Here is a 55,026-nt window from a genome sequence, read left to right as displayed (position 1 = left end):
TGCGGACAGCTTCGACGCGGCGCTGGCGATCAACTCGATGCAAGTCTGGCCGGACGCCGTCGCCGGGCTACGGGAGGTCCGGCGCGTCATGAAGCCGAGCGGCAGGATCGCGCTCGGCTTTACGCGCTACTCCGGACAGCCCAAGGAAGGGGTCGCGGAAAGGCTGGCAGCAGCCGGCTTCACGAGGGTTCAGCTGGTCGAGACAAATGAGTGGTTCTGTGCCCTGGCGACAAAGCCCAATGCAGGATGAGTTCGTAAGCGGGGCTACGCTCCGCCAACCCACCACCATTCATTCCGCCATCATCTGCCGTTCCTGCGCATAGCGCACCAGCGCGGCAAAGCGATAGATGCCGTGCACGAACTTGCCGTAGGGCATGGTGATGAACAGCGCGAACACGGCGCCGAGATGCAGCGCGAGCAGCGGCCCCATCGCGCCGGTCTCGCGCCACAGCAGCAAGGCGAGGCCGGTGATGCTGGTCAGGAACAGCATCAGGATGAACGCGGTGTCCATGCCCATACGCTGCTCGTCGACCAGCACGCGGTCGCGCTTCCATTTCTCGCCGAGCAGGCCGAGCGGGCCGACCACGAGACCGATGCCGCCGAGCGAGCCCAGCACCACGGGCAGGTCCCACCACGGATATGGTGCCTCGCGCCCGAGCAGATAGTGATAGAGCGTGCCGACGCAGGTCGCGGCGAAGCACAGCAGGAAGCCGTAGAAGGTCAGGTGGTGATAGAATTTGCGCCGGTCGGTCGGCTTGTCGTCCTCGTTGTAGCAGCCGACGCCGCCGCCATGGAGATAGCGCAGCTCGCCGGCATCGCGGATGGCCTGCAACAGCGCCTTCGCATCCGTCGTCATGCCGACCGGCTTGCCGATGTCGCGCCAGAACGCCCGCACGCCCATCACCAGCGCCAGGATCGCGTAGAGCAGGGCCAAGCCGAACAGCAGCGCCATCGCATTGTGCGGCATCAGTTTGTAGAACGCGCCGGGACCGGTGTGGATGCCGGTGAGCACGCCGCGATCATTGACCGCGGCGAAGCCGAAGATGAAGGCGGCGATGCTGAGCGCGGCGATGACGCTGATGACGAGCCCGTTGCGCGCGAACGCACCGGACAGCGCCCGCGGCCAGGCGTAGGCCGCATAGGACTCCGCGCGGGCGACCGCGAGCGTCTTGGGGACGTTGACGTTGAACTCGTGCGGCGGCGAGAACTGGCAGTCGACGTAGCAGGCGCCGCAGCCATGGCAGAGATTGGCGAGATAGTTGAGGTCGCCGTCGGAGAAGGCGCGGCGCATCTCCATGGCCGGAAACACCGCGCACAAGCCCTCGCAATAGCGACAGGAATTGCAGACCGTCATCAGACGGTCGGCTTCGTCCAAAATCCTAGTTCCGTGCATCGCGTCAGTCCCGCCTTCAGTTCCGGGCATTCTTGGCTGCTTCTCGGCCGGCGACGCGCCCGAACACGCTGCCGATGGTCATGCCCATGCCGGCGGCATAGCCCTTGCCGAGCACGTTGCCGGCCATGATCTCGCCGGCCGCGAACATGTTGCCTGACGGCTTGCCGCCCTTCATCAGCATCCGCGCCTCCTTGTTCACGCGCGTGCCGAGATAGGTGAAGGTGATGCCGGGCCGGACCGGATAGGCGAGATAAGGCGGTGTCTCGATCCGGCGCGCCCAGTGAGTCTTCGGCGGCGTGATGCCTTCGGTACGGCAGTCGTCCAGGATGGTATGGTCGAAGGTGCCTGATAGCACCGCGGCGTTGAACTCGGTGATGGTCTTCTCCAGCGCGGCCGGATCGAGCTCGAGCTTGCCGGCGAGCTCCGCCACCGTCTGTCCGGCGATCGGCGGAAACAGCGTCGGCATGAAAGAGGTGACCACGGTTGAATCGAAGATGATGTAGGCGATCTGGTCGGGCTGCGCCGCAACCAGCCTGCCCCAGATGGCATAACGCTTCGGCCAGATGTCCTCGCCCTCGTCGTAGAAGCGCTGCGCGTGCTTGTTGACGACGATGCCGAACACGACCGAGTCGTGTCGCGTGATGATGCCGCCGTCGAATTTCGGCGCGCGGGCGTCGATTGCGACCGCATGGCACTGGGTGGGATCGCCGACCTCCTGCACCCCCTTGTCGAGCAGCATCTTCAGGACCGAGCCACGATTATAGGGCGTGCCGCGGATCAGGAAATTGTCGGCGGCCTCGCCCCAATATTGCTTCAGCCATTCGATGTTGGCCTCGAACCCGCCGGCGGCGGCGACCAGGGTCGAGGCGCGGACCTCGGTCTTGCCGCCGACCGGCTGCTTCAGCTGCGCCGAAAGGAACATGCCGTCCTCGACCGTGAGATCGATGACCTCGGCATCGTAGAGGATGTCGACGCCGAGTTCTTCGGCGGTGAGATAGAGCGCGTTGAGCATCGCGCGGCCGCCGCCGAGAAAGAAGGAGTTGGTGCGGCCGAGGCTCAGCGTGCCGCCGAGCGAAGGCTGCCAGCGTACACCCTGCTCCACGATCCAGTTCAGGATGTCCTTGGATTCGCGGATCATGTGGCGCGCCAGCACCTCGTCGGTCTGCCCGCCGGTGACGCGCAGCAGATCCTCCCAGAACTCATCTTCCGTATAGGGACCGGTCAGGATTTCGGTCGCCGCGTCATGGGCGCAGCGCATGTTGCGGGTGTGACGGGTATTGCCACCGCGATAGAACTTTGGCGCGCCTTCCAGCACGAGCACGGATGCGCCGCCGCGCCGGGCGCTGATCGCCGCGCACAGCGCCGCATTGCCGCCGCCGATCACCAGCACGTCGAACCTGCGCGTCAGATCAACCATGCGCTCTTGTTATCGTTGTTGGCATGGAAAGCAACACGGCCGGGCGCATGAGCATGATCCGGAAAAGCGTGTCGCGATTTTCCGGAGAAGTCATGCCCAGCGAGCCCGCCCGGCCGCGAAGTGGAATATCAGGCCGCAACGGTCTCGCGCTGCTCGATGGTCTGGCCGCCACGATAGACGATCAGCGCGGCGACGATGCCGAGAGCTGCGGCGAACATCAGCCAGAAGCCGGGCGAGGCCTTGTCGCCGGTCCGCTCGATCAGCCAGGTCGAGGCGAACGGCGTGAAGGTGCCGAACAGGGCCGCGGCGAGCGCAAACGCCAGCGAGAAGCAGGTGGTGCGGACATGCGCCGGCACGATCTCGACGAGGGCACCCAACATGGTGCCGCTGTAGACGCCGAAATAGAACGAGAACATCATCTCGACCGCGAGCAGCCTGCCGAAGGTCGGCGCCGCCACCAGCCAGTGCAGCGCCGGATAGGCGGTCACCAGCGACAGGCAGGCGATCGTGATCAGCACCGGCTTGCGGCCGATGCGATCGGACAGCGCGCCGCCGACCGGATTCCAGACGAAGTTGGCCACCGCGACGAGCAGCGTGACCAGCAGCGCGTCATGCGTCGACAGCTTCAGCACAGTCTTGCCGAAGGTCGGCGTGTACACGGTGACGAAGTAGAACGTCGTCGTGGTCAGGATGGCGATCATCATGCCGAGGACGACGATGCGCCAGTTGGCGAGCGCGGAGGCGAACACCTCGCTCGCGGTCGGATGCTTCTTCATGGCGAGGAAGGCCGGCGTCTCCTCCAGCGTCCGCCGCAGGAGGAAGATCAGCGGAATGATCAGGCATCCCACGAAGAAGGGAATGCGCCAGCCCCAGGCGGCCACGGTGTCGGCGGGCATCACCTCGGAGAGGATGTAGCCGAGGATCGAGGCCACGAAGATCGCGACCTGCTGGCTCGACGACTGGAACGAGGTGTAGAAGCCGCGATTGCCGGGCGTCGCGATCTCCGCGAGATACACCGACACGCCGCCGAGCTCGACGCCGGCCGAGAAGCCTTGCAGCAACCGGCCGATCAGCACGATGATCGGCGCCGCGATGCCGATGGTCGCGTAGCTCGGGCAGAACGCGATGACGATCGTGCCGAAGGCCATGATGCCGAGCGTGACGATCAGTCCCTGGCGGCGGCCGATGCGGTCGATATAGGCCCCCAGCACGATGGCGCCGACGGGGCGCATCAAGGCGCCGAGCCAGAACACGCCGAAGGTGTTGAGCAGCGAGGCGGTCTCGTTGGTGGAGGGGAAGAACGCCTTGCCGATCGCGGCGGCGTAGAAGCCGAACAGGAAGAAGTCGAACTGTTCGAGGAAGTTGCCGGAGGTGGCGCGCAGGATCGCGCCGACGCGATTTGATCTGCGGGACTTGCGATGAACTCGACTGCGACATAACGCCCTTTCCTCCCCGTGACAAAAACGGCCGGCGCAAATTGTCTCGCCGGCCAAAGCAGTTAACTGCCATGTGCGGCAATTTGGCACGGCTGTCCGGCTCGACCAACCCGGAATCGCGCGGGGGGCTATGGGAAAAAAGCCGTAGATGGAAATCGCAGCGAGCCTTTCGAGCGAAGGGGATACCGGTTCGCGCGAAGAAACCTCGTCAAAACAACGATCTAGCGCTTCGACTCTGGTAGGACCGAAGCCCCGGCCGTCGCGTGCGCCGCATCAGGGCGCGGCGTGCGCCGTTGTGCCGAGCCAGCTTCGGAACGCGGAGAGCTTTGGCGTATCGGCGCGGCCCTCCGGCGCGACCAGGTAGAACCCGGCATCGGCCGGCAGCGCGATCTTGAAGGGCACAACCAGGCGGCCCTTGGCGATGTCGTCCTGGACGTAGGAGGTCCGTCCCATCGCCACGCCGATGCCGTCGATCGCGGCCTGGATGGTCATGAAGATCATGTCGAAGGTGATGCCGGGCTGCCTCGCGATATCGACGGGCAGGCCCGCCGCGGTCAGCCACAGCCGCCAGTCGTCGCTGTTGGCGTTCGAGGTGTGCAGCAGCGTGTGATCCCTGAGGTCTTCAGGGCATTTCAGCGGCCTGGTTCCCTGCAGCAGTGACGGACTGCATACCGGAAACAGCTCGTCCGCCATCAGCCAGTCGGCGCGCACGCCCGGCCACTGGCCGCGGCCATAGCGGATCGCGGCATCGACATTGTCGCGCTGGAAGTCGACGAGGCTGGTCGAGGTGGTGATGCGCACGTCGATGCCGGGATGTTGCTCCTGGAAATCGGTCAGCCGCGGCAGCAGCCATTTTGCCGCGAGCGAGGCCAGCGTCGACACCGTCAGCACGTGATCGTCGTCCCTGCGCAGCAGGCGATCGGTGGCGAGCCGGAGATCGTTGAAGGCGGCTCTGACGCCCGGGAGGTAGTCGCGCGCCTCCGGCGTCAGCGCCAGCGCGCGGTTCTGCCGGATGAACAGGCGGATGCCGAGCTCCTCCTCCAGCCTGCGGATCTGATGGCTGATCGCGGTCTGGGTCACGTTCAGCTCGCTGGCTGCCAGCGTGAAGCTGAGATGGCGCGCGGCGGCCTCGAACGCCCTCAGGCCATTCAGCGAAGGCAGGCGGCTGGTCATTCCTGGAGTGTCTCCAAATACATGACTTTAATTCATGCGAAACGGTACAAAGTGTCGTTTGTGAGCGGGCTGAATAGCTCCGATATTAGCGCCAACAGGTTACCGATAGGAGCCGCAGATGTCCATTTTCACGCATGAATCGATGACAAATAATCATACCCAAAATCATCACGCATCGGGCCTGCTGAACCAGGTCGGCGAGACCCTTCACGTCTGGTGGGAGCGCTACGAACGCCGCCGCGAGTTGTCGCAGTGGACCGAGCGCGACCTGCACGACATCGGCATGTCCCGCAGCGACATCGTGTTCGAAACCGAGAAGCCGTTCTGGCGGGCCTGAGAAGGACGCCACCGCTGGCGTCGCCTCGATCGAGGGACGCCAGCCAATTTCTTCACCCGAGGAGCGTGTCATGGTTGCGCTGCATCTCGACGATCTCAAGCAATACTCTGACGTGCTGCGCGCCAAGAACGGCAGCGAGGTCAAGGTGCGCTTCGTCGAGCCGCGCGACCGCGAGGAGCTGCAGAGCTACATCCGCTCGCTCTCCGCGGGATCCCGTTACAACCGCTTCCTGGGCGCGTTGAGCGAGCTGCCGAAGACGGAGCTCGAGCGTTTCATCCATGTCGGCGAGGCTGACCGGTTCACGATCGTTGCGACCATGATGGTCGACGGCTTCGAGACCATCGTGGCCGAAGCGCGCTACGCCTTCCATGCCGATAATTCGAGCGTCGAGTTCGGCCTGTCGATCGATGACCGGTGGCAGGGCAACGGCATCGGCAAGGCGCTGCTCAGGAATCTCGAATGCCGCGCGGCGTCCTTCGGAGCCGCGCGCATCTTCGGCGACACACTGCGTTCCAATGCGACGATGATCGGCCTCGCCCGGAAGTTGGGCTACGCCTTCAGCCAGAGCCCCGGCGACTGGAAGCTGGTGCGCTTCGTGAAAGAGATCCACGTCGAACCGCAAGACATTCCCTGTGCCAGCTGGCGGCTTGCCGCCACTTCCCGCTCGGCCGCGATGTCCTCGCTTGCGGTTTGACTGACTGGCCCGGTTCTGGCCCCTCCAGAACCGGGCCCTTTTCTCTAGCCCGTGCCTTTGCCGCGATTTCCGCTCGTCATGCGCGGGCTCGACCCGCGCATCCATCGAGCGAAAGCGTTTCTTTCGATGGATTGCCGGGTCAAGCCCGGCAACGACGGATCAGGCTTCCTCCGTAAAATCCGTCGACGTCGCCACCGTCCGCCATTCCGCGAGCTCCCTCGCGACGAACGCATTCTTGGTCTCGATCCGCTCCACGGTGTCGCTGCCGAGCGGCAGCCGCAGCGGCGGGTTGTCGGCGTTGACGAGCTTGAGCATCGCGCCGGCGAGCTTGCGCGGGTCGCCGCGCTGGCCGTGGTTGAAATCGGCGGCGACGGCGCGGGTCTTGCCGACGCTCGCATGATAATCCTCGATCTGATGCGCGGTGCGCGACAGCGAACTCTCGTCGAGGAAGTCGGTTCGGAAGAAGCCGGGCTCGACCACCGTCACCTTGATGCCGAGCGGCGCGACTTCGGCGGCCAGCGCCTCGCTGATGCCTTCCACCGCGAACTTGGTCGCGCCGTAGACGCCCCAGCCCGGATAGCCGGTGTAGCCGCCGACCGAGGAGATGTTGATGACGTGGCCCGAACGTTGCCGGCGCATATGCGGCAGCACCGCGCGGGTGGCGCCGAGCAGGCCGAACACGTTGGTGCCGAACAGCCGCTGCGTCTCCGCGGCGCTGGCCTCCTCGATCGCGCCGAGAAGGCCGTAGCCCGCATTGTTGATCAGGATATCGATGCGGCCGAACTTTTTGACCGCCTCGCCGGCCGCGGCGTGGGCCTCGGCCTCGCTGGTGACGTCGAGCCTTGTGGCCAGCAGCCGCTCATGCTGGCCGAGGCGGGCGGTGACGGTCGCGGGATCGCGAGCGGCGGCCACTACCGCATCGCCGGCCTTGAGCGCGGCTTCCGCGATCAGGGCGCCAAACCCCCGGGAAGCTCCTGTGATGAACCAGACACGCATGATCTTGCCCTTTCCTGGAAGGCCCGGCGCACTGCCGGGCTGATGGGCAAAGGGATAGCGGCTCGCCATAATTGAGATAATCAGCTATATATTCTTCAAGCTACTGAGTAAAATTCATCAATGCGGATCGATCCTTCGGACCTCGCCACCTTCCTCGCGATCGCCCGCCACAAGAGTTTTCGCGCGGCGGCGACCGAGCTTGGCGTGTCCGCCTCGGCGCTGTCGCATGCGCTGCGCAACATCGAGGAGCGGCTCGATCTGCGCCTGGTCAACCGCACCACCCGCAGCGTGGCGCTGACCGAGGCCGGGGAGCTTTTGTTCGCGCGGATCAGTCCGGCGTTTCGCGACATCGACGATGCGCTGGAGGACCTCAACAATTTTCGCGGCAAGCCGGCGGGCACGCTGCGCTTCACCGCGGCGCGCCAGTCGGCGCAACTGGTGCTGCTGCCGATCGTCACGCGCTTCCTGAAGGCGTTTCCTGATATCAGCGTCGAGATCATGATCAACGACGCGTTGATCGACATGGTCGCCGCGGGTTTCGATGCCGGCGTGCGGTTCGGCGAGACCATTGCTGCCGACATGATCGCCGTGCCGATCGGGCCGCGGCATCGCTTTGCCGTGGTCGGCTCGCCGGCCTATTTCAAGACGCACAAGCCGCCGGTGACGCCGCACGACCTGAAAGACCTGCCCTGCATTCGCTACCGCTTCACCTCCGGCGCGATCTATCGCTGGGAGTTCGAGCGCGGCGGCATCGAGGTCGATATCGACGTCGCGGGGCCGCTCACGCTGAACGACCAGGATCTGATGGTCGATGCGGCGCTCGACGGGGCAGGGCTCGCCTATGTGTTCGAGGCGCAGGTCGAGGCGCTGATCGCCAAGAGAAAACTGGTGCGCGTGCTGGCCGACTGGTGCCCGGCCTATCCCGGGTTCTTCCTCTATTACCCAAGCCGCCGCCAGTTGCCGGCCGCGCTGCGGGCGTTCGTGGATTTTTCGCGCGGCAGCCCGTAGCCCGGATGGAGTTGCGTAGCCCGGATGAAGCGAAGCGCAATCCGGGAGACTACGTCCGCGGTAAGACCGATCCCGGATTTCGCCGCGCTTCATCCGGGCTACGAGATCGTTATGCGCGGGCTTGACCCGCGCATCCATCAAACAAAAAGGCATTCCTTTGGGATGGATTGCCGGGTCAAGCCCGGCAATGACGGGACACTGAACGGGGATCAACTTCCCCGGAACACCGCCTTGCGCTTCTCGATGAAGGCCTGCACCGCCTCCTTGTGATCCGCGGTCGTGGTCAGGCGGATCAGTCGTTCAGCCTCGTGGTCGCGCGCCGTTTCGAAGTCGAACAGCAGGGCCTCGTCGAGATTGTCCTTCATGTAGCGCAACGCCAGGCGCGGGCCTTCGGCGAGCGATCTGGCCAGCGCGAAGGCCTCGGTTTGCAGCTTGTCATCAGGCACCACGCGGTTGACGAGGCCGATGTGCTCGCATCTTAAGGCATCGACCTTCTCCGAGGTGAACATCAGCTCGCGGGCGCGCGAGGTGCCGACCAGCCGCGTCAATAGCCAGGCCATGCCGTAATCGCCGCTCAGCGCCACGCGTAAGTAACCGGTCGAGATGAAGGCGGATTGTGCGGCGATGCGGATATCGCAGGCCATGGCGATGGCAAGCCCGGCGCCGACCGCGGGACCGGGCAGCGCGGCGATGGTCGGCTTGCGCACCGACACCAGCGCGCCGGTCAGCAGCCGTTGCCGCTCCTGAAGGTCGGCAACCTTGTCGTCAAAGGACATGTCCAGCTTCGCCTTGTCGCGATGTGCGCCCATGCCCTTGACGTTGCCGCCGGCACAGAACGCTTCGCCCGCGCCGGTGAGCAGCAACGCGCCGACACCGGGATCCTCGCCGCAGGTCCGGATCATCGTGCGCAGCGCCGGCGTCAGGTTATCGGATAGCGCATTGCGCGCCTCCGGCCGGTTCAGCGTGATGATCGCGACGCGGTCGCGGACGACGCAGAGGAGTTCACTGGTGCCGGTATCGATCTTGATTTCGTTCGACATGTTTTCCTTCCCCAGTTTCATCCGTCATTACGAGCCACCCGGTCGGCGTGGAGCGCCGCCGGATGACAGGCTCCGCGAAGCAAATCCATGCCGCCGCAAGTGGAGGAATGGATTGCTTCGTCGCTTCGCTCCTGGCAATGACGAATGTGGCGGCGGTTTGCGTCCAGCCTACGCTGCTTGCATGATCTCCGTCATCTCAAAACCTCTCCACCCAGGGCCGCAGCTCCAGCTCCCAGCTCCAGGCGCTGCGCGGCTGCTGCAGCACGTTCCAATAGTTCGCTGCGATCGCGTCGGGATCGAGCATCGAATCCGGCTTGTCCGCCGGTTCGGTTCGCGCCGCGCTGCGGATGCCGCCGTCGATGACGAAATGTGCGACATGGATGCCCTGTGGCGATAGCTCGCGCGCCATGCTCTGTGCGAGTCCGCGCAGCGCGAACTTGCCCATCGCGAACGGGGCCGACTGCGCATAGCCCTTGACGCTGGCGGAAGCGCCGGTGAACAGGATCGCGCCGTGCTTGTTCGGCAGCATGCGCCTGGCCGCCTGCTGCGCCACCAGGAAGCCGCCAAAGGCGCTGACCGCAATCGCCTGCGCGACCTCGGCCGGAACGAGCTCGATGAAAGGCCCGCGCGTGCGGCCGCTGGCATTGTAGACGACGAGGTCGGGCGTTCCGATCTCGCGCTCAACGAGGCCGAACAGCCGCTCCACCTCGTCGGGCTCGGTGGCGTTGCAGGCATAGGCCTTGGCACCGGTCTCGCTGCAGAGCGCGCCGAGCTTCTCGATGCTGCGGGCGCCGAGTGCCACGCGAATTCCCTCCCGCGAAAATAGCCGCGTCAACGAGGCGCTGAGGCCCTCGCCGGCGCCGACGATCAGGGCGATCTTGTATTTTGGAATATCCATTGGGCTTTCCTTTGCTCGGCCGGAGGAGGATAGTCGTGCCCAAACAAATGAGCACCGAAGCCGGGAATTCAATGCAGCCGCACAAGCAGGATCCGAAAACGTCAGCCGCCAGCCAGCCGAGGCTGCTGGCGCCCGATACGACGGGAATGAATTTCTACCGGGCCGATCCGGCGCTGACCGACCTTCTGAAGCTGCATCTGCCCGATGCATTGTTCCGTCATATCGAGCCGCATCTCGACCGTCTCGGCGAGCTCGCCGGCGGCCATCTCGACGAGTGCGCGCGGCTCGCGGACCGGCACACGCCCGTTCTGCACCAGCGCGACAAGTTCGGCCGCGACATGCAATGGATCGAATACCACCCGGCCTATCGCGAACTGGAGAACGCCGCGTTCGGCGAGTTCGGCATCCATGCGCTCTCGATCCGCAAGGGCATCATGGGCTGGCCGGACAAATATCCCGTCGTCGCCAAGCACGCCTTCACCTTCCTGTTCAACCAGACCGAATTCGGCATGGGCTGCCCGATCAACGTCACCGACGGCTGCGCCAAGCTGCTGGCAAGTTTCGGCAGCGAGGCGCTGAAGGCGAAATATCTCGACGGCCTGACCTCGACCGACATGAGCAAGCTGACGCAGGGCGGCCAGTTCATGACCGAGAAGGAGGGCGGCTCCGACGTCGGCACGCTGACCACGCGTGCGGTGCAGGAGGGTGACCATTGGCGTCTCTACGGCGAAAAATGGTTCTGCTCGAATGCGGACGCGAAGGTCGTGATGCTGCTGGCGCGTCCTGAAGGGGCGGGCCCCGGCACGCGCGGCGTCGGCCTGTTCCTGATGCCGCGCTTTCTCGACGACGGCTCGCAGAACAACTACCGGATCGTGCGCCTCAAGGACAAGCTCGGCACGCGTTCGATGGCCTCGGGCGAGATCAAGCTCGAAGGCGCGATCGCCTACGCGGTCGGCAAGCTCGACCGCGGCTTCGTGCAGATGGCCGAGATGGTGAACTCGTCGCGGCTCTCCAACGGCGTCAAGTCCACCGCGCTGATGCGCCGCGCCTATCACGACGCGATGACGGTGGCGACGAACCGCGTGGTGTTCGGCAGCCGCATCATCGACCTGCCGCTCGGTCGCCGCCAGATGCTGAAGATCATGCTGCCGGTCGAGCAGGCGCTGTCGATGAGCTTTCTCACCGCCGATGCGCTCGATCGCGCCGAAGCGGGAAGTCAGGATGCGGCGGCGCTCCTGCGCATCCTCACCCCGACGCTGAAATTCCGCGCCACGCGCGATGCGCGCAAGGTCTGCGGCGATGCGCTCGAGATGCGCGGCGGCATCGGCTATATCGAGGAATTCGCCACCGCCCGTCTGCTGCGCGATGCCCATCTCGGCTCGGTCTGGGAGGGCACCGGCAACATCGTGGCCATCGATGCGCTGCGGCGCGCGGTCGGCCGTCACGGCGCGGACTCCGCGCTCGCGGCCGATCTGCACGCCCGGCTCGACGACAGCCCGAATGTTCCGCAAGCCTGGTGCAACCAGCTGCGCGACCTCAGCGACCGCGCGGTCGCGTTTGCGCGCGAGGTGGCGAGCCGCGTCGACAATGAGGGCGACGCGCGCCGCGCCACCAGCCTGCTCTATCATGTCGCGAGCGCGGTCGCGCTCGCCTGGGAGGCGCATCGCATCCACGACATGCGCGGCGATGCGCGCCGCCTGCTGCTGTCGCGCCTCGTCATCGATCATCGGGTGTCGCCGAGCGATCCGTTCCGGCTGACGGAAAATACCGTTCAGCGCAGGATGACCGGGCACCTGCTCGGCGATCGCGCGGTCGGCATGGCCGAGGTTGGCGAATTGCTTGACGCAGCGTAGGCTGCTGCGCGAGCGAACTTTTCAAACAATCAAAAACGTCAAGGGAAACACCGATGAAGGCCGCCGTCCTCCATGAAGTCAACCAGCCGCTCGTCATCGAGGACATCAGCCTGCCGAAGCCCGGTCCGCGCGAGGTGCTGATCCGCACCGCGGTCGCCGGCCTCTGCCACTCCGACCTGCATTTCATGGAAGGGCTCTATCCGCATCCGCTGCCGGCGGTGCTCGGCCACGAATCCGCCGGCGTGGTCGAGCAGGTCGGCTCCGACGTCACCTACGTCAAGCCGGGCGACCACGTCGTCACCTGCCTGTCCGTGTTCTGCGGCACCTGCGACAACTGCACCACGGGCCGCACCGTGCTCTGCACCGACACCACGGTGAAGATGCTGCCGGGCGTCTCCAACCGCCTGTCATGGGGCAGGAAGGAGAAGCTCAACCAGTTCCTCAATCTGTCGTCGTTCGCGGAGCAGATGCTGGTGCACGAGAATGCCATCGTCAAAATCAGGAAGGAGATGCCGCTCGATCTCGCCGCGCTGATCGGCTGCGGCGTCATCACCGGCTACGGCGCGGTGGTGAACACGGCGAAGGTGACGGCCGGCGAGACCGTCGCCGTGATCGGCTGCGGCGGCGTCGGCATGGCCGCGATCAACGGCGCGCAGATCGCCGGCGCCGGCCGCATCATCGCCATCGACACCAATCCGGCCAAGCTCCAGCTCGCGACCAAGCTCGGCGCCACCGACATCGTCAACCCCGCTGACGGCGACGTGGTCAAGCAGGTGCGCGACCTCACCAATGGCGGCGTGCATCATTCCTTCGAGGTGCTCGGCCGCAAGGAGACCGCGGAGCAGGCCTTCGGCATGCTCGCCTCGGGTGGCACCGCGACCATCGTCGGCATGATTCCGTTCGGCCAGAAGATCGAGCTGCACGGCTTCGACTTCCTGCGCGAGCGCAAGATCCAGGGCTCGTCGATGGGCTCCAACCATTTCCGCGTGGACATGCCGCGCCTGGTCGATTTCTACCTGCGCGGCCGCCTGCACCTTGAGGACTGGATCTCGGCCAAGCTGAAGCTGTCGGAGATCAACGAGGGCTTTGCCAACATGAAGGCCGGCAAGACGCTGCGCAGCGTGATCATGTTCGATAGCTGAGCGTGTGTCGTTCCGGCGTGGGCCGGGACCCATACGCCGCGGCCTTGCTTTGGGCACGTGGGTGGACGACTTTCTTTACTCACCACAAGCTGCGGTGGTTATGGGTCCCGGCCTGCGCCGGGACGACACCTGAATCGCTCACCGCGCCACATGCGCGGACACCGCGAGCCATTTTCCGTTCTGCCGCGCCCAACAATCGGTATAGCGGCCGTGCGCCGGCTCGCCGTCCGCGTTGGTGTAGCTGGTCTGGGCGTGGATGATGGCGAAATCGCCGAGGATGCGGATTTTGACGTCTTCGGCCTTCAGCCCCTTGATCTTCACCGGGATCGCCGTCTGCTTCAGGAAGGCCGCGCGGTCGACCAGGCTCTTGTCGGGATTGGTGCAGTAGAAGTCCTGCGCCAGGATCTCATCGAAGCGCTTGACGTCGCAGTTCTGAACTGAATCGACGTAATCCTTGTTGAGCTTCGTCAGCTCCTCGAGGTCATTGCTCATTGGCTTTCTCCCGGTTTCCCCTCGTCACTGCGAGGAGCGAAGCGACGACGCAATCCACGCCTCCGCGCAGACGGATATATGGATTGCTTCGCTTCGCTCGCAATGATGATGGCAAGTATCAATCGTCGAACATCTTCGGCAGCACGAACCCGCCGGACTCGCGCTCGATCAGCTCGGCGAGCTTCAGCGGCGTGCGATCCTCCAGCCACGGGCCGACGATCTGCACGCCGACGGGCAGTCCGTCGGGCGCAAAGCCGGTCGGGATCGCAGTCGAAGGCAGGCCGGGCAGGGTCGCGATGCCTGGCCAGGCGAGCTGGTCGGTGTAGATGTGCGGCACACCGTCGATCAAAATCCGCCTCTGCTCCTGGTCCGGCGAATGGTCATGCGGAAAGGCCGGCGTCGGCATGATCGGGCAGATCACCGCGTCGAAGCTCTTGAACAGCGCGCGCCATTGCGCCCGCAACCGCGAGCGGGCGACCGTCGCCTGCACCCAGTCGCGGTGGCTGAGCGCGATGCCGCGCAGCCGCTCGGCCTGCAGGCTGGTGTCGCCGGCGGGCAGCGCGGCCGCCGCCGCGCAGGCGCCGGCATAGACCTCCGGCGGGAAGGTCGCGGCGAGGAACGACAGCAGCATCCGCATATAGAGCCGCGAGGACGCCGCGAAATCCGGTAGCAGCGGGCTCGAACGCGATATCTTCGCGCCGGCCTTGTCGAGATGGCTCGCGAGCTTGTCGATCCTGCCGCGCACCGCCTTGTCGGTCGGCAACACCGGATCGGTGTCGATGACGAGGATGCGGAAATCCTTCAGGCCGGCGTGGCGCGCCGCCGGCAGGTCGAGGCGATAGGCCTTGCCGGCATCGAGCGGATCGGGTGCAGCCATCACGTCGAGCAGCAGCGACAGGTCGGCCGCGCCGCGCGCCATCGGGCCGGTCACCGCAAGGTCGCGCTCATAGATGATGGGCGGCGCCGGCGGCGCGGTGTGGCCGCGCGACGGCAGCAGCGCGAAAGTCGGCTTGTGCGCGAAGACGCCGCAATGAAATGCCGGCACACGCAGGGAGCCGCCGATATCGGAGCCGGCGAGCGCGCAATAGCCCGCGGCGAGGGCTGCGGACGATCCCCCGGATGATCCGCCCGGCGTGCGGCCGAGATCATAGGGGTTGTTGGTGGTGCCGTAGATGTCGTTGTAGCTCTGCCAGTCTCCGAGGCCGACCGGCACGTTGGTCTTGCCGAGGATCACGCCGCCGGCCTGCTTCACCCGCTGAATCGACAGCGCGTCCTCGGTCGGGACGAAGTCCTTTTGCGGCGGGAAGCCCCAGGTCGTCGGCAATCCCGCGACGTTGAAGGATTCCTTCACCGTCATGGGGATGCCGAGCAGCGGCCTGTGCTCGCCGCGCGCGATCGCGGCATCCGCGGCGCGGGCGGCGGCGAGGCCGCGCTCGAAATCGCGCACACAGACCGCGTTGACCTTGCCGTCGTGGCGCTCGATGCGGCCGATCGCGTCCTGTGCGAGCTCGACCGCCGAGACCTGCTTGTTGCGCAGCGCCTTCGACAGGTCGACGGCGGTCTTGAAGCTGTATTGCGATTTGGCCACGGCGTGCTCCCGGTTTGTTGTTGGCGCGATGATGGGCAGTTTGGTTGCCGCCCGCAAGCGCTGTAGCCGTGACGTTGTCGCCGTGTTTGATCGGAATTGCTACGCCGCGCCGATCACGATCCCGACCGCCAGCACGATGGCGCCGCCGAGCACGATCTGGAACACGGCCTGGAGGAACGGCGTGTCCATGTAGCGCGAGCGGATGAAGGCGATCGCCCACAATTCGAAGAACACGACAATGCAGGCGATTCCCGTCGCGATCCAGAACGCGTTGGCCCAGTTGTCGGGAACGAGATAGGGCGCGGTGTGGCCGAGCCCGCCGAGCGTCGTCATCGCGCCGCAGGTGATGCCGCGCAGCCAGGGCGAGCCGCGCCCCGTGAGCGAGCCGTCGTCGGACAGCGCTTCTGCAAAGCCCATGCTGATGCCGGCGCCGATCGAGGCGGCGAGGCCCACCAGAAAGGTTTGCCAGTTCTGATGCGTGGCAAAGGCGGCCGCGAACAGCGGCGCCAGCGTCGAGACCGAGCCGTCCATCAGGCCGGCAAGGCCCGGCTGCACATATTGCAGCACGAACATCCGCCGTCGCGTACGGTCTTCCTCGGCGCGCACGTCGGGCTTCAGGATCTCGCCGGTCAGCTTCACCGCGAGCTTCTCGTGGCCCTTCTCCTCCTCGGCGAGGTCGCCGAGCAGCCGGCGCACGTTGACGTCCTCGGCCTGGTCGGCGGCCTTGGCGTAGAAGCGCTCGGCCTCGAACTCCATGGTCTCGACTTCCCGGCGGATCGTGTCGAGCGGCAGGTTCTTGGTCAGCCAGATCGGGCGGCGGCGCAGGAAGCCCTTGACGTCCTCGCGGCGGATCGGCGGCAAATGCTGGCCGAAGCGCTGCTCGTACGTTTCCAGCAGCATGTGGCGGTGGCCGCGCTCCTCCTCGGCCATCTGCTCGAACAGCTTCGCGGAGTCGGGATAGCGCTCCTTCAGATCCTCGGCGAAGGTCATGTAGATCCGGCTGTCCTCCTCCTCGGAGGAGATCGCAACCGCCAGCACCTCGCGCTCGGTCAGATCGGCAAAATTCTTCACGGCAACGCCTTGTTCACGGAGTTTAGAATTAGAATAGTTCTAAACTATAGGGTTGCGGTGGCACCCGGTCAAATCCGGATCGGCCCGGATTCGCTGCTGCAGCACCGGCAAGCCGCGCGGATTGGGCGAGGAACACGCGTGAGATCAACGGGATGCGACGCGACGGCCGAATGGGCGTCTAGCGCTGCGCGCCGACCTCTCGCAGGAATGTGAGCAACAGGCGGCTCACCTCGGCCGGCTGCTCCTGCTGGACCCAATGGCCGGCGCCGTCGACGAGATGGCAGCCGAGCATCTTGATGCAGGCCTTGCGCTGCATCGCCTCGAACACGCCGGGCCGTTGATAGGTACCCCAATCCTGCTTGCCGGAAACGAAGGCGGACGGCTGGTCGATCGTGCGGTCGCTCCAGGTCTGTAGTTCCGGGACGAACGCGCCCGAGGTGCCGCAGCGATACCATTGCAGGCCGCCCTGGAATCCGGTGCGGCCATATTCGGCGCTGTAGTAAGCGAGTTCGCGGTCCGGCAGCCATTTGTTGGCGGCGATCGCCTCGCGTGACGGCATCTCCTCGGCGACGGTGGCGGCCATGTCCTTGGCGAGATCCATCACGTAATAGGTCGGCAGTTTTGCCAATTCGCCCGCCGACCACGATTCGAGCGGATAGGGCTTGTTGCCGGTCCAGTCCGCGCTCTTGTGATGATAATAGGCGCGCAGGAAATCATGCAGGCCCTGCGACGCGCGCTGCATGTCGGCGTTCGCCTCGCGCGTCGCGTAGTACCATTGATAGTGTTTTCGCGGCCGCGGCAGCGCGGCAAGCGCGCGATGGACGGGGTCTTCGGCCGCAGGCTTTGCCGGCGCGCTCGCGGTGTTGAACGGCAGCGACGGCGGCCCCGAAAACGGCGCGCTCATCATCACGACCGCGCGGAACACGTCGGGCCGGATCAGCGCGCACCACGCCGCGACCGACGAGCCGAAATCGTGCCCGATCACGGCATCGACGTGCTTGTAGCCGAACGCTGCGACCAGCCCGAGCGCATCGCGCACCAGATTGGGCAGGCGGAATGACGCGAGATCGCCGTCGTACTCCGCGCTCCATCCCGTCGTGCGTCCATAGCCGCGCTGATCCGGCGCGATCACGTGATAACCCGCATCGGCCAGCGCCGGCATCACCTTGCGCCAGGAGAACGCCAGCTCGGGAAAGCCGTGCAGCAGCAACAGACAGGGCCGGCCGGATGTTTCAAAGCCCGCTTCCAGCACATGCATGCGCAGGCCGTTGATCCCGTCGACATAACGCGAGCGGATGGTGGAGGGCAGCGGGACGTCGGGGAGCGTTTCCATCGTGCAGATCACCTGTTGGGCATCGCCGCAGAACCAGCGCATTTGGCTGTATGCTGGCGGCCATTGATTGACGATAGCAATTTTGCCCAGGGGATGCATACCGCATGCGCCACGCGAGGATTGCAGAGCTGCCCGGCTGGATGTCGCGTCTCGGCGTGATGATCGTGGCGGCAAGTCTGGTGCTGATGTCGGCGGTGCGTGCCGCCGACATCAAGCAGCTCACCGAGAAACTGCCGCGCGCCTATGTCGGCGAATTCCTGTGGGACGGCGACAACGCGGTGCAGAACGTCGTCATTACCTTCGACAAAGTGCAGGCCCTGAACGAGCAGAACGCGGAAGCGCGCGGCTGCGGTTCATATGAGGTCGGCCGCCACGTGACCAAGATCGGCGTGCAGATGTTCATCCGGCTGTCCGATCTCGAGGTCGAGATCTTCGAACGCTCGCCCGATGGCAACGGAGCGTTCGAAACCGACGGCAGCCATCGCGGCAAGCTGTCGGAAGATCTTCAGCAGATCGATGCGCAATGGACCACCACGGCATCAGGCAAGCACGGCCAGCTGCATCTGCGTGCCGTGGCATCGGTCGCGTGCGCACCGGCGGAGGATTTGTAGTGCTGCATAACGGCAGAATTGGAGACGGGGAAGCGTCGTCCGTCCTTCACCCTCCCCTGGAGGGGGAGGGTCGGCTCACGGCGAGCGCAGCGAGATGTGAGGCGGGGTGGGGTGATCTCTCAACACGGGCAGAGGCCGAGCCGACAGGCTGTCACCCCACCTCGGTTCGCATTTCATGCGAACCGATCCTCCCCCTCCAGGGGAGGATAAGAGGCACCTCCGGTGGAAGGTCGAAGATTCACGCCTTTGCTGCTGCCTTCGGCCAATAGCGGTCGCGCAGATGGCGCTTCACCAGCTTCCCGGTCGGCGTGCGCGGCAGCTCTTGTTCGAAGTCGATGCTCTTGGGGCATTTGATCGGCGACAGATGCTGCCGGCAGAAGGCGATCAGGTCCGCCTCCAGCGCCTTGCCGGCGCGTGCCATGTCGTGCGGCTGCACCACCGCCTTCACCTCTTCGCCCATCTCTTCGTTCGGCACGCCGAACACCGCGACGTCGGCGACCTCAGGATGCGTGATCAGCACGTCCTCGGTCTCCTGCGGGTAGATGTTCACCCCGCCGGAGATAATCATGTAGGACTTGCGGTCGGTGAGATAGAGGAAGCCGTCACTGTCGAGATAGCCGACATCGCCGAGCGTCGACCAGCCCTTGGCGTTGTAGGCCTTCTTCGTCTTCTCGGGGTCGTTGTGATAGGTGAACGCGGGCGCATCGGCGAAGTAGACCGTGCCGATCTCGCCTGTCGGCTGCTCCTCGTCGTTCTCGTCCAGAATCTTGATCTTGCCGACCACGGCGCGGCCAACGCTGCCGCGATGCTCCAGCCATTGTTGCGAGTTGCAGACCGTGACGCCGTTGCCTTCAGAGCCCGCGTAATACTCGATCAGGATCGGTCCCCACCATTCGATCATCCTTGCTTTGACGTCGACCGGACAGGGGGCAGCGGCGTGAATGGCGCCTTTGAGCGTGGAGACGTCATATTTGGTGCGGACCTCGTCCGGCAGCTTCAACATGCGCACGAACATGGTCGGCACGAGCTGCGATTGGGTGACCTTGTACTTCTCGACCAGCTTCAAGAACTCTTCGGCGTCAAAGTGCTCCATGATGATGGAGGTGCCGCCGAGCACGATCGCCATCATGTTGAAGCGCAAGGGAGCAGCGTGATAGAGCGGCGCCGGTGACAGATAGATGCTGCCGGTGTTCATGCCGCACATGTCGGCGCAGAGCACGCGCAGAAGCGGGTTCGGCTCGTCGATCGCTTTACCCTCGAAGGCCTTCTTGACGCCCTTGGGCCGGCCGGTGGTGCCGGACGAATACAGCATGTCGTAGCCGGCGACCTCATCGGCGATCGGCGTGGTCGGCTGCGCGGCGGCTTCCTTGTCGTAGGAGCGGAAGCCGGGCAGCGGCTCGTCCATCATGTAGAAGATCGGCTCGCCGGCGGCGCCCTTGTTCAGGCCCTTGATCTGGTCGGCGCATTTCGGGGTGGTAATGAACACCTTCGCGCCGCAGTCCTCGATGATGTAGTCGATCTCGTCCTGCTTCAAATAGCGGCTGATCGCGGTGTAATAGAGCCCGCTGCGCTGTGCCGCCCAGCAGATCTCCATGAAGGCGAGCCGGTTCTCCATCAGAAGCGCGATGTGGTCGCCGGCCTTCAACCCGAGCGATCGGAAGAGATGTGCGCCCTGGTTCGAGAGCTCGTCGAGCTCGCGATAGGTGATCGCCTTGCCGGTGCCGGCCATCTGGTAGGCGATCTTGTCGGGCGTGGTGAGGGCGTGGATAGACGGATGGGTCACAGACGTTTCCTCGGGTGTTGCCTCAGGCGATGCGTCGTCCCGGCGAAAGCCGGGACCCATAACCACCGCTTTGTGTTGTTGGAATGAGTTGGGGCCGCAGCCCGGCATAACCACAAGCACCTGTGGTTATGGGTCCCGGCTCAAGGCCGGGACGACACCTTTTGTATGGAGGTTCTTGCGGCCTCTCACCGCTTCCTAGGAGTCAGGCGCTTCTTACAGGCGTTCGACGATCGTCACGTTGGCCATGCCGCCGCCTTCGCACATGGTCTGGAGGCCATAGCGCTTGCCGCGCTGGTGCAGGGCGTGGACCAGCGTGGTCATCAGCTTGGTGCCGGAGCCGCCGAGGGGGTGGCCGAGCGCGATGGCGCCGCCGTTGACGTTGAGACGCTCCGGATCGGCGCCGGTGTTCTTCAGCCATGCGGTCGGCACCGAGGCGAAGGCCTCGTTGACCTCGAACAGGTCGATGTCGCCGATCTTCATGCCGGCCTTCTCGAGTGCGCGCTTGGTGGCGTGCAGCGGCGCGTCCAGCATGATGACGGGATCGCCGCCCGTCATCGTCATGTGGTGGACGCGCGCGAGCGGCTTGACGCCGAGTTGCTTCAGGCCGCGCTCGTTCACGACCATGACGCCGGAAGCGCCGTCGCAGATCTGGCTGGCGCTGGCGGCGGAGAGCCTGCCGTTCTCGGCGATCAGCTTGACGCCCTTGATGCCGTCGAGGCTGACGTCGAAGCGGATGCCTTCGTCGATCTGGTGGGTGTCCTTGCTGCCGTCGGCGCGGGTGATCTCGAGCGGCACGATCTCCTTCTTGAAGTGACCGGCCTGCGTCGCCGCGATCGCGCGCTGGTGGCTGTTGTAGGAGTACTCGTCGAGCTCATCCTTGGAGAGGCCGTACTTCTCCGCCATCATCTCCGCGCCGGTGAACTGGCTGAACACGATGTTCGGATATTTCTTCTCGATGCCCGGGCTCTTGTAGTTGCCAAAACCGTTCTTGGCCGGAAGTTGCGAGGACAGGCCCATCGGAACCCGCGTCATCGATTCCACGCCGGCCGCGATCACGACGTCCATCGCACCCGACATCACGGCTTGCGCGGCGAAGTGCAGCGCCTGCTGCGAGGAACCGCACTGGCGGTCGATCGAGGTACCCGGCACGCTTTCAGGGAGCTTCGAAGCCATGACCGCGTTGCGCGCGACGTTGTTGGACTGCTCGCCGACCTGCATCACGCAGCCCATGATCACGTCCTCGACCAGCGCGGGGTCGGCGCCTGATCGTTCGACCAGCGCATCGAGCACGGTCGCGGCGAGATCGGCCGGATGCCAGCCAGCGAGACGGCCCCCCTTGCGCCCGCCCGCGGTGCGCGCAGCGGCGACGATATAAGCCTCGGCCATGTCGGATCTCCCTGATGTTTCCGGATTGGGCGGTCTGAAAGTTGGGCCGGATTTAAGGGGTGGCTCAGCATTTAGTCAATCAATCAATTAACTCTTGAGTGCGGCCCCGCCATGGGCTTATGTGCGGCCTCGATTTACCGTCGAACCCTGACCTGAAGCGGGACCAGAGCGCAGTTGAATACCAGCGTACCGACGAGACTTCCGGCCGGCAAAAATGCCACCGCCGACAAGCTATTGGTTGCGGCCAGCGAGCTGATGATCGAGCGCGCCTCGATCGAGGTCTCGTTGTCCGACATCGCGCAGAAGTCGGGCGTCAACGCCGCGCTGGTGAAATATCATTTCGGCAACAAGGACGGGCTGTTGCTGGCGCTGCTGGCGCGCGACGCCGCCACCGAGATGTCGCAGCTCGAATATCTCATCAGCCAGCCGATCACGCCGTCCGCGAAACTGCGCCTGCATGTCGCCGGCATCATCCGCGCCTATCACCGGTTCCCCTACATGAACCGGCTGATTCACTATCTGCTGCACGAGACCAGCGCGGGCTCCGCCGATGAGGTCTCGAAATTCTTCGTTGCGCCGCTGCTGGACTTCCACCGCCGCCTGTTGGCCGAAGGCGTCAGCCGCGGCGAATTTCGCCAGACCGATCCGGTGTTGTTCTACACCAGCCTGATCGGTGCCTGCGATCATTTGTTCTTCGGCCGGCATGCGATGTCCCGCGCGACCGGCGTCGGCCCGGTCACCGATGATGTCTGCCGGCAATACATCAAGCACATGGAAGCGCTGATCTGCGGCGGCATGCTCAATCCCGATAAGGAAACGGCAGCAGTCGCCGCCGGATAACAAGTTCGAAGTCTAGAGAAGAAACGCCCAAGGAAAGGTTGTATCGATGCAGTTGAAAGACGTAGCCGTTCTCATCACCGGCGGTGGTTCGGGCCTTGGTGCCGCGACCGCCCGCGCCATGGCTGCCAAGGGCGCCAAGATCGGCGTGATCGACCAGAGCAAGGAAAACGCCGAGAAGGTCGCTGCCGAAGTGAAGGGCGTCGCGCTGCATGCCGACGTCACCAGCGAGGAGCAGATCAAGGCCGCGATCGCCAAGGCGGAAGCTGCGCACGGCGTCGCCCGCGTGCTGATGAACTGCGCCGGCATCGGCGGATCGCAGCGTATCGTCGGCCGCGACGGCGTCTACCCGCTGGAAAAGTTCGCGCGCATCATCAACGTCAACTTGATCGGCACCTTCAACTTGCTGCGCCTGTTCGCCGAGCGGCTGGCGACCGAAGCCCCGATCGGCGAAGAGCGAGGCGTCATCATCAACACCGCTTCGGTGGCGGCTTACGAAGGCCAGATCGGCCAGATCGCCTATTCTGCCTCGAAGGGTGGCGTCGTCGGCCTCACGCTTCCGGCCGCGCGCGATCTCGCCAGCCAGAAGATCCGTGTCAACACCATCGCGCCCGGCCTGTTCTTCACACCGCTGCTGATGGGCTTGAACGAAGAGGCGCGCAAGAGCCTGGGCGCCCAGGTGCCGCACCCCTCGCGTCTCGGAGACGCCAATGAATATGGCATGCTCGCGGTGCACATCGTCGAGAACCCGATGCTCAACGGCGAGACCATCCGCCTCGACGGCGCCATCCGCATGGCGCCGCGCTAAGCCACAAGCTCGACTGTCGTCCCGGCCTTGCGCGCAATTGCGCGCTGGAGCAGGGACCCATACTCCGCGGCGTCTGTAACAGGCAAACCTGGCAGACGCCGCGCAAGACAACAACAGCCTGTGGTTATGGATCCCGGCTCGCGCTTCGCTTGGCCGGGACGACGGTCGGGAGGACCATGCGCGTGTCTCAGCCGCTGCTGATCGAACATCACGAAGGGGTCGATTGGGTCACGCTCAATCGCCCCGAGAGCCTCAACGCACTCGATCCTCCGCTGATCGACGCGCTCAACCTCTATTTCCAGGGCCTGCAGCGCAATCGCGACACCCGCGTCGTGGTGCTGAAGGGCGCCGGTGCGAATTTCTGCGCCGGGCTCGACCTCAAGCACGCGATGGCGCGCCGTGGCGGGCAGGCCGAGCCGCCCGGCGTGACGGAGTCGCTGGACTCGCAGCGCCGCATAGCCGACATCGTGATGCTGATGCGGCGTTGTCCGCAGCCGATCCTGGCGCTGGTGCAGGGCGCGGCGGCCGGCGGCGGCTTTGCGCTGGCGCTCGCCTCCGACATCCGCATTGCGACGCGGTCGACGAACGCACGGATGAACTGCGCCTTCATCAAGCTCGGCCTTGGCGGCTGCGACATCGGCACCAGCTATTTTCTGCCGCGGTTGGTCGGCGTCTCCGTGGCATCCGAACTGATCCTCACCGGGCGCTTCATCGAGGCCGACCGCGCGCTTGCGGTCGGCCTGGTGTCCGAGGTGGTCGAGGTCGCCGATCTTGATGCTGCGGCCAATCCTTATGTCGAGGCCATGATGACGGCCTCGCCGGTCGGTCTCCGCCTCTCGAAGGAATGTCTCAACATGAGCGTAGATGCCGGATCGCTGGAAGCTGTGATCGCCATGGAGGATCGCAACCAGGTCCTGTGCAGCCGCTCGGAAGAGTTTTCGGAAGGCATCAGGGCCTTCCTCGAGAAGCGAAAGCCTGTCTATATCAAGCGCTGAGAACAGATCCTTTTAAGGACAGAAATTCCGGGAGACGCAAAATGGATGGAGACGCGGCGATGCTGACGAAACCTGCCTTTCGCAAGGTGGATTGGCTCGCACGTGACATCGCGGTCGAGCAGCGCGACGACGGCACCGTCGTCCTGAAGTCGCGGATTCCGCTCCAGACCTACGAGACGCATATTCCGGCCTATCTCGCCAAATGGGCGGCGCAGGCGCCGGAGCGCACCTGGCTGGCGCAGCGCGGCGGTCCCAACCGCGAATGGCGCAAGGTGTCCTACGGCGAAGCCAAGCGCACCGTGGATGCGCTGACGCAAGGCTTGCTCAATCTCAAGCTCGCGGGACGTCCGGTCACGATCCTCTCCGGCAATTCGATCGAGCACGCGCTGATGACGCAGGCCGCGATGCAGGCGCGCGCTCCAGCGGCTCCAGTCTCGCCGGCCTACTCGCTGATGAGCCACGATCACGTCAAGCTGAAATATCTGTTCGACCTGATCAAGCCGGCTGTCGTGATGGTGCAGGACGGCTCGACTTTCGAGAAGGCGCTGAACGCGCTCGATCTCAGCGGCGTCACCGTCGTCCACGTTCTGCGTCCCTGCGAGGGGATCAAGAGCACGGCCTTTGCCGATCTCGCGGCAACGCCGGTGACGGCCGCGGTCGGCGCCTCCATCGCAAAGATCACGCCGCAGACTGTGGGCAAGCTGCTGTTCACGTCGGGCTCGACCGGCATGCCCAAGGCCGTCATCAACACGCAGGAGATGATGTGCGCCAATGCGGCGATGATGATGCAGGTTCGTCCGCGCGACCCGAGCGGCCCGATCTCGACCATGCTGGACTGGATGCCCTGGAACCACACCATGGGCGGCAATGCGGCGTTTCACCCGATCCTGGTCGATGGCGGCACGCTCTATATCGACGACGGGCGGCCGATGCCGGGCCAGTTCGACGAGACGCTGCGGAACCTGCGCGAGATCTCGCCGACCTATTACGCCAACGTGCCGGCCGGCTACGCCGCGCTGGCCGCCGCCATGGAGAAGGATGATGCGCTCTGCCGCTCCTTTTTCAAGAATCTCTCGATCATGGCTTATGGCGGCGCGCGGCTGCCGGACGATCTCTACGATCGCATGCAGACGCTGGCGGTGAAGAGCACCGGCGAGCGCATCGTGTTCTACACTGGCTGGGGCTCGACCGAGACCGCGCCGACCTCGACCGGCACTTACTGGGACACCGAGCGCGTCGGCCTGATCGGCCTGCCGTTCCCCGGCGTCGAATTGAAGATGGTGCCGTGCGGCTCGAAATACGAATTGCGCCTGCGCGGTGTCAACGTCACGCCGGGTTATTTCGGCCAGTCGGATCTCACGAAGAAGATGTTCGACGAGGAAGGATTCTACTGCATCGGCGATGCCGGCATCTTCGTCGACGACACCGATCCGGTGCAAGGCATCATCTTTGCCGGGCGCGTGGTGGAGGACTTCAAGCTCACCACCGGCACCTTCGTACACGTCGGCTCGCTCCGCACCGATGCCATCGCCGCCGCGACGCCGGTCGTACATGACGCGCTGGTCGCGGGGCAGGACCGTGAGTTCATCGGCCTGTTGTGCTGGCCGAACCTGCATGCCTGCCGCCAGCTCGTCGGCAATGCCGACGCAAGCTATGAGGACGTGATCCGGCATCCCGACGTGGTCGCCTGCCTCAGAAAGGGCTTGCAGGCGCACAACGCCTCCACCACCGGCAGCAGCATGCGCATCGCGCGTGCCATGCTGATGGTCGAGCCGCCCTCAATCGACGGCAATGAGCTCACCGACAAGGGTTACATCAACCAGCGCGCCGGCCTCGAGCGCCGCGCCGCGCTGGTGAAGAAGCTGTATGCCGGCAAGCCCGGCGACGACGTGATCATCTTGAACTGATCATACGAAAGCAAACATGTCATTCCGGGGCACGCGAAGCGTGAACCCGGAATCCAGAGGTTCCTTACGTCGAGGTTCCGGGTTCGATGCCGCGCATCGCCCCGGAATGACAGCAAGTAAAAGGTAAGCGCCATGAATTTCGATTTCTCCGACGAACAGAAGCAGATGCGCGACGAGGCGCGGAAGTTCCTCAGCGAACAGTGCCCGCCGAAGGCCGTGCGCGAGGTGCTCGACGGCAAGGCGCCTTACGACAAGGAGCTGTGGAAAGGCCTTGCCGAGATGGGCTTCCTTGGCGTCGCCATCCCCGAAGAGTTTGGCGGCGCTGGCGCCGGCCATCTCGAGCTGTGCGTGATCGCGGAGGAGATGGGCCGGGCCAACGCGCCGGTGCCGTTCTCCTCGACCGTGTACCTTGCGGCCGAAGCGCTGCTGATCGCCGGCAGCGATGCGCAGAAGAAGAAATGGCTGCCGCCGATCGCTTCCGGGGAGGCGATCGGCACGCTGGCGCTGTTCGAAGGCAAGGGCAACCCGTCGCCGAAGGCGATCAAGGTCACGGCCAATGGCGGTGTGCTCAACGGCGTCAAGAAGCCGGTGTCGGATGGTGCGATCGCCGATTTCGCCGTGGTCGCCGCGCGCACCGGCTCGAGCGGACGCGAGTCCGATATTTCCTTGTTCATGGTCGACCTCAAGGCTGGTGGCGTCGAGGTCAAGAGCCTCACCAATCTCGATCCGACCCGCGGGCAGGCCGAGATCACCTTCAAGGACGCCAAGGCCGAGCCGCTCGGCGCTGCTGGCGAAGGCTGGAGCATCCTCACCCAGGTGCTCGACCGCGCCGCGGTGCTCTGCGCCTTCGAGCAGGTCGGCGGCGCCGACCGCGCGCTGGAGATGGGCCGCGACTACGCGCTCGACCGCATCGCCTTCGGTCGCCAGATCGGCTCGTTCCAGGCGGTCAAGCACATGCTGGCGGACATGTATGTATCCGCGACGCTGGCGCGCTCCAACAGCTATTACGGCGCCTGGGCGCTCTCGACCAACGCCGCCGAGCTGCCGGAAGCCGCCGCCGCCGCCCGCATCAGCGCGACGCAGGCGTTCCAGCACTGCGCCAAGAACAACATCCAGGTTCACGGCGGCATGGGCTTCACCTGGGAGTTCGACTGCCACATGTACTACCGCCGCGCCAATGCGATGGCGCTGGGGCTCGGCAGCCTTACTTACTGGGAAGACCAGTTGATCGACCGCATGCGGAAGAAGAACGCGGCGTGACGCTACGATTCGTCGTTCCGGGGCGCGCGTAGCGCGAACCCGGAATCCAGAGGTTGGGAATTGAGATTCCGGGTTCGATGCTGCGCATCGCCCCGGAATGACGGAAAGAAAGCCACCATGAATTTCGACGACACCCCGCAGGAGGCCGCATTCCGCGCCGAGGCGAAAGCCTGGATCGCGGCCAATGCGCCGAAGCAATATGAGGACGAGCTGCGCAAGGCCTCGCTCGGCCGTGTTGCGCTCAAGGGCGCCAACATCCTGCAGGTCGCAAAAGCCTGGCAGAAGAAGAAGGCCGATGCCGGCTGGGCCTGCCTGCACTGGCCGAAGGAGTATGGCGGCCGTGGCGCCTCGCCGATCGAGCGGGTGATCTGGCAGGAGGAAGAGGGGCCGTTCGGTCAGCTGTCCCGCATGTTCATCATCGGCCACGGCATGTGCGGGCCGACCATGATGGCGTTCGCGCGCGAGGAGCATAAGCGCAAATATCTGCCGCCGCTCGCCTCCGGAGAGAAAATCTGGTGCCAGCTGTTCTCCGAACCCGCCGGCGGTTCTGATGTCGCAGGGCTTCGCACGCGCGCCGAGAAGGATGGCGACGACTGGGTCATCAACGGCCAGAAGATCTGGACGTCGGGCGCGCATTATTCCGACTACGGCATTTTGCTCACCCGCACCGATCCGACCGTGCCCAAGCACAAGGGGCTCACCATGTTCTTCCTGGACATGAAGAGCCCTGGCGTCGAGGTCAGGCCGATCAAGCAGGCGAGCGGGGCCTCGGATTTCAACGAGGTCTATTTCACCAATGTCCGCATCCCCGACCATCAGCGCCTCGGCGAGGTCGGTGACGGCTGGAATGTCTCGCTGACCACGCTGATGAACGAGCGCATGTCGATCGGCGCCGGCGTCGCCACCGGCTTCCCCGAACTGTTCGACTTCTGCAACAGCCTGATGCTCGACGACGGTCCGGCGATCGAGGATCGCGCGGTGCGCTCGAAGCTGGCGAACTGGGCGGTGAAGGCGAGCGGGCTGAAATACACCAGCATGCGCGCGATCTCGGCGCTGTCCAAGGGTGAGCGGCCGGGGCCGGAAAATTCCATCGGCAAGCTGGTGGCGGGCTCGATGATCCAGGACGTTGCGACCTACGCACTGGATCTGCAGGGTGCGAGCGGCGTGGTCAGCGGCGAGGATGCCGAGCTGGCCGGCCGTTTCCAGGCCATGCTGCTGCGTGCGCCCGGCACCCGCGTCGAAGGCGGCACCGACGAGATCATGCGCAACATCATCGCCGAGCGGGTGCTGGGCCTGCCCGGCGACATCCGTGTCGACAAGGACGTGCCATTCAACAAGATCCCGACGAAGGGAAGAGCTTAACCGTCATTCCGGGGCGGCGCGATAGCGCCGAACCCGGAATCTCGAGATGAATGAATAGCATCTAGATTCCGGGTTCGCGCTGCGCGCGCCCCGGAATGACAGAGAGATAAAGCCATGAACTTCGACGACACCCCGCAGGAAGCCGAGTTTCGCGCCGTCGCCCGCAAGTGGATCGCGGCCAACGCGCCGAAGGAGTTCGAAGAGGAGCTCTCGAAGTCCTCGCTCGGCCGTATCCGGCTCGCTCACCACGACATCGTCGATGTCGGCAAGGCCTGGCAGAAGAAGAAGTTCGAAGGCAATTGGGCCTGCCTGCACTGGCCGAAGGAATATGGCGGGCGCGGTGCCACGCCGATCGAGAAGGTGATCTGGCAGCAGGAGGAGGGCGTCTACGGCAAGCTGACGCAGCCGTTCCAGATCGGCGAAGGCATGTGCGGTCCGACCGTGATGGCTTTCGGAAGCGAGGACGCCAAGCGCCGCTACTTGCCGAAGCTTGCCTCGGGCGAGGAAATCTGGTGCCAGCTGTTCTCGGAGCCATCGGCCGGCTCGGACGTTGCGGGCTTGCGCACGCGCGCCGAGAAGAAGGGCGACAACTGGGTCGTCAACGGCCAGAAGATCTGGACCTCGGGCGCGCATTACTCCGATTACGGACTCCTGATCGCGCGCACCGATCCGAACGTGCCCAAGCACAAGGGCCTCACCATGTTCTTCCTGGACATGAAGAGCCCCGGCGTTGAGGTGCGGCCGATCAAGCAGGCCAACGGCATGCAGGAGTTCAACGAAGTCTATTTCACCGACGTCGTGATCCCCGACAGCCAGCGGCTGGGGGCCGTCGGCGAGGGCTGGAGCGTGTCGCTGACGACGCTGATGAACGAGCGCATGTCGATCGGCGCGCGGCTTGCGACCGGCGTGCCTGAGATGTTCGAGTTCTGCTCCAATCTGATGCTGGAGGACGGACTCGCCATCGACGATCCCGCCGTGCGCTCGAAGCTCGCGAGCTGGGCGGCGAAGTCGAACGGACTGAAATACACCAGCTACCGCACGATCTCGGCGCTGTCGAAGGGTGAGCGGCCGGGCCCGGAGAATTCGATCGGCAAGCTCGTCTCCGGCCTGATGCTCCAGGACATCGCGACCTGCGCCATGGACCTCCAGGGCGCGGCCGGTGTTCTCACCGGCAACGACGAGGAGACGGTGCAGGGCCAGTTCCAGCAGATGCTGCTGTCCTCGCCCTCGATGCGCATCGCCGGCGGCACCGACGAGATCCTGCGCAACATCATCGCCGAGCGTGTGCTGGGATTGCCCGGCGACATTCGCGTCGACAAGGACGTGCCTTACAACAAGATCCCGACCAAGGGGCGCTGAGCATGGATGCCACCACCAAGCCGCGCTACCCGACCGAGGACCGTATCGGCGCGCTCGAGGAATTGCTCAACGAGCGCTACTCGGTGCGCGCGTTCCAGCCGCGCGAGGTGCCGCGCGAGGTCATCGAGCACATTCTGGCCACCGCGCAGCGCACGGCGTCCTGGTGCAACAGCCAGCCCTGGCAGGTCATCATCGCCAGCGGCGAGGCCAAGGAGCGCTTTCGCAAGGCGATCTACGCGGAGGCCTCAAAGGGCCTTGGCGATGATTACGATTTCACGCCGCCGCGCGAATATGTCGGGGTCTATCTGGAGCGCCGCCGCGAAAGCGGCTTCCAGCTCTACAACACGCTCGGCATCGCGCGCGGCGACAAGATGGCCTATGCCAGGCAGGCGCTGGAGAACTACAATTTCTTCGGCGCGCCCCATGTCGCGATCATTCACACCAACGAGCCGCTCGGCATCTACGGTGCGATCGACTGTGGCGCCTATGTCAGCAATTTCATGCTGGCCGCGCAGGCGCTCGGGCTCGGCACCATCCCGCAGGCGGCGATCGCGCGCCATTCCGGGCTGATCCGTCGTCATTTCAACCTGGCCGACGATCGCCGGGTTGTCTGCGGTATCTCGTTCGGCTATGCCGATCATGCGCACAAGGTGAACAGCTACCGCACGTCGCGCGCGACCGTGGAAGATACTGTCACATTCGTCGATGTATAATTTCCTCAAGGCGGGAAGGTCGGTTCACCCTCCCGCCGAGGACAAGAAGAGCTGCAAGAAGAAACGACAAGAACAACAATGGCGAATAACGCCTCCCTGACGCCGGCGGAGATCAGCTGGCAGCTGCACCGTCTGCCTGCGCTCGAGCGCGACGCGTTCATCGCGGCGCATTATGTGGGGCAGCCCGTCGCCTGGAAGACCCGCTTCTTCGACGCGATCGACTGGGGCGCGGGCTCGGTGCTGCAATTCAGCTTCCTGCAGCGCGGCTGGCATCGCCATTCCCGGCTCGACAATCCGATCTATGCCTATGTCGACATCGAGCAACATCCGGAAACCCGCGGCCTGCGCCGCGGCCGGCGGATCGACCTTGAGGGCACCATCAAGGGCGTCGACTTCGTGACCGGGATTACGCTGACGCTGGACAAGTTCGAGATCCTGCCGATCAATTTTTTCGATCGCTTCGTCATCAGCTCCGATAGCCGGTATTAACGGCGGGCAGCGCGGCGGGCCGGCGCGTCGGCATAGCGGGCGGCCATCGCGCCCGTCAGCTCGGCCATCTTCTCGCGCAACTCTGGCGGCGCGACCACTTCGGCCTCGGCGCCGAGCCGCAGCAATTCGGTCGCTGCATGCCACACCGTCTTGCCGACCGGCATGGTGGCGAGCCGCCAGCCGTCGGCGTCGGTACCATCAGCGAGCTGCATCCGCGCCTTCACGTAAGGGTGGGCCAGCGCATCGAACAGTTTCAGCCCGAGCGGCGACAGCCGCACCGTGGCCTCGTTCGGATGCAGCTCGGCCTCCAGCCGCTCGATCGAGGCGCGCCAATAGGCGGCGAGGTCGAACTCCGCGGACCGCGCGAACGGCGTCTCCAGCACCGCGCAGTCGAGCACGCGCGCGACGCGATAGGTGCGCACGCTGCCGTCGACCTGGCCGGCGAGATACCAGCTGCCGCCCTTCAGCACGAGGCCGAGCGGCGCGACGCGGCGTTGCTTCTCCGCGCGCCAGCTCTGGTAGCGGATCTTGATCAGCGTCCCGCGCAGCACGGCGCCGGCGATGGCGCGCAGGTGCTTTGGGTCTTCCGCCTCGCCGAACCAGCCCGGTGCGTCGAGATGAAAACGCTCCTGCATCCCTCGCGCGTTGGGCCGCAGGTTCTCCGGCAGGGCAGCCATCAGCTTGTTCTGCGCGGCGATCATCGCGGCGTCGAGTCCGAGCGCTGCGGCCGGGCCGGGCAATCCCGCCAGGAACAGCGCGCCCGCCTCGCTCTGCGACAGGCCGTTCAGCCGCACGCGATAGCCGTCGAGCAGGCGATAGCCGCCTTCGGCACCGCGGTCGGCGTAAACGGGAACGCCGGACGCCGCGAGCGCGTCGATGTCGCGATAAATCGTTCGCACCGAGACTTCGCAGGCCTCCGCGAGCTCGGGCGCGGTGACCCGTCCCCTGGCCTGGAGGGTGGTGAGGATCGACAGCATCCGGCTCGCGCGCATGGCCAAATCATACCTGACACAAGATGTCAGGTATAGGCAGTCATTAAAGAGGCCATGCCCCCGACGGCGCCAGGAGACCCGACCATGAGCACCGCTGCCCCCACCGACCGCATCACGCTGTATTATTCGCCGCAGACGCGCGCCACCGGCACGCGGGTGCTGCTGGAGGACCTGGGCGCTCCTTACGATCTCCACGTTCTCAACATGAAGGCCGGCGAGCAGCGCATGCCCGCCTATCTCGCCATCAATCCGCTCGGCAAGGTGCCGGCGATCCGTCACGGCGAGGCGCTGGTGACGGAGCAGGTCGCCATCACCATCTATCTCGCCGACCTGTTTCCGCAGGCCGGCCTCACGCCCGCCCTGAACGATCCGCTGCGCGGCCCCTATCTGCGCTGGATCGCATATTACGGATCATCGTTCGAGCCGGCCCTGATCGACAAGTTCATGCAGCGCGAGCCGGCGCCGATCACGCAATCGCCCTATGCCGATTACGACACCATGCTGGGTGCGCTGGAGGCACAGCTGTCGAAGGGCCCGTATCTGCTCGGCGAGCGCATGACGGCCGCCGACGTGTTGTGGGGCGTCGCGTTCAGCTGGACCATGATGTTCGGCATCGTGCCGAAGAAGGACGTGTTCGTCCGTTATGCCGAACGCATGACGGCGCGGCCGGCGTTCCAGCGTATCACGGCAGCCGACGCCGAGATGGCGGCGCAGCATGCGGCGGCCGCCGGAGTGTGATACGGATCGGGCCGATGGCGAAAGTCCTGCACAGCACCAACTGCTTCAACACCTTGATCCGCGTCGCGGAGGACTGCCCGGCGCAGCGCGGCGAGGAGCCGCAGTTGCGCGGCGGCCAGCCGACGGTCGCCGTGTTGCAATACCGGATGATCGCGGGCGCGCCCTACAAGTACACCTCCGACGACGTCGTGTTCGCGACGTCGGCGGCCGGCCGCGCGCTCGATGCGAAAGCCGCGAAGAAGGCGCGCTGCCTCGCCCGCGAGACGTTCTTCTCGCGCGGCCAGGCCTGCATGCGCGCCTCGCCGCTCGGCAAGCGCTTCGGCTGGGGTGTCCATGCCGACGCCGAGGGGCGCATCGCGCTCTACGCCGTCGACAGCAAGCGCTACCAGGCACTCGCCGCGGATCCCGACATCGCGCAGGTCCGCGCGATGCGGAGCAAGCGGGCGTGAAGAGGCACTGCTCTCATCCTCCTCTGGAGGGGGAGGATCGGTTCGCATGCAATGCGAACCGAGGTGGGGTGATCTCTCCACTCGGGCACCGTTCGTGCTGAGAGATCACCCCACCCCGTCTCACATTCCACTGCGCTCCATGTGACCCGACCCTCCCCCTCCAGGGAGGGTGAAGGGGAGTGTGCCGTGCGACCAATCGCTAAAACCGCGGCGCCCGCTTCTCGGCAAACGCCTTGATGCCTTCCCTGATCTCGTCGCCGCGCATGCTGTCGCGGTGGCGTTGGTCGGCGGCGGCTTCATCGAACTCGCCGTGGGCGAACTCGTTGATGGCGCGCTTCATGCCGCGCATCGCCTGCGGGGCGTTGCCGGCGAGGACGCCAGCGAGCTTGTCGACTTCCTCGTCGAGGGATTCCACCGGCACCATCGCGGTGAGATAGCCGATGCGCAGCATCTCCGGTGCGCCGATCTTCTGTGCGGTCAGGAACAGCTTCTTCGCGTTGTCCACGCCGAGACGCGTCACGTAGCGTTTGATACCGCTCGGGTAATAATGCAGCCCAAGCCGCGCCGCCGGCATGAACATTTCCGCGCTATCGACGCCGATCCGGAAATCGCAGGCGAGCGCGAGGTCGGTCGCGCCGCCATAGACGCCGCCGTTGAGCCGGCAGATGGTCGGTACGCCCAAATCCTCCAGCCGGTTGACGACCACCTCGAAAGCCGAGCCCGCGCTCTGCTGCTCGCTCGCGCTGACCGCGCGCTCCGCCACCGAGTTGAGATCGTAGCCGGCGGAGAAGGCACGCCCGGTGCCGGTCAGCACAAGCACGCGAATATCGGGATCGGCCTCGATCCGGTCGAACAGCCTCGTCAGCTCGCCGAGATCCTCCGCCTGGAGCCGGTTGAGATGTTTCGGTCGATTGAGGCGGATGGTGGCGCGCGGGCCCGCGATTTCGAGCACGGGTCCGCTGGCGGTGTCGGCCGCGTCAGCCATCTTGGTCTCCATCATTATTGATTCTCACGTTCGCGCCGCTTGGCCTCGGCGTCGATGGTCTCGGCGAGATCGGGATGCCTTGCCATCAACAGGCGGAAATCGACCAGGTCAAGCACCAGCAACCTGGTCACCTTGCTGGTCGAGACGCTGGCGCCGCGCTTGGCGTTGCCGAGCAATGCCATCTCGCCAAAGAACTCGCCTTCGCCAAGCTTCACCTTGCGCCCGGGCAGGTCGACCTCGACCTCGCCGGCGGCGACGAAATACATGCAGTCGCCATTGGTGTCCTTGCGGATGATCATGGTGCGCGGCGGCAGGTCCATGGTCCGCAGCATTTGGGTGACGTCGGCGATCGCGGCCGGGCCGAGATGCGCGAAGAACGGCACCTTGCTGACGGTCTCCCAGGTTCTCAAGAAATTGTCGCGACGGGTTTCTGCGGCAAAGCCGGTCGCCAGGATACCGGTCCACAGTCCGAACACGCCGAGGCCCGAGATCATCACCATGGCGGCGACCACGCGGCCGAGCGGGGTGATCGGCACCACGTCGCCATAGCCGGTCGTGGTCAGCGTCACCACCGCCCACCACAGCGCCGCCGGCACGCTGCCGAAGGTCTGCGGCTGGACGTCCCGCTCCAGGAAATATTCCGCGACGGAGGCCAGGAACACCACCATCAGGAAGATCACGAGCACGCTGAGCAGCGGCCCGGATTCCACCACCAGCACGCGCCGGAGCTGGCGCAGGCCGGGAATGCCCGGCACCACCTTGAGCACCCAGAGCACGCCGAGCAGCCAGGCGGTCTTCGGCTCGACGCCGGACAGCAAGGCCACCGGCACGGCCAGCGCGCCGATCGCGTCGACCACGCCGGCGCTCGACAGCGCGTAGAACCAGAATTTGCCCTGCCGCCCCATGTGGCGCAGCCGCACCAGCCATTCGAATACGAAATAGGCAAGGCAGGCCCACAGCAGCGCATCGACCCAGCGCGGCGCCGCCTCATGGGCCGGCGCGACCGTCAGCAGCGTCATCATCGCGACACCGGCCGCGACGGCGACATAGGCCGCCGTGGTCATGTTGCGGCCGGCGGTGGCGGAAACGAAGCGCGTCAAGGCCGGAAGGACGAGCCGCTTGGACATCGGAACGGAGCTTGCCTGTCGATGAACTGCTGGAATTGAGGCCCTGCGAACGGCGGAGCCGATGTCACAACGTGCCTCTCCCGGTTGAGGCCGTCAACGCGCAGGCCATGGCGGGATGCTCGCGGCGAAAGACCCATCAGTTGGACGAAAGGCCTAACCATGTTGGCCCGATTTTGCGCCCGCGAATGTGAGAAATCGGACAAAACGTCGCTTTTTCCCCGTATATCAGGGATGCTGGTTCGCCGCTGCGACTCCTGTGTGACTAGGCAGGCGATTCGGGCAGGCAAACCAGGGCAGGAATGAAGCGACTAATAAGACGATCTTATTCACTTCTTGAGAATTGGCTGGTTTCCGATGGATACCTCACATCTCGCGCAGCACGCCGGCGCCGCCGGGAGTCTCTTCGCTTCGATCTTCGTGGTCGCCACGCTGTCAATGCGCACCATGATCCCGTTGCGCGTGTTCGCCATCCTGACCAACATCATCCTGATCGCGACCGCGATCCCGACGCACAATTACGCGACGCTGATTCTGCATGCCGTGCTGCTGCCGGTGAACACCTATCGGCTGCACCAGATGCTGCAACTTGTCCGCAACGTGAAAAGATCGGTCAACAGCGATCTGTCGATGGATTGGCTCAGGCCGTTCACGACGGAGCGCAAATGCACCGCGGGGGAAGTCCTGTTCTACAAGGACGAGAAGGCCGACAGCATGTTCTACATTGTCAGCGGCCGCTTCCGCCTGGTCGAATCGGGCATCGAGCTGCCGGTCGGCGCCCTCGTCGGCGAGTTCGGCATGCTGTCGCCGTCGAACACGCGAACCCAGACGCTGGAGTGCGTCGAGACCGGCATGGTGCTGTCGGTGACCTATGACCAGGTCGAGCAGCTTTACGTCCAGAACCCGGCCTTCGGCTTCTACTTTCTGCGACTCGCCAGCGCCCGTCTGTTCCAGAATATCTCGACGCTCGAGCAGCAACTCGCGCAGCACACGACCCCACAGGTTGCGGAGCCAAAACCTGCATGAGCCCCGTGACGAGTTCTGGAGGCGCCGCAGTGCCGGATGACGACGGTCTCCTGGCTTCGCTCCGTTACCTCTTTGCCGACATCATCGGCGATGAGGACGAGGGGCCGCCGGTGCTGCCCGACGCCTGCCCGGACCATCTCGGGCCGGCCGTCACCAAGGCCATCAATCTGTTGATCGCCTATCAGGGCACGAGCTACGCCCAGCTCTATATCGACCGGCTCAAGCGCTTCGTCGGCCGCCGCGGCGTCGACGACGCCCTGCTTGCCGAGATCGCCCGCTTGATGGCGGAGCGCATGGCCTATGAGGACGCGATCCGCATCGCGCAGCTCAAGCTTGGCGAAGTCAACGCGGTGGGCGGCCTTGCGGCGCGCTCGGCCGACGACGTCAAGAAGTTTCGCCTGGACGAGTTGATCGACGCCCTGCCGGCAGTGGTCGCCGATCCGGTGCTCGGCGTGCTGGATCAATTCGGCTGGCGGCGTCGCCGGATCTCGATCCGCTTCAGCGCCAACAACCGCTTCAGCGTTCGCCGGCTCAGGATCGAGGCGGGCCTGAAGCGCTGGCGGCTGTTCTCGGGACGCTATGCCAGGGAGCGCGTCTGGGTCGAGCGTTGGCTGCACATGATCGACCGCAGCCTGACCAAGCAGCCGGGCGCCGCCCCGGCGCTCGTGCAGACCGCGACCATGGTCCAGGGCTACGGCGATCCCTACCGCCAGGGCATCGCGGACTGGCACGTGATCATCGACGGGCTCGCCAAGCCGACCTTCGACGGCGTGCTCGTGCTCCCCGACCTTGCCGGCGCCATTACGGAAGCGCGCGCAGCCTCCATGCCAGATCCGCGGCAGGCAGCGCTGAAGCGCAAGATCGCGGAAATCCGCGCCCGGGCACCGGCGGTTGGCTCGCATTGAACGGGATTTCCAGTGCTGGACCCGTCATCCCCGCGCAAAGGCGAAGCCTTTGTCGCTGGAGGTGCGAGCCTTGCGGCGCAATTGCGCCGCTGGGCGAGCCTCGAAGGATGCACGGCCACAGATGGGCCCTCGCCCTTCGAGACGGCCGCCTTGCGGCCTCCTCAAGGTGACGGTGATAGCTCCCGCGTCATTGCGCGCGAAGCGAAGCAACCCATAGCGCCGCAAGCGGAGAACACCTACCGCTTGATGTGCGGCGGCTCGTCGTAGCCGCGGCGGCTGGAATAGAACAACAGGCCCATCAGGCCGATGCAAACCGCAGCCAGAACCGCAATGCCGATCGTGAACACCACGATGCCGTAGGCCGGCACCGGAGCGTCCACAGTCAGGCCTTCATAGGCGTAGGCGCCGACGGCGGCCAAAAAGGCCAGCAGGCCGATGCTGATTGCAATGCGCATGCGTAGCTGCCTCTGCTGAGGGCCGAGGGCAACAGGGCAGTTGCGCCGGTTATCCCGCCGCGGCGGTGGCCTTGGCCAGCGCCTGCTGTCCGGCTTCGGTCAACTCGGAGAGCGTCGTCCTGCCGCTCTTGGCGCATTTGATGATGTATCTGGCAACGCGGCGGCGGGTGTCATGTTCCTCGCCGTGAGCTGCGTCTGAACAAACGCGATCGAGCGCAGCGTTCATGGCGAAGAGCGTGCGTGAGTCAAACCGTTCCTCGATCATCGCAGCTCTCCTTTGCGACTCGCGGCTACTTGCGGAACGTCAGCCATTCGCTGACTTCCATCACAGTCTCGGTCTGTCTGGCCTTCTTCATCAGCATTTCGCGTTCCCGTCCCGGCGGCAGCTTGCGCGCCGCAATGCGCGAATCTTCGGCGAATTTCTGCAAGCGGTTTTCGAACGATCCGGGAGGCCGCGACCTGTTGCGCTTCTTCTTGATCATGCCGTCTCCGAGCTGGAACAGCAATACTAGGCTTGTTCCCCGGACGCCGTCGTTAACCCATGACATCGGTCGAATTGAAAAACCGCGCGCCCCGAAATCGCGACCCAAAATCGCGACCCAAGATCGCGACCTGGGATCGCGAAGATCGCAGGAACGATCTTCGGCGCTCTGCGTAACACCCGTGCGTTCGCTGCTTTGCTCCCCGAAAGGCGGTGGACCACTCCGGTGACGGGCCTCGGCGAATTTGATCGCCGGGGCCCGCATGTCTTCCAGCAAGGCAGCCAAGGAAACAATAAGGACATAAGCAATGGTACATTCCAATCAGGGCATCGTGAAAGACAACAAGGGGCAGGAGCAGCCGGCCGACAAGCAGCGCGCGCAGGCCGCGCAGAAGACCGACCCGCGAAAGTCGAATGCGCGCGAAGCGACGCGTGATCCGAAATTGAACGATGCCGACAAGACGCCGGGATCCGGCATGACATCGGACGACCGCGGCGATCCTCCAACGGGCTGAACGTCGTTCCGCTCTGCAGCAATCGCGGCAATGCGGCAGGAACGATGACCCGGGTCGACCGTTGGCGTCGAAGGATCAATGGAGAATTGACATGGCGATGGACGAGAAGGAGGTCGGAAATCTGATCGGCAGCGACAAGGTCGAGGGCACGGCGGTCTATGGCGCCGATCGCAACCGGATCGGTTCGATCGAACGCGTGATGATCGACAAGAAGAGCGGGCGGGTGTCTTACGCCGTGCTTGGTTTCGGCGGCATTCTCGGTCTCGGCAACGACCATTATCCGCTGCCCTGGCAGTCGCTCAAATACGACACGAGGCTGGGCGGCTATGTCACCGGCGTCACCGAGAGCCAGCTGCGCGGCGCGCCGAAATACGGCAGCGAGCGCGAGTGGAATTGGTCCGATATCGGCACCACGCGCGCGGTGAACGACTACTACGGCGTGCCGTTCGTCTGAACGTCCCTTAGACGTCCCCTTGAGCGGGGGACCCGTATTTCACCGGTGGTACCCACCGGGAGCCGAGGTGTGTGTGATGCTCGGGGATGTAACCGTCGCATCCTTGGGACGTCTGTACACTAGTGAACATACGTCAATAGCTGTGCAAGGTAACATACGTAATTGAAGTCGGTCCTGCAGTTGCCCGATTAAACATGCGGGAGACCAATCGTTGGCGTCGCTAGTCCGGAAATTGGAGCAGTTTGCACGGCTTTCGCCGGTAGACCAGGTCCTTCTCAATCGCGCGTCTACCGAGCGCGTCCGCCATTTTGGTCCGCGGGTCGACATCGTCCGCGAGGGCGAGAAGCCGAAGGACGTCCATCTGATCCTGTCCGGCTGGGCCTATCGCTACAAGCAGCTCGAGGACGGCCGGCGTCAGATCGTGGCTTTCTTCCTGCCCGGCGACATTTGCGATGTGAACGTCTTCATCCTGCGCGAGATGGACCATTCGATCGGTACCGTCACGGCTGTGTCGATCGCCGACCTCTCCCGCGAATTCTTCGACAAGGTCGCAGCCGGACATCCGCGCATCGTGACCGCGTTCTGGTGGGAAACCCTGGTCAACGCGGCGATCCAGCGCGAATGGACCATGAGCCTCGGCCAGCGAACGGCGCTGGAGCGGATGGCCCATCTGCTGTGCGAGATCTGGCTCCGGCTGCGTGCCGCAGGCCTGACCCAGGGCGACAGCTGTGATTTCCCGCTGACCCAGGGCGATCTCGCCGATGCCACCGGGCTCTCCAAGGTTCACGTCAACCGAACGCTGCAGGAATTGCGCGCCGGCGGCCTGATCGTACTCAAGGGAAAGACCCTGGTCGTCCCCAATCTCGAGCGGCTGATGCAGGCCGGCCTGTTCAACCCGAACTACCTGCATATGGATCACGAGGGACGGCAGCTCGACGCCGCTGCGACGCCGACGGACACGGCGGTCGGGTAAGTAGCCCGCTCCGCTGCATGTCGCGAGAGCGCGGATGTATGGTTCACCGGCCGTTCAATATAGGCGGTGTCGTCCTGGCGAAAGCCAGGACGACAGTGGTGCATGTGGCGCGACCGCAGGGACGACAGTTGTATTTGTGGCGTGACCAACGGCCTGGTTTCACCCATTCGCCGCCTTCACCACCACGAGGTTCTCGTCCGGCGTCGCCGGGTGGCGCTTGAGGTGATCGCGGCGCAGTGCGATCTCGTCGCGGACCAATTCGTAGCCGAGCTTGAACGTGTCCATTCCGTCGCCGGAAACGGTGCCGTCGCGCAGGCCGGTCACCGCGCCGCGCAGGATCGCCTCGAGCTCGTCCTGCAATTCGTCGAGATGCTCGGCGCAGGTAGCGTGCTCGACGCGCTCGCCGATGTCGAGGATCCTGCCCGCCAGCTCGCTGGCCTTCTCGGGTGCAACGCGGGTGATCTTGGCGTAGATCGCCGCGAAGATCGAACCGATGATGCTGAGCGCGGCAACGCCCACATACATCAGGTCGCTGTACTTGTCGATGAACGACTTGGTGTCGTCGTTGATGTAATCGGCGGCGCCCTGGTGCGCGACGATGAAGGCGTCCTTGTCGGTCGCCGCCGGCTCGATCTTGGAGGCGAAGCCGTCGTCGAGCGCGAGTTCCGACTTGTTCTCATAGATGATGCGCGCGAGCTCGGCGGCTGTCGTCGTGGACATCGAGGATTGCGCGACCAGCAGCCATTCCAGTCCGATGGTGTCGACCTCGTCATCGGGGATCACCGGCGAGGACGACAGCATGCCGGTCGAGACCGTCTCCTCCGAAATCGCCGGGTATTTGCGCGCCAGCGCCTTGGCCGCGTCGATTGCATTCAGCGTGAAGCCGCCGGCGCGCTTGGCATATTGCTCGTAGGTCTTGTCCTTCACGATCTTCGAGGCATGCTCGATCGCGATCACGGCGGCGAAGCCGGAGGCGAACAGCTTGTCGAAAGATGTGTTCGGCGGCGCCTGCTGTACCCGCTGCGCCGCGTCGGGGCTGTCGGCAATCTCGAGCGCGCTGCGGACGAAATTGACGCTGTTCTCGCCGTCGCCGACGACCGCGATCCGCTTCTTCTTGAGCTCGCTCAGCGATTTGATCTTCTTGCCGCCGGGGCTGAGCACCAGCACCACGTCATGCTCGAGGATCGCGATGGCGCGGGCACGCGGCGGCACCCTTGCATCGGTGCGCAGGATGGCAAGCGAGGCGTCGCGGCGATCGAATTGCGCCAGCGCCTTGGCGTTGTCGGGGTTCGGCGTGATCTTCAGCCGCAGCCGTGACGAATTGTTCTTCAGCACGGTGGCGAGCTTGGCGGCGAATTTCGCCTCCGGGCCCTTGGCATCGCCGACCGCGAACACCAGCGTTTCGGAATTGCGCAGCCAGAGGCGGCCGCCGATCACGGTGACCGCGCTCAGCAGCAGCGTCAGCAGGGTGAAGATGATGATCTGCGCGCGGTTGGTCTTGACGACCGGTTTGGCGACCGGTGGGCGCGGCGGCATCGGCGCAGGCGAGGGGGCTTCGGCACTCATGGCTGATTACCTGGCTCGTCACCCGTCCGGGACGGCCCGTTGCCGTAACCCGATCGGCGCGGCGCTGCCCGGTGAATCCGTAAATGGCTATAAAAGAAAGAAAATTTCCTATGTTGCCGACGATATACCTCCCCGGGGGGAATGCAAACCGGCTGCCGGCCGTAACCTTAATCTCGGCCGGCCTGCGCCGCGATGCCACATGACCATTGCCACTATCGACGGTCGGACCGAGATGTGATTTTCGAGGAGGCGCAGGTGCATTCCGGCGCCGGAGATGTCATAAATGAGACACGCTTCGGTTTGCGGAATTGTGCTGACGGCCTGACCCGGATTTCTTGCAATCACATTCATCGAAGTAAAAGGGCGTCAGCTTGTTGTTTCCCTCCATGTCATCGTCGGTGTCGGTTGGTGCCCTGGTGGGATGGATGTTGCTTCTCACCGCAAAGCACATCATCGCCGACTTCATGCTGCAGAACGCCTGGATGGCGATCGGCAAGGATCAGAAGACCGGCTGGGCGCTGCCGCTGCTGGCGCACTGCCTGGTCCATCTCGCGGTTGCCCTGGCGCTGATCCTGGTGGTGGCGCCGCGGTTCTGGTACGTCGCCTTCATCGACTTCGTGATCCACATCATCGTCGATCGGGCTAAGGGCATCTGCGCCTCGCATTTCGGCGTGACGCTGGAATCCGGGCATCCCTGGTTCTGGACCCTGATCGGCGTCGACCAGGCGCTGCATCACCTTACCGGCTTCGCGCTGTCGATCTATATGGCCGCGAACTGAGCGGGTTTCGCGCGCCTTTCCTCACATCCTGGGACCAGGAATCCAGATGCCCGCGACGCGGGCGGATGTGATTCGCGCGCAACGGGCAAGGCCCTCCGGAAGCGACCGGAAGCCGTGGTTAACCTTTCGTTAGAGGATTACGCGGCATCTTCCCGATCGAGGGGGATTTGCAAATGTTTTCAAGCCGCGACGCCTTCGAGAACGATGCCTGCCCGGTTGCCGACGATCTGCTCGGCCAGATGTACCGCGCCAATCCGAACGGGCTCTCGTTGCTGGTTGCCAATGTCGCGCCCGACGTCAGGGCCAGGCTGGCGCTGTTCTGCTACCGCCGCAGCCATTTGCACTCGCTGGCGGTCGCGATCGCAGCAAGCTGCAGCGAGCGTGACCTGGTCGAGAACGGCGGCCGCGTCGGCTCGACGCTCTACGCGCTGTCGCGCGAGCCGGCCCGCGCCGCGACCGTTTCGCATGGTGGGCGCAAGCCGATCACGCTGTCGACCAAGCCGCTGACGACCTTCGCGCCGATCGTCGATGACGAGCTCGACGACGAGGACGTCAGCGACAGGGTCACGGCGTAACGTCTGGTCAGATCGGCTGCGCGCTCGCGATGAGCGGCAGCCCGTGCCGGCGCCGCGCCATCGCGCATTCCGCGTCGCCCGGCTGGCAGGTCCGGCATACCTCCGGCCGCACCGCATAGACTTCGCAGCGCGTTGCTTCTCCGACCCGGCCCGCTAGCGCCGAGCAGCGATCGCCCTCGCAGCGCATGCCTGATTGTCGCGCGTTGACGAATTGCGGTGGGATCAGATCGAGCTGCGCGTCGTCCTCGATGGTGAAGCGCGGCCAGTTCTCCGAATAGCTGCAGCAGGCGCCGCAGGACTGGCAGGGGTTTGCGTCGGCTGCGTCGGTCGCGTTGTCAGCCATCAGGTGTCCCTCGGCGCTTCCCAGACCAAGCTGCGGCGCCAGCGCGCAGCACGTCGCGCCGCTCCGGATATTTCTCGTCGAGATAGGTCGCCTCGACCACGCGGTCGGTGCGGAAGCTGCGGAAGTCGCCGCGCAGCTCGCACCAGGCCGCCAGCAGCCGGACTGCTTCGAGATAGCCGACCGAAATCGGCCAGATCACGCGCTCGCTATCGCGGCCATGCTCGTCGCGATAGTTCAGCGTGATCTTCTTGCCCTCATGGATCTGGCTGCGGGTCCTGACCATGTCGATGCGGTCGGGCTCCCGGTTCCAGGCCGAGCGCGCCCGGCTCGCCGGCTCCAGCACGAAAGGCCGCAGGCGCTCAGGCACTGTGTCGGCGATCTTGGCCATCAAGTCTTCGGCCGCGCGCGCCAGCGTGGAGTCGGCATGGCCCGCGACCCATTGCGCGCCCAGCACTGCCGCCTCGATCTCGTCGGGTGTCAGCATGAGCGGCGGGAGGTCAAAGCCTTTCTCCAGAATGTAACCCATGCCGGCTTCGCCGCGGATCGGCACGCGCTGGCCGATCAGCGTCGCGATGTCGCGATAGATCGTGCGCTTCGAGGTCTCGAGCTCGGCCGCGATCGCGTCCGCCGTCAGCGGCTTCCGCGTGCGCCTCAGCACCTGGATGATTTGAAACAGCCGGTCGGCGCGTCTCATGGCAACTCTCTCGATCGCTCTCTTGGCACGTGTCTGGTCGAGTGTCTCGGTAGCTGTTTCGGCAGCCGTCTTGACGAGTGTCTTGACGGGTCTCGTCTCTCTCGGTGCGCAGGCTTTTCTGGGCCCCGGCCGGCTACTGCTGACAGCATGTTGGCAGCAGGTGGGGGCTATATCAGGACAACACCTCAAGTGAAGGGAATTTGTCCATGACGAATCTTGACGAACTCGGTTTCCGGCAGGCGCAAGACTTTGCGCTGGAACAGCTGGTCACGGTCTACTCCACTTCCGGCGACCTGCGCTGGGCCCTGGTCGCGCTGATCGCACAGTCGATCAGCACGGTCTGGTCCTACGGGCGGGCACGGCTGGTCAAGCGCGTTCGCGAGGCGGTTCGCCGCCTCGCACCCGTCGGCCCGTTCGACAGTGAATGCCACTACTGCTGACACCATGCTGGCAGCAGGGGACGGCTAGCTTCAATTCACGACCACAGGCGATCGGGAGCTTCATATGATTACGCTTTACGGTTTTGGCGCCGGCTTCGGCCTGCCGGAAATCAGCCCCTTCGTCACTAAGACGGAAGTGCAGCTCAAGATGGCGGGGCTGCCCTACCGGAAGGAGCGGGCGATGCCGCCGGCGTCCCCCAAGGGTCAGCTGCCCTTCATCGACGACGGCGGCGAGGCGGTGGCCGATTCCACCTTCATCCGCGCCCATATCGAGCGCCGCTACGGCTTCGATTTCGATGCCGGGCTCTCGTTGCAGGAACGCGCGCAGGCCTGGGCCTTCGAGCGCATGATCGAGCATCACGTCTATTGGGCGCTGGTCGGCGCGCGCTGGGTCGATCCGGTCAATTTCGCCAAGGGGCCTGCGCATTTCTTCGACGGCGCGCCGGAGCATATGCGCGACAAGATGCGCGAGGACGCCCAGTTCCGCGTTGCCGAGAATTATCTGCTGAGCGGGCTTGGCCGCCACGGACCTGACGAAGACGTCGATCTCGCGATCCGCTCGCTGTTCGCGCTGGCGGTCCAGCTCGGCGACAAGCCGTATCTGATGGGTGATGCGCCGTGCGGCACCGATGCCACCGCGTTCGGCGCGCTGGCGGGAATCCTCACCCCGTTCTTCGATTCGCCGCTGCGCGAGCGCACCGAGAAGTTCGACAATCTCACCGCCTATGTCGGCCGGATGATGCGGCAATATTATCCGGAATTCGCCTGGGCGCCGCTGCAGCAGCAGGCGGCCTAAAGCGCGATCGCGCTTTAGGTTTAGTTCGGGGCATGATCCTTCCGAAAAACCGCTTCGCACTTTTCCGAATCATGCCTGGGCCGGCGCGGCAGGAGCGGGCTGGCCCTTCAATGCGGCGAGCTCCGCCTCGAGCTCGGCGATGCGCTGGTCGCGCGCCGCCAGCGCCGCGGCGACATCGCCCGCGTCGAATTTCTGCGGAATGTGCTGCGGGCAGTTGGTGTCCCAGGCCGCGATCTTGAACAGGATCACCTGCTCCGGCCGCGCACGGTAGCCTTTCGGCATCAGCGCGCGCGTCAACGCCGGATCGTCCTCCACCACATTCGCCTCACCCCACAGCTTGACGCGGCGGCGGTGCGCGTAATCCATCACGAAGATGTAGGCCCTGGGGTTCTCCGTCAAATTGCCTTGCGTGATGAACTGCTGGTTGCCGGCATAGTCGGCGAAGGCCAGCGTCTGCTTGTCGAGTACCTTGAGAAACCCCTTCGGTCCGCCGCGGTGCTGGATGTAGGGCTGGCCGTCGGCTGAAGCGGTGGCGAAATAGAAGCTGTTGACCTCGCTGAGGAAGCCGGCGAGGTTCTCGTCGATCTCGCTGCGCCAGCCGCCATGCGCCTCGAGCTCGGCGTAGGTGGCGCGCGAGCCCTTGCGGGTCTGGATCGCCTTCACCGCCGGACTGAATGCGACGTCGCTCGGATAGCTGTGACCATCTGACATCGGTGCCTCCCGTGACGGGCGCCTTAAGCGGTTGTCCTCACTGCTTAAGATGGACATTCCTAGATCGTAAGCAATCTTGTGCATTGACACTTCACTGTTGCCAATTATGCAATAGTGCCATGGACCGGATCGACGCCATGCAGGCCTTCGTCGCGGTGGCGGACCTCGAGGGGTTTGCCCCCGCCGCCCGCAAGCTCGGCCTGTCGCCGTCCGCCATCACCCGGCTGATCGCGGCGCTGGAGGAGCACCTCGGCGCGCGGCTGCTGCAGCGAACCACGCGGCAGGTGACGCTGACCGACGTCGGCGCACGCTATCTCGAGCGCGCGCGGCGCATCCTCGCCGATGTCGAGGAGGCCGACGACGCGGTCGAGAACGAGCGCACCCGCCCCGAGGGGCGGCTGGTGATCTCGGCACCGTTCGGCTTCGGGCGGCTCCATGTCAGCCCGGTGGTGAGCGCCTATCTGAAGCGCTATCCCGGCGTCGGCGTCGATCTGCGGCTGTCCGATCGCAGGATCAATCTGGTCGAGGACGGCGTCGACCTCGCGGTCAGGCTTGGGCACCTGCCGGATTCGACGCTGGTGGCGCGGCATGTCGGCCGGATGCGCCGCATCGTGGTGGCGTCGGCCGGCTATCTCAAGCGTCGCGGCGAGCCGAAGCGACCGGCGGACCTCACCGCCCACGACACGATCCAGTTCGGCGCCATGACCGCGACGCCGGATTGGCGTTTCATGGAGGATGGCCGCGAAGTCCGCATCACCCCTACGCCGCGCTTCACCAGCAACAGCTCGGACGCCGCCATCCAGTACGCCGAGCAGGACGGCGGACTGACCCGGGTGATGGCCTATCAGGCCGCCGAATCGCTGAAGGCGCGGCGGCTCCAGATCGTGCTCGCCGAGTTCGAGCAGCCGGCGGTGCCGATCCACGTCGTCTATCCGACGACGCGGCTGTTGTCGGCCAAGGTGCGGACCTTCATCGATATCGTGACCGAGATCACCGACTGGTATTTCGACTAGCTCACCGGCGGCTTCTTCGGCACCACGCGGAAGGTGCCGCTGGCGCGCGCGATGGTCACGCCGTCGGCCTTGATCAGGCTCTGCGCGAAGCAGATCGTGCTGCCGGTCTTGATCACGTCGCTCTCGATCGCGAGCCATTGCCCGACATTGGCGGAGCCGACGAAATCGACCGCGAGCGAGATCGTGACGAACGAGGTGGTCCAGCCGGTCGCCTGGCCGCAGCTATAGCCCATCGCGTTGTCGGCAAGGGCTGCGATCAGACCGCCATGGATCAGGCCGCGGCCGTTGGTATGTGGCCTCGCCAGCCGCAGGCCGATGATGACGGCACGCTCGGTCTTCTTTTGGTAGAGCGGCTCCCAGGGCTCGGTGAGCGGGCTCTTGCGGAACAGCGGCTCGAAGCCTTGAGGGACGTCTTGGGGATTGTCGGGCACGACTTGCGTATCGGTGGTCATCTGAAGCTCGCATATGACGTTGCGTTGATGCCATTGAACGCGATGTCGATGACGGTTTCACCGCCTACAAAGTTTTAAACGGGATTTGCACGGCTGTTTGAAGCTCGCTCGCGCCGGGTGCGGGATACAATATCAGCATCGCGGCCGCTTCCCAACCGTGACGCAGTTCACGCGCATCCCGCCGCAGTTTGTGACATGCTTCGCGCCGCGTCCATGGCATGAGGAGAGACCATGTCGGCCGTGACCCGCCTGACCTATCTTCGCATCGCGCTCGTCGTGGTCGGTCTGATCGCGATTTTCGCCGTCTATCCGCTGTTCCAGCTCTGGCCGTCCGGCTGGTCCTGGGGCCACGGCCATTCGCATTACCCGATGATGATCGTCGGCATCTATGCGACGCTCGGCGTATTCCTGCTGCTCGCCGCGCGGGATCCGCTGCAGCACCGCAGCCTGATCTGGTTCACGGTGTGGTCGAGCGTCGTGCATGGCGGCATCATGGCCGTGCAGGCGGTCAGTGACGAGGCCGAGCGCGGTCACCTGCTGGGCGACGTCCCGGCGCTGTTGCTGATCGCGCTGGTGCTGGCCTGGCTGATGCCGAAGCCGGCCGTGGCGGCTGCCTAAGCACAGGCATCACGTCCCGTCATCCTAGGAGGCGCGTAGCGCTGTCTCGAGGGATCGACGGCCACCGGCGGGGCCGTGCATCCTTCGAGGCTTGCTGCGCCGCCGGGATGACGAAGCCGGCAGTCGGTGATCAGAACGGCAGTCCCACATAATTCTCCGACAGCGAGGTCGAGGCCGCCTTCGAACTGACGAGGTAGTCGAGCTCGGCGATCTGGATGCGCGCGGCGAATTCGCCCTCGTCGGGGAATTTGTGCAGCATCGAGGTCATCCACCAGGAGAAACGCACGGCTTTCCAGACCCGTGCCAGCGCCTTCGCCGAATACCCATCGATGCCGGCGGTGGATTTCTCGTCGTAGAACTCGCGCAGCGCGCTCGACAGATAATGCGCGTCGCTGGCAGCGAGGTTCAATCCCTTGGCGCCGGTCGGCGGCACGATGTGGGCTGCGTCGCCGCATAGGAACATCCGGCCGAAGCGCATCGGCTCGGCGACGAAGCTGCGCAGCGGCGCGATGCTCTTCTCGATCGACGGGCCCGTGACGAGGCTGTCGGCCGCCTCCTGGTCGAGCCGGCGCTTCAATTCGTCCCAGAAGCGGTCGTCCGGCCATTGATCGACATGATCGTCGAGCGAACATTGCACATAGTAGCGGCTGCGCTTGGTCGAGCGCATGGTGCACAGCGCAAAGCCGCGGGCATGGTTGTTGTAGATCAGTTCCGGCGAGACCGGCGGCGTCTCCGAGAGAATGCCGAGCCAGCCGAACGGATAGACCCGCTCGAACTCCTCGATTGCCGAAGACGGGACGCTGGCGCGGCTGACGCCATGGAAACCGTCGCAGCCGGCGACGAAATCGCAATCGATCGTGTGGGTGACGCCGTCTTTGACATAGGTGACGCGCGGATGATCGGTGTCGAAATCAAGCGGCTTGACGTCGGCCGCCGAGTAGATCGAGGTCAGGCTGGCCGCCTTGCGGGCATCCATCAGGTCGAGCGTGACCTCGGTCTGGCCGTAGATCATCACCGTCTTGCCGGTCGCGCCATGCAGATCGATGCGGTGCCGCGCGCCGCCGAACGCCAGTTCGAGACCGTGATGGATCAGGCCCTCCTGGTGCAGCCGGGAAGCGGCACCGACGCTCTCGAGCAGCGACACGGTGCCTTCCTCGAGCAGCCCGGCGCGAATCCGTCCCAGCACATAGTCCGGGGTCTGCCGCTCAAGAATGATGTTGTCTACGCCGAAAGTATGAAGTAGTTGCCCAAGCAACAGTCCGGCCGGACCTGCACCAATGATTGCTACTTTTGTCCGCAATACCTTGTCCTCCCGATCGGATAGGCTTTTAGCCGGTGCCCGCGCCGTCAACTTGCCAAGGCAACTATATCATATAACGGTTTTGGCAAGACGGATTTGCGCGCGACGCACGTTCGCCGCAGCGCAAGATGCGGCGGCGTGGGACCGGGGCGGAGGGTGCGACGAGGCGTCCGCCCGGCGGATTTCGTCTTGAATATCCGTCTGAATTAGATAACATGTTAAGTAATGAGGCCGGGCACCAAGCTCGCCCTGGAGAGGAGGAGACGTGATGAGGAAAACAGTGTTGGCGGTGTTGATGGCCGCCGCCATCGTGCCGGCTGCGCGACCTGCTGTCGCGCAGGACAAGACCGTCAATCTCAAGGTGTCGCTATGGGTGCCGCCGGCGCATCCGCTGGTGCCGGCGACCCAGGCCTGGGCCGCCGACATCGAGAAGGCATCGGGCGGCACCATCAAGGTCACCGTGTTTCCGGCCCAGCAGCTCGGCAAGGCCTTCGACCATTACGACATGGCGCGCGACGGCATCGCCGACGTCACCTATGTCAATCCCGGCTATCAGCCCGGCCGCTTCCCGATCGCGGCCGCGGGCCAGCTTCCGTTCACCTTCTCCGACGGCAAGAAGGGCACGCTGGCGCTGAACGAGTGGTACCACAAATATGCGCCGACCGAGATGAAGGACACCAAGCTGTGCTTCGCCTTCATCCACGATCCGGGTGCGCTGCACGGCAAGAAGAAGATCGTGCTGCCGAGCGACCTCTCCGGCGTCAAGGTGCGGCCCGCGCAGAGCACCATCGGCGAGATGGTGAAGATGTTCGGCGGCACCAATGTGCAGGCCTCCGCGCCGGAATCGCGCGATGCGATCGAGCGCGGTGTGGCCGACGAAATCACCTTCCCCTGGGGCTCGATCTTCCTGTTCGGCATCGACAAGGTGGTGAAGTACCACATGGACGTGCCGCTCTATTCGACGGTGTTCACCTACAACATGAACCTCGCCAAATATAATTCGATGTCGGCTGCCCAGAAGAAGGTGATCGACGACCACTGCACGCCGGAATGGGCCTCCAAGGTCACCGACCCCTGGACCGATTTCGAAGCCAATGGCCGCACCAAGATGAAGGCGCTGGAAGGCCACGAGGTCTATCCGCTGACTTCGGATCAGCTCGCCGAGTGGAAGAAGGCGGTCAAGCCGCTGCGCGATAGCTGGGCCGAGGCGGTGAAAAGGGCCGGCGGCGATGCGGCAAAGATCGGCGCCGATCTGGAGGCCACGCTGAAGAAGTTCGAGGCGGGGATCTAAGGCGCTGCCGAGGCAAATGAGGTCGTCGTGCCCGGGCTTGTCCCGGGCATCCACGTTCTTGCGCGCGGCAACGAAGACGTGGATGGCCGGGACAAGCCCGGCCATGACGCCGGGAGGGATCTCGAAGCATGGCTGCCAATTCCGAAGTCTCCCAAGACGGCGTCATCACCGGCCCACCCGAGCCGGCGCGCAAGAATTTCATGGATCGCTTCATCGATTCGATCGAATGGGTCGCGGCCTTCTTCGTCGGCGTCGTCGCGCTTAATACCTTCACCGCGGTGTTCATGCGAAAATTCTTCGCGGTGACGATCCCCGACTACTACAATTTCGGCCAGTTCCTGCTCGGCATCCTCATCTTCTGGGGCATCGCGGCGACCTCCTATCGCGGCACTCACATCACGGTGGACCTGGTCTGGGGCAATGTCGGCCCGCGCTATCAGCGCTGGATCGACGTGTTCGCGACGCTGGTGCTGCTGTTCGTCGTCACCGTGCAGACCTGGACGCTGTTCGACAAGGTGATCGACACCAGGAACAGCCATATCGTCACCATGGATCTCGGCGTGCCGGTCTGGCCGTTCTTCCTGGTGTCGTGGATCGGCGACGTCTGCGCCGTGCTGCTGATCGCGATCCGCACCTACCGGCTGATCTTCCACCCCGAAGACATCCATGATGCCAAGATCAAGACCGCGGAGTAGACGGCCATGAGTCTCGACCTCAGTCCCGAGACCGTCGCCGTTATCGGCTTTGTCAGCCTGTTCGTGCTGATGCTGCTCCGTGTCCCCGTCGGCATGGCGATGGGCCTCGTCGGCATCACCGGTTTTGGCTATCTCACCGGCTTCGCGCCGGCGCTCAAGCTGGTCGGCCAGACCACGATGCGGACGGTGACGGATTACACTTTCGGCGTGATTCCGATGTTCCTGCTGATGGGATCCTTCGTCAGCAACTCCGGCATGAGCCGCGAGCTGTTCCGCGCCGCCAACGGCTTCGTCGGCCATCTGCGGGGCGGTCTCGGCATCGCCACCGTCGGTGCCTGCGGCGGTTTCGCCGCGATCTGCGGTTCGTCGGTTGCGACCGCCGCGACCTTCTCCGCCGTCGCCTACCCGGAGATGCGCCGCTTCGGCTACCCGCAGTCCTTTGCCACGGGGGTCATCGCGGCCGGCGGCACGCTGGGCGCGATCCTGCCGCCCTCCACGGTGCTTGCGGTCTACGGCATCATCACCGAGCAGGACATCGGGAAGCTCTTCATCGCGGGCATCATTCCCGGCCTGCTCGCGATCCTGATGCACATGATCACGATCGGCATCATCGGCGTGACGCGGCCCGGCTTCCTGCCGGCGGGAAAGAAGGCGTCGTGGCACGAGCGCTTCGTCGCGCTACGTGACGTCTGGTCGCCGCTGCTGCTGTTCCTGTTCGTGATCGGCGGGCTCTATGGCGGCTTCTTTGTCCCGACCGAAGCCGGCGCGGTTGGCGCGGTGGGCGCCTTCATCATCGGTATCCTGCGCGGCAAGCTGACCAGGGAAGGCATCCTGCAATCGCTGCTGCAGGCGACGCGCACCGCCGCCGCCGTGTTCACGGTGCTGATCGGCGCGCTGATCTTCGGCTATTTCCTCACGGTGACGCAGACGCCGCAGAAGGTCACGGAGCTCCTCACCGGCCTTGGCCTTGGTCCCTACGGCGTGCTGGCGCTGATCATGGTGATGTATCTCGTGCTCGGCTGCCTGATGGACGCGATGGCGATGATCATCCTGACCGTGCCGATCATCTTCCCGGTCATCATCCACCTCGGCTTCGACCCGATCTGGTTCGGCGTCATTGTCGTCATGACCGTCGAGCTCGGGCTGATCACTCCGCCGGTGGGCATGAACGTGTTCGTGATCAAGAGCGTGATCAAGGACGTCAACATGTCGACGATCTTTGTCGGCGTGCTGCCGTTCGTCATCACCGACCTGATCCGGCTGGTGATCCTGATCCTGTTCCCTCTGCTCGCGACCTGGCTGCCGCAGCGCATGATTGGTTAGGCCCATGAATCCCGAGCTTGAAACCAGATACGTCTTCACCGTCACCGCCCGCATCGGTGACGTCGTCACCGCCGGCGAGACCGGGATCGGCGTCCGGCGCATCATCCCGATCATCGGCGGCGAGGTGACGGGCGCGATCACGGGCAAGGTGCTGCCGTTCGGCGCCGACTTCCAGACCATCCGCCCCAACGAGCTGATCGATCTCGAAGCGAAATATGCCTTCGAGACCGACGACGGCGCCGTCGTCTATGTCGAGAACAAGGGCATGCGCTTCGGCCCGGTCGAGCTCCTGCAAAAGCTCAAGCGCGGCGAGCCGGTCGATCCCAAGCTGATCTATTTCCGCACCGTGCCGAAATTCGAGACCGGGCACGAGAAGTATCGCTGGCTGATGGAGCACATCTTCGTCGGCTCGGCGGCACGGCATGCGGACCGCGTGGTGATCGACGTGCACCAGGTGCTTTAGTTTCGCACACTTGCAGTCTCACCTGCCGCGATCCGCCCCAACATTCGGTGTCGTCCCTGCGAAAGCAGGGACCCATACTCCGCGGCCTGTGTCGTGAACGGGACCCGTCGTTCCGCCGTCGCGCAGCAATAACCGTTTGTGGTTATGGGTCCCTGCTTTCGCAGGGACGACGGGAGGAGGGAGCGCGCGTATCCATTCCATCACCGTCACCCTGAGGAGGCCGCGCAGCGGCCGTCTCGAAGGGTCGACGGCCACCAGCCGTGCGCGCTCATATTGACTCTCCCGCTAATCGTTATAATACATAACTATTCTGAACCGGAAACAATAACGCCATGGGAAACGCTGCCGGCGGGGGAGACGCCTCGCTGCTCAGGATCGAGACGCGAGGGGCGGTGCTGACGGTCGGGCTGAACCGTCCCGCCAAGCGCAATGCGCTGAACGACGGCATCATCCTGGCGCTGCGGGATTGCTTTTCCGCGATACCGGATGCGGTCGGCGCGGTCGTGATCCATGGCATCGGCGACCATTTCTCCTCGGGTCTCGATCTCTCCGAACTGACCGAGCACGACGCGACCGGCGGCCTGCTCCATTCCCAGATGTGGCACCGGGTGTTCGACCGCATCCAGTACAGCCGCGTGCCCGTGATCGCGGCGCTCCGGGGTGCGGTGATCGGCGGCGGGCTGGAGCTTGCCTGCGCGGCGCATATCCGCGTCGCCGAGCCCTCGACCTATTTCGCGCTGCCGGAGGGACAACGCGGCATCTTCGTCGGCGGCGGCGGCTCGGTGCGGCTGCCGCGGCTGATCGGCGTCGCCCGGATGATGGACATGATGCTGACCGGACGCGTCTATAGCGCGACCGAGGGCGCGTCCTACGGCTTCGCGCAATATCTGACGGAGGCCGACGGCGCGCTGCCGAAAGCGCTGGAGCTGGCCGAGCGCGTCGCCTCCAACGCGCCGCTGACCAATTTCGCCGTGCTCCAGGCGCTGCCGATGATCGCGGAGGCCAATCCGCAGACGGGTCTCTTGATGGAATCGCTGATGGCCACCGTCGCGCAGAGCGACAAGGAGGCCAAGAAGCGCATCCGCGCGTTTCTTGATCGCAAGACCGCCAAGGTGAAGCCGACATGAGCGCCGCGCCGTCTGGGAACACTGCGAGCGCGCATCCGCTGCGCCCGATCTCGTTCGGCAATCCTGACGTCACCGTCGAGCGCCGCGACGACGGCACCATCTATCTCCGACCGAAGCTCAGCCTCGCTGATTTTCCGGTTCGCATCACCGATCGGCTGCACCACTGGGCGAAGGCCGAGCCGAACCGCGTGTTCATGGCCGAGCGTGCCGCCGGTGGCGGCTGGCGGCAAATCACCTACGCGCAATTGCTCGAGGCTATCAGGCGCATCGCCTCCGCCTTGATCGCGCGCGGCCTCTCGGCGGAGCGGCCGGTCGTCATCCTCTCCGGCAATTCGATCGACCACGCCCTGCTCGCCTTCGGC

Annotated in this window: 60 protein-coding genes (2 of these 60 running past the window's edge); 35 read left to right on the top strand and 25 right to left on the bottom strand. The window is 64.8% G+C overall.

Translation table 11 applies throughout. From position 1 onward, the window contains the following. Positions 1-250, top strand: the 3' end of a protein-coding gene (locus RX327_RS37295) for a class I SAM-dependent methyltransferase (protein WP_050382540.1). The gene continues 263 nt to the left of window position 1, outside the view; the window shows 250 of its 513 coding nt (coding positions 264-513); its start codon lies off the left edge, out of view; the stop codon is at positions 248-250. A 39-nt stretch (positions 251-289) separates the two neighbouring features. Here the strand turns inward: RX327_RS37295 and tcuB are convergent, their stop codons facing one another. From tcuB to RX327_RS37275, 4 genes are all read right to left on the bottom strand, one after another. Then, on the bottom strand, positions 290-1,393 hold the full coding sequence (tcuB, locus tag RX327_RS37290; protein WP_317248872.1) for a tricarballylate utilization 4Fe-4S protein TcuB: 1,104 nt from the start codon (positions 1,391-1,393) through the stop codon (positions 290-292). 16 nt (positions 1,394-1,409) lie between these two features. Further along, positions 1,410-2,810 (bottom strand): FAD-dependent tricarballylate dehydrogenase TcuA, encoded by a 1,401-nt coding sequence (gene tcuA, locus RX327_RS37285; RefSeq protein WP_410712125.1) that lies wholly within the window; start codon positions 2,808-2,810, stop codon positions 1,410-1,412. Between the two features lie 128 nt (positions 2,811-2,938). Beyond that, positions 2,939-4,195, bottom strand: a complete 1,257-nt coding sequence (locus RX327_RS37280; RefSeq protein WP_317251410.1) for an MFS transporter — start codon at positions 4,193-4,195, stop codon at positions 2,939-2,941. A gap of 324 nt (positions 4,196-4,519) precedes the next feature. Further along, on the bottom strand, positions 4,520-5,419 hold the full coding sequence (locus tag RX327_RS37275; RefSeq protein ID WP_317248871.1) for a transcriptional regulator GcvA: 900 nt from the start codon (positions 5,417-5,419) through the stop codon (positions 4,520-4,522). A 118-nt stretch (positions 5,420-5,537) separates the two neighbouring features. Between RX327_RS37275 and RX327_RS37270 the strand changes: the two genes are divergently transcribed. Both RX327_RS37270 and RX327_RS37265 read left to right on the top strand, forming a co-directional pair. Continuing rightward, positions 5,538-5,756: a DUF1127 domain-containing protein gene (locus tag RX327_RS37270; protein ID WP_050382544.1), complete on the top strand. Its 219-nt coding sequence runs from the start codon at positions 5,538-5,540 to the stop codon at positions 5,754-5,756. Positions 5,757-5,826: 70 nt separating this feature from the next. Continuing rightward, a complete protein-coding gene (locus RX327_RS37265; protein ID WP_317248870.1) occupies positions 5,827-6,450 on the top strand; it encodes a GNAT family N-acetyltransferase in 624 nt (207 codons plus the stop codon). 159 nt (positions 6,451-6,609) lie between these two features. On the opposite strand, the gene RX327_RS37260 is transcribed toward RX327_RS37265, so the two are convergent. Further along, entirely contained in the window at positions 6,610-7,446 is an 837-nt protein-coding gene (locus RX327_RS37260) for an oxidoreductase (protein WP_317248869.1), read from the bottom strand. Between the two features lie 120 nt (positions 7,447-7,566). On the opposite strand from RX327_RS37260, the gene RX327_RS37255 reads away from it, so the two are divergent. Continuing rightward, on the top strand, positions 7,567-8,454 hold the full coding sequence (locus tag RX327_RS37255; protein ID WP_028336580.1) for a LysR family transcriptional regulator: 888 nt from the start codon (positions 7,567-7,569) through the stop codon (positions 8,452-8,454). A 209-nt stretch (positions 8,455-8,663) separates the two neighbouring features. On the opposite strand, the gene RX327_RS37250 is transcribed toward RX327_RS37255, so the two are convergent. Both RX327_RS37250 and RX327_RS37245 read right to left on the bottom strand, forming a co-directional pair. Then, positions 8,664-9,494, bottom strand: coding sequence for an enoyl-CoA hydratase (locus tag RX327_RS37250; protein WP_317248868.1), 831 nt, complete (start codon positions 9,492-9,494; stop codon positions 8,664-8,666). 196 nt (positions 9,495-9,690) lie between these two features. Continuing rightward, positions 9,691-10,392, bottom strand: a complete 702-nt coding sequence (locus tag RX327_RS37245) for an SDR family NAD(P)-dependent oxidoreductase (protein ID WP_317248867.1) — start codon at positions 10,390-10,392, stop codon at positions 9,691-9,693. Between the two features lie 71 nt (positions 10,393-10,463). On the opposite strand from RX327_RS37245, the gene RX327_RS37240 reads away from it, so the two are divergent. Both RX327_RS37240 and RX327_RS37235 read left to right on the top strand, forming a co-directional pair. Next, on the top strand, positions 10,464-12,245 hold the full coding sequence (locus RX327_RS37240; RefSeq protein ID WP_317251409.1) for an acyl-CoA dehydrogenase family protein: 1,782 nt from the start codon (positions 10,464-10,466) through the stop codon (positions 12,243-12,245). 53 nt (positions 12,246-12,298) lie between these two features. After that, positions 12,299-13,387 (top strand): Zn-dependent alcohol dehydrogenase, encoded by a 1,089-nt coding sequence (locus RX327_RS37235; protein ID WP_317248866.1) that lies wholly within the window; start codon positions 12,299-12,301, stop codon positions 13,385-13,387. 138 nt (positions 13,388-13,525) lie between these two features. On the opposite strand, the gene RX327_RS37230 is transcribed toward RX327_RS37235, so the two are convergent. The 4 genes from RX327_RS37230 to RX327_RS37215 all read right to left on the bottom strand — a co-directional run bounded on the left by RX327_RS37230 (position 13,526) and on the right by RX327_RS37215 (position 17,871). Next, positions 13,526-13,879 (bottom strand): nuclear transport factor 2 family protein, encoded by a 354-nt coding sequence (locus RX327_RS37230; protein WP_028336576.1) that lies wholly within the window; start codon positions 13,877-13,879, stop codon positions 13,526-13,528. Positions 13,880-13,997: 118 nt separating this feature from the next. Further along, a complete protein-coding gene (locus RX327_RS37225; protein WP_317248865.1) occupies positions 13,998-15,467 on the bottom strand; it encodes an amidase in 1,470 nt (489 codons plus the stop codon). 99 nt (positions 15,468-15,566) lie between these two features. Beyond that, positions 15,567-16,538 (bottom strand): iron exporter MbfA, encoded by a 972-nt coding sequence (gene mbfA / locus RX327_RS37220; RefSeq protein ID WP_317248864.1) that lies wholly within the window; start codon positions 16,536-16,538, stop codon positions 15,567-15,569. A gap of 178 nt (positions 16,539-16,716) precedes the next feature. Beyond that, entirely contained in the window at positions 16,717-17,871 is a 1,155-nt protein-coding gene (locus RX327_RS37215) for an alpha/beta hydrolase (protein WP_317251408.1), read from the bottom strand. A gap of 104 nt (positions 17,872-17,975) precedes the next feature. On the opposite strand from RX327_RS37215, the gene RX327_RS37210 reads away from it, so the two are divergent. Then, positions 17,976-18,482, top strand: coding sequence for a hypothetical protein (locus RX327_RS37210; protein WP_050382556.1), 507 nt, complete (start codon positions 17,976-17,978; stop codon positions 18,480-18,482). Between the two features lie 238 nt (positions 18,483-18,720). On the opposite strand, the gene RX327_RS37205 is transcribed toward RX327_RS37210, so the two are convergent. Together RX327_RS37205 and RX327_RS37200 are read right to left on the bottom strand one after the other, a co-directional pair. Next, complete coding sequence (locus tag RX327_RS37205) at positions 18,721-20,265, bottom strand: acyl-CoA synthetase (RefSeq protein WP_317248863.1); 1,545 nt, start codon at positions 20,263-20,265, stop codon at positions 18,721-18,723. 213 nt (positions 20,266-20,478) lie between these two features. Beyond that, positions 20,479-21,651: an acetyl-CoA C-acetyltransferase gene (locus RX327_RS37200; RefSeq protein WP_317248862.1), complete on the bottom strand. Its 1,173-nt coding sequence runs from the start codon at positions 21,649-21,651 to the stop codon at positions 20,479-20,481. Between the two features lie 174 nt (positions 21,652-21,825). Here RX327_RS37200 and RX327_RS37195 point away from each other — a divergent pair, with 174 nt between their 5' ends. The 9 genes from RX327_RS37195 (at position 21,826) to RX327_RS37155 (ending at position 31,381) form a co-directional block, all read left to right on the top strand. Further along, positions 21,826-22,491: a TetR family transcriptional regulator gene (locus tag RX327_RS37195; protein WP_317248861.1), complete on the top strand. Its 666-nt coding sequence runs from the start codon at positions 21,826-21,828 to the stop codon at positions 22,489-22,491. 46 nt (positions 22,492-22,537) lie between these two features. Next, the gene (locus RX327_RS37190) at positions 22,538-23,296 is read left to right on the top strand and encodes an SDR family NAD(P)-dependent oxidoreductase (RefSeq protein ID WP_317248860.1); all 759 of its coding nucleotides are present in this window, start codon (positions 22,538-22,540) and stop codon (positions 23,294-23,296) included. Positions 23,297-23,478: 182 nt separating this feature from the next. Further along, entirely contained in the window at positions 23,479-24,291 is an 813-nt protein-coding gene (locus tag RX327_RS37185; protein ID WP_317248859.1) for an enoyl-CoA hydratase/isomerase family protein, read from the top strand. 41 nt (positions 24,292-24,332) lie between these two features. After that, on the top strand, positions 24,333-26,198 hold the full coding sequence (locus RX327_RS37180) for an AMP-binding protein (RefSeq protein ID WP_317248858.1): 1,866 nt from the start codon (positions 24,333-24,335) through the stop codon (positions 26,196-26,198). Positions 26,199-26,330: 132 nt separating this feature from the next. Next, complete coding sequence (locus RX327_RS37175; RefSeq protein ID WP_317248857.1) at positions 26,331-27,458, top strand: acyl-CoA dehydrogenase family protein; 1,128 nt, start codon at positions 26,331-26,333, stop codon at positions 27,456-27,458. A 117-nt stretch (positions 27,459-27,575) separates the two neighbouring features. Further along, positions 27,576-28,820: an acyl-CoA dehydrogenase gene (locus RX327_RS37170; RefSeq protein ID WP_317248856.1), complete on the top strand. Its 1,245-nt coding sequence runs from the start codon at positions 27,576-27,578 to the stop codon at positions 28,818-28,820. 114 nt (positions 28,821-28,934) lie between these two features. Then, positions 28,935-30,179 (top strand): acyl-CoA dehydrogenase, encoded by a 1,245-nt coding sequence (locus RX327_RS37165; RefSeq protein WP_317248855.1) that lies wholly within the window; start codon positions 28,935-28,937, stop codon positions 30,177-30,179. 2 nt (positions 30,180-30,181) lie between these two features. Continuing rightward, positions 30,182-30,892: a nitroreductase gene (locus RX327_RS37160; protein ID WP_317248854.1), complete on the top strand. Its 711-nt coding sequence runs from the start codon at positions 30,182-30,184 to the stop codon at positions 30,890-30,892. Positions 30,893-30,970: 78 nt separating this feature from the next. Continuing rightward, positions 30,971-31,381 (top strand): hypothetical protein, encoded by a 411-nt coding sequence (locus RX327_RS37155; RefSeq protein WP_050382573.1) that lies wholly within the window; start codon positions 30,971-30,973, stop codon positions 31,379-31,381. On the opposite strand, the gene RX327_RS37150 is transcribed toward RX327_RS37155, so the two are convergent. After that, on the bottom strand, positions 31,378-32,373 hold the full coding sequence (locus tag RX327_RS37150) for a YafY family protein (RefSeq protein ID WP_317248853.1): 996 nt from the start codon (positions 32,371-32,373) through the stop codon (positions 31,378-31,380). The genes RX327_RS37155 and RX327_RS37150 overlap by 4 nt on opposite strands. A gap of 84 nt (positions 32,374-32,457) precedes the next feature. Here RX327_RS37150 and RX327_RS37145 point away from each other — a divergent pair, with 84 nt between their 5' ends. Next, positions 32,458-33,111 (top strand): glutathione S-transferase family protein, encoded by a 654-nt coding sequence (locus tag RX327_RS37145; RefSeq protein WP_317248852.1) that lies wholly within the window; start codon positions 32,458-32,460, stop codon positions 33,109-33,111. Between the two features lie 14 nt (positions 33,112-33,125). Then, positions 33,126-33,560, top strand: a complete 435-nt coding sequence (locus RX327_RS37140) for a DUF6157 family protein (protein ID WP_028336559.1) — start codon at positions 33,126-33,128, stop codon at positions 33,558-33,560. Positions 33,561-33,759: 199 nt separating this feature from the next. On the opposite strand, the gene RX327_RS37135 is transcribed toward RX327_RS37140, so the two are convergent. Together RX327_RS37135 and RX327_RS37130 are read right to left on the bottom strand one after the other, a co-directional pair. Next, positions 33,760-34,545, bottom strand: a complete 786-nt coding sequence (locus RX327_RS37135) for an enoyl-CoA hydratase/isomerase family protein (RefSeq protein ID WP_317248851.1) — start codon at positions 34,543-34,545, stop codon at positions 33,760-33,762. Positions 34,546-34,559: 14 nt separating this feature from the next. Continuing rightward, on the bottom strand, positions 34,560-35,672 hold the full coding sequence (locus tag RX327_RS37130) for a cyclic nucleotide-gated ion channel (RefSeq protein WP_050382580.1): 1,113 nt from the start codon (positions 35,670-35,672) through the stop codon (positions 34,560-34,562). Positions 35,673-36,026: 354 nt separating this feature from the next. Between RX327_RS37130 and RX327_RS37125 the strand changes: the two genes are divergently transcribed. Both RX327_RS37125 and RX327_RS37120 read left to right on the top strand, forming a co-directional pair. Then, positions 36,027-36,695 carry a Crp/Fnr family transcriptional regulator gene (locus tag RX327_RS37125; RefSeq protein WP_028336556.1) on the top strand — a complete coding sequence of 223 codons (669 nt, stop codon included), beginning with the start codon at positions 36,027-36,029 and terminating at the stop codon, positions 36,693-36,695. Between the two features lie 29 nt (positions 36,696-36,724). Next, positions 36,725-37,600, top strand: a complete 876-nt coding sequence (locus tag RX327_RS37120) for a DUF6537 domain-containing protein (protein WP_082190437.1) — start codon at positions 36,725-36,727, stop codon at positions 37,598-37,600. Positions 37,601-37,836: 236 nt separating this feature from the next. Here the strand turns inward: RX327_RS37120 and RX327_RS37115 are convergent, their stop codons facing one another. The 3 genes from RX327_RS37115 to RX327_RS37105 are packed head-to-tail and all read right to left on the bottom strand — an operon-like array spanning position 37,837 to position 38,858. Then, positions 37,837-38,055, bottom strand: a complete 219-nt coding sequence (locus RX327_RS37115; RefSeq protein ID WP_050382584.1) for a hypothetical protein — start codon at positions 38,053-38,055, stop codon at positions 37,837-37,839. A 49-nt stretch (positions 38,056-38,104) separates the two neighbouring features. Then, positions 38,105-38,320, bottom strand: a complete 216-nt coding sequence (locus tag RX327_RS37110) for a hypothetical protein (RefSeq protein WP_050382586.1) — start codon at positions 38,318-38,320, stop codon at positions 38,105-38,107. Positions 38,321-38,345: 25 nt separating this feature from the next. Then, positions 38,346-38,858: a hypothetical protein gene (locus RX327_RS37105; protein WP_244481668.1), complete on the bottom strand. Its 513-nt coding sequence runs from the start codon at positions 38,856-38,858 to the stop codon at positions 38,346-38,348. Between RX327_RS37105 and RX327_RS37100 the strand changes: the two genes are divergently transcribed. The 3 genes from RX327_RS37100 (at position 38,845) to RX327_RS37090 (ending at position 40,478) form a co-directional block, all read left to right on the top strand. Continuing rightward, the gene (locus tag RX327_RS37100) at positions 38,845-39,051 is read left to right on the top strand and encodes a hypothetical protein (RefSeq protein ID WP_050382588.1); all 207 of its coding nucleotides are present in this window, start codon (positions 38,845-38,847) and stop codon (positions 39,049-39,051) included. The genes RX327_RS37105 and RX327_RS37100 overlap by 14 nt on opposite strands. A 91-nt stretch (positions 39,052-39,142) precedes the next feature. Continuing rightward, positions 39,143-39,505 (top strand): PRC-barrel domain-containing protein, encoded by a 363-nt coding sequence (locus RX327_RS37095; protein WP_317248850.1) that lies wholly within the window; start codon positions 39,143-39,145, stop codon positions 39,503-39,505. A gap of 211 nt (positions 39,506-39,716) precedes the next feature. After that, the gene (locus tag RX327_RS37090; protein ID WP_050382590.1) at positions 39,717-40,478 is read left to right on the top strand and encodes a Crp/Fnr family transcriptional regulator; all 762 of its coding nucleotides are present in this window, start codon (positions 39,717-39,719) and stop codon (positions 40,476-40,478) included. Positions 40,479-40,637: 159 nt separating this feature from the next. On the opposite strand, the gene RX327_RS37085 is transcribed toward RX327_RS37090, so the two are convergent. Then, positions 40,638-42,044: a TAXI family TRAP transporter solute-binding subunit gene (locus RX327_RS37085; protein ID WP_317248849.1), complete on the bottom strand. Its 1,407-nt coding sequence runs from the start codon at positions 42,042-42,044 to the stop codon at positions 40,638-40,640. A gap of 425 nt (positions 42,045-42,469) precedes the next feature. Here RX327_RS37085 and RX327_RS37080 point away from each other — a divergent pair, with 425 nt between their 5' ends. Together RX327_RS37080 and RX327_RS37075 are read left to right on the top strand one after the other, a co-directional pair. Then, positions 42,470-42,823 carry a DUF3307 domain-containing protein gene (locus tag RX327_RS37080; RefSeq protein WP_016847469.1) on the top strand — a complete coding sequence of 118 codons (354 nt, stop codon included), beginning with the start codon at positions 42,470-42,472 and terminating at the stop codon, positions 42,821-42,823. A 173-nt stretch (positions 42,824-42,996) separates the two neighbouring features. Beyond that, complete coding sequence (locus tag RX327_RS37075; protein ID WP_317248848.1) at positions 42,997-43,398, top strand: hypothetical protein; 402 nt, start codon at positions 42,997-42,999, stop codon at positions 43,396-43,398. Positions 43,399-43,405: 7 nt separating this feature from the next. Here RX327_RS37075 and RX327_RS37070 read toward each other — a convergent pair whose 3' ends face one another. Beyond that, a complete protein-coding gene (locus RX327_RS37070; RefSeq protein ID WP_028336550.1) occupies positions 43,406-43,741 on the bottom strand; it encodes a YkgJ family cysteine cluster protein in 336 nt (111 codons plus the stop codon). Then, positions 43,734-44,435, bottom strand: coding sequence for a helix-turn-helix transcriptional regulator (locus RX327_RS37065; protein WP_410712124.1), 702 nt, complete (start codon positions 44,433-44,435; stop codon positions 43,734-43,736). The genes RX327_RS37070 and RX327_RS37065 overlap by 8 nt, the downstream gene beginning before the upstream one ends. Positions 44,436-44,641: 206 nt before the next feature. Between RX327_RS37065 and RX327_RS37060 the strand changes: the two genes are divergently transcribed. Next, positions 44,642-44,875, top strand: a complete 234-nt coding sequence (locus RX327_RS37060) for a hypothetical protein (RefSeq protein ID WP_050382593.1) — start codon at positions 44,642-44,644, stop codon at positions 44,873-44,875. Positions 44,876-44,939: 64 nt separating this feature from the next. Continuing rightward, positions 44,940-45,671 carry a glutathione S-transferase family protein gene (locus tag RX327_RS37055; protein WP_317248847.1) on the top strand — a complete coding sequence of 244 codons (732 nt, stop codon included), beginning with the start codon at positions 44,940-44,942 and terminating at the stop codon, positions 45,669-45,671. 69 nt (positions 45,672-45,740) lie between these two features. Here the strand turns inward: RX327_RS37055 and RX327_RS37050 are convergent, their stop codons facing one another. Beyond that, positions 45,741-46,382: a pyridoxamine 5'-phosphate oxidase family protein gene (locus tag RX327_RS37050; RefSeq protein WP_317248846.1), complete on the bottom strand. Its 642-nt coding sequence runs from the start codon at positions 46,380-46,382 to the stop codon at positions 45,741-45,743. Positions 46,383-46,501: 119 nt separating this feature from the next. Between RX327_RS37050 and RX327_RS37045 the strand changes: the two genes are divergently transcribed. Further along, complete coding sequence (locus RX327_RS37045) at positions 46,502-47,395, top strand: LysR family transcriptional regulator (protein ID WP_317248845.1); 894 nt, start codon at positions 46,502-46,504, stop codon at positions 47,393-47,395. Here RX327_RS37045 and RX327_RS37040 read toward each other — a convergent pair. Further along, positions 47,392-47,847 (bottom strand): PaaI family thioesterase, encoded by a 456-nt coding sequence (locus RX327_RS37040; protein WP_050382599.1) that lies wholly within the window; start codon positions 47,845-47,847, stop codon positions 47,392-47,394. The genes RX327_RS37045 and RX327_RS37040 overlap by 4 nt on opposite strands. A 231-nt stretch (positions 47,848-48,078) precedes the next feature. On the opposite strand from RX327_RS37040, the gene RX327_RS37035 reads away from it, so the two are divergent. Then, positions 48,079-48,465, top strand: coding sequence for a DUF6632 domain-containing protein (locus RX327_RS37035; protein WP_050382601.1), 387 nt, complete (start codon positions 48,079-48,081; stop codon positions 48,463-48,465). Between the two features lie 130 nt (positions 48,466-48,595). On the opposite strand, the gene pobA is transcribed toward RX327_RS37035, so the two are convergent. Continuing rightward, on the bottom strand, positions 48,596-49,765 hold the full coding sequence (pobA, locus tag RX327_RS37030; protein ID WP_317248844.1) for a 4-hydroxybenzoate 3-monooxygenase: 1,170 nt from the start codon (positions 49,763-49,765) through the stop codon (positions 48,596-48,598). Positions 49,766-50,033: 268 nt separating this feature from the next. On the opposite strand from pobA, the gene RX327_RS37025 reads away from it, so the two are divergent. The 6 genes from RX327_RS37025 to RX327_RS37000 form a co-directional block, all read left to right on the top strand. After that, the gene (locus RX327_RS37025; RefSeq protein WP_317248843.1) at positions 50,034-51,056 is read left to right on the top strand and encodes a TRAP transporter substrate-binding protein; all 1,023 of its coding nucleotides are present in this window, start codon (positions 50,034-50,036) and stop codon (positions 51,054-51,056) included. Positions 51,057-51,184: 128 nt separating this feature from the next. Then, positions 51,185-51,751, top strand: a complete 567-nt coding sequence (locus tag RX327_RS37020; protein WP_317248842.1) for a TRAP transporter small permease — start codon at positions 51,185-51,187, stop codon at positions 51,749-51,751. A gap of 6 nt (positions 51,752-51,757) precedes the next feature. Further along, entirely contained in the window at positions 51,758-53,074 is a 1,317-nt protein-coding gene (locus RX327_RS37015; RefSeq protein ID WP_317248841.1) for a TRAP transporter permease, read from the top strand. A 4-nt stretch (positions 53,075-53,078) separates the two neighbouring features. Beyond that, on the top strand, positions 53,079-53,537 hold the full coding sequence (locus tag RX327_RS37010) for a DUF3237 domain-containing protein (RefSeq protein WP_317248840.1): 459 nt from the start codon (positions 53,079-53,081) through the stop codon (positions 53,535-53,537). A 332-nt stretch (positions 53,538-53,869) separates the two neighbouring features. Beyond that, positions 53,870-54,664, top strand: coding sequence for a crotonase/enoyl-CoA hydratase family protein (locus RX327_RS37005; protein WP_317248839.1), 795 nt, complete (start codon positions 53,870-53,872; stop codon positions 54,662-54,664). Beyond that, positions 54,661-55,026 carry the 5' end (the start) of a feruloyl-CoA synthase gene (locus RX327_RS37000; RefSeq protein WP_317248838.1) on the top strand. 1,506 nt of this gene lie beyond the right edge of the window, so 366 of the gene's 1,872 nt are visible here — the first part of the coding sequence; its start codon is at positions 54,661-54,663; its stop codon lies beyond the right edge, outside the window. The genes RX327_RS37005 and RX327_RS37000 overlap by 4 nt, the downstream gene beginning before the upstream one ends.

Source organism: Bradyrhizobium sp. BEA-2-5, assembly GCF_032918025.1.
Lineage (GTDB): Bacteria > Pseudomonadota > Alphaproteobacteria > Rhizobiales > Xanthobacteraceae > Bradyrhizobium > Bradyrhizobium pachyrhizi.
The sequence above is the reverse complement of the archived record's forward strand: the minus strand, read 5'-3'. Positions and strand labels throughout refer to the sequence as shown.

Coding starts and splice junctions, on each gene's coding strand:
- RX327_RS37055 (WP_317248847.1), top strand. CDS start 44,940: ATGATTACGCTTTACGGTTTTGGCGCCGGCTTCGGCCTGCCGGAAATC.
- RX327_RS37200 (WP_317248862.1), bottom strand. CDS start 21,651: ATGGCCGAGGCTTATATCGTCGCCGCTGCGCGCACCGCGGGCGGGCGC.
- RX327_RS37215 (WP_317251408.1), bottom strand. CDS start 17,871: ATGGAAACGCTCCCCGACGTCCCGCTGCCCTCCACCATCCGCTCGCGT.
- RX327_RS37265 (WP_317248870.1), top strand. CDS start 5,827: ATGGTTGCGCTGCATCTCGACGATCTCAAGCAATACTCTGACGTGCTG.
- RX327_RS37110 (WP_050382586.1), bottom strand. CDS start 38,320: ATGATCGAGGAACGGTTTGACTCACGCACGCTCTTCGCCATGAACGCT.
- RX327_RS37035 (WP_050382601.1), top strand. CDS start 48,079: ATGTCGGCCGTGACCCGCCTGACCTATCTTCGCATCGCGCTCGTCGTG.
- RX327_RS37020 (WP_317248842.1), top strand. CDS start 51,185: ATGGCTGCCAATTCCGAAGTCTCCCAAGACGGCGTCATCACCGGCCCA.
- RX327_RS37270 (WP_050382544.1), top strand. CDS start 5,538: ATGTCCATTTTCACGCATGAATCGATGACAAATAATCATACCCAAAAT.
- RX327_RS37025 (WP_317248843.1), top strand. CDS start 50,034: ATGAGGAAAACAGTGTTGGCGGTGTTGATGGCCGCCGCCATCGTGCCG.
- RX327_RS37070 (WP_028336550.1), bottom strand. CDS start 43,741: ATGGCTGACAACGCGACCGACGCAGCCGACGCAAACCCCTGCCAGTCC.
- RX327_RS37145 (WP_317248852.1), top strand. CDS start 32,458: ATGAGCACCGCTGCCCCCACCGACCGCATCACGCTGTATTATTCGCCG.
- RX327_RS37060 (WP_050382593.1), top strand. CDS start 44,642: ATGACGAATCTTGACGAACTCGGTTTCCGGCAGGCGCAAGACTTTGCG.
- RX327_RS37130 (WP_050382580.1), bottom strand. CDS start 35,672: ATGTCCAAGCGGCTCGTCCTTCCGGCCTTGACGCGCTTCGTTTCCGCC.
- RX327_RS37135 (WP_317248851.1), bottom strand. CDS start 34,545: ATGGCTGACGCGGCCGACACCGCCAGCGGACCCGTGCTCGAAATCGCG.
- RX327_RS37245 (WP_317248867.1), bottom strand. CDS start 10,392: ATGGATATTCCAAAATACAAGATCGCCCTGATCGTCGGCGCCGGCGAG.
- RX327_RS37010 (WP_317248840.1), top strand. CDS start 53,079: ATGAATCCCGAGCTTGAAACCAGATACGTCTTCACCGTCACCGCCCGC.
- RX327_RS37085 (WP_317248849.1), bottom strand. CDS start 42,044: ATGAGTGCCGAAGCCCCCTCGCCTGCGCCGATGCCGCCGCGCCCACCG.
- tcuB (WP_317248872.1), bottom strand. CDS start 1,393: ATGCACGGAACTAGGATTTTGGACGAAGCCGACCGTCTGATGACGGTC.
- RX327_RS37095 (WP_317248850.1), top strand. CDS start 39,143: ATGGCGATGGACGAGAAGGAGGTCGGAAATCTGATCGGCAGCGACAAG.
- RX327_RS37125 (WP_028336556.1), top strand. CDS start 36,027: ATGGATACCTCACATCTCGCGCAGCACGCCGGCGCCGCCGGGAGTCTC.
- RX327_RS37080 (WP_016847469.1), top strand. CDS start 42,470: ATGTTGCTTCTCACCGCAAAGCACATCATCGCCGACTTCATGCTGCAG.
- RX327_RS37005 (WP_317248839.1), top strand. CDS start 53,870: ATGGGAAACGCTGCCGGCGGGGGAGACGCCTCGCTGCTCAGGATCGAG.
- RX327_RS37260 (WP_317248869.1), bottom strand. CDS start 7,446: ATGCGTGTCTGGTTCATCACAGGAGCTTCCCGGGGGTTTGGCGCCCTG.
- RX327_RS37155 (WP_050382573.1), top strand. CDS start 30,971: ATGGCGAATAACGCCTCCCTGACGCCGGCGGAGATCAGCTGGCAGCTG.
- RX327_RS37165 (WP_317248855.1), top strand. CDS start 28,935: ATGAACTTCGACGACACCCCGCAGGAAGCCGAGTTTCGCGCCGTCGCC.
- RX327_RS37100 (WP_050382588.1), top strand. CDS start 38,845: ATGGTACATTCCAATCAGGGCATCGTGAAAGACAACAAGGGGCAGGAG.
- RX327_RS37160 (WP_317248854.1), top strand. CDS start 30,182: ATGGATGCCACCACCAAGCCGCGCTACCCGACCGAGGACCGTATCGGC.
- RX327_RS37210 (WP_050382556.1), top strand. CDS start 17,976: ATGCGCCACGCGAGGATTGCAGAGCTGCCCGGCTGGATGTCGCGTCTC.
- RX327_RS37190 (WP_317248860.1), top strand. CDS start 22,538: ATGCAGTTGAAAGACGTAGCCGTTCTCATCACCGGCGGTGGTTCGGGC.
- RX327_RS37250 (WP_317248868.1), bottom strand. CDS start 9,494: ATGTCGAACGAAATCAAGATCGATACCGGCACCAGTGAACTCCTCTGC.
- RX327_RS37180 (WP_317248858.1), top strand. CDS start 24,333: ATGGATGGAGACGCGGCGATGCTGACGAAACCTGCCTTTCGCAAGGTG.
- RX327_RS37170 (WP_317248856.1), top strand. CDS start 27,576: ATGAATTTCGACGACACCCCGCAGGAGGCCGCATTCCGCGCCGAGGCG.
- RX327_RS37275 (WP_317248871.1), bottom strand. CDS start 5,419: ATGACCAGCCGCCTGCCTTCGCTGAATGGCCTGAGGGCGTTCGAGGCC.
- RX327_RS37115 (WP_050382584.1), bottom strand. CDS start 38,055: ATGCGCATTGCAATCAGCATCGGCCTGCTGGCCTTTTTGGCCGCCGTC.
- RX327_RS37040 (WP_050382599.1), bottom strand. CDS start 47,847: ATGACCACCGATACGCAAGTCGTGCCCGACAATCCCCAAGACGTCCCT.
- RX327_RS37235 (WP_317248866.1), top strand. CDS start 12,299: ATGAAGGCCGCCGTCCTCCATGAAGTCAACCAGCCGCTCGTCATCGAG.
- RX327_RS37140 (WP_028336559.1), top strand. CDS start 33,126: ATGGCGAAAGTCCTGCACAGCACCAACTGCTTCAACACCTTGATCCGC.
- RX327_RS37175 (WP_317248857.1), top strand. CDS start 26,331: ATGAATTTCGATTTCTCCGACGAACAGAAGCAGATGCGCGACGAGGCG.
- tcuA (WP_410712125.1), bottom strand. CDS start 2,810: ATGGTTGATCTGACGCGCAGGTTCGACGTGCTGGTGATCGGCGGCGGC.
- RX327_RS37015 (WP_317248841.1), top strand. CDS start 51,758: ATGAGTCTCGACCTCAGTCCCGAGACCGTCGCCGTTATCGGCTTTGTC.
- RX327_RS37050 (WP_317248846.1), bottom strand. CDS start 46,382: ATGTCAGATGGTCACAGCTATCCGAGCGACGTCGCATTCAGTCCGGCG.
- RX327_RS37240 (WP_317251409.1), top strand. CDS start 10,464: ATGCAGCCGCACAAGCAGGATCCGAAAACGTCAGCCGCCAGCCAGCCG.
- RX327_RS37075 (WP_317248848.1), top strand. CDS start 42,997: ATGTTTTCAAGCCGCGACGCCTTCGAGAACGATGCCTGCCCGGTTGCC.
- RX327_RS37150 (WP_317248853.1), bottom strand. CDS start 32,373: ATGCGCGCGAGCCGGATGCTGTCGATCCTCACCACCCTCCAGGCCAGG.
- RX327_RS37045 (WP_317248845.1), top strand. CDS start 46,502: ATGGACCGGATCGACGCCATGCAGGCCTTCGTCGCGGTGGCGGACCTC.
- RX327_RS37255 (WP_028336580.1), top strand. CDS start 7,567: ATGCGGATCGATCCTTCGGACCTCGCCACCTTCCTCGCGATCGCCCGC.
- RX327_RS37065 (WP_410712124.1), bottom strand. CDS start 44,435: ATGAGACGCGCCGACCGGCTGTTTCAAATCATCCAGGTGCTGAGGCGC.
- RX327_RS37230 (WP_028336576.1), bottom strand. CDS start 13,879: ATGAGCAATGACCTCGAGGAGCTGACGAAGCTCAACAAGGATTACGTC.